The sequence below is a fragment of the Pantoea sp. Fr+CA_20 genome, from assembly GCF_024520835.1.
In the GTDB taxonomy this organism is placed as follows: domain Bacteria; phylum Pseudomonadota; class Gammaproteobacteria; order Enterobacterales; family Enterobacteriaceae; genus Pantoea; species Pantoea allii.
Genome location: NZ_JALNPN010000020.1, coordinates 1 through 57,671, shown reverse-complemented (window position 1 = coordinate 57,671; position 57,671 = coordinate 1). Strand labels below are relative to the sequence as shown.

At 55.3% G+C, this 57,671-nt stretch carries 53 protein-coding genes and 1 other annotated feature (1 of these 54 running past the window's edge); of the genes, 21 read left to right on the top strand and 32 right to left on the bottom strand.

All coding sequences use genetic code 11. The features are described 5' to 3' along the window. The 7 genes from pheS to NR177_RS19450 form a co-directional block, all read right to left on the bottom strand. Window positions 1–228: the beginning of a phenylalanine--tRNA ligase subunit alpha gene (gene pheS / locus NR177_RS19480; protein WP_063879373.1), read on the bottom strand. The gene continues 756 nt to the left of window position 1, outside the view; only the first 228 of its 984 coding nucleotides appear in the window; it begins with the start codon at window positions 226–228; its stop codon lies beyond the left edge, outside the window. 72 nt (window positions 229–300) lie between these two features. Beyond that, window positions 301–426, bottom strand: a sequence feature (Phe leader region). Continuing rightward, window positions 377–421 carry a pheST operon leader peptide PheM gene (gene pheM / locus NR177_RS19475; protein WP_106120997.1) on the bottom strand — a complete coding sequence of 15 codons (45 nt, stop codon included), beginning with the start codon at window positions 419–421 and terminating at the stop codon, window positions 377–379. It overlaps the preceding feature by 45 nt. Window positions 427–542: 116 nt before the next feature. Further along, window positions 543–899, bottom strand: coding sequence for a 50S ribosomal protein L20 (gene rplT / locus NR177_RS19470; protein ID WP_006118956.1), 357 nt, complete (start codon window positions 897–899; stop codon window positions 543–545). A gap of 43 nt (window positions 900–942) precedes the next feature. Further along, complete coding sequence (gene rpmI, locus NR177_RS19465) at window positions 943–1,140, bottom strand: 50S ribosomal protein L35 (protein ID WP_004157374.1); 198 nt, start codon at window positions 1,138–1,140, stop codon at window positions 943–945. Window positions 1,141–1,240: 100 nt separating this feature from the next. Further along, window positions 1,241–1,792, bottom strand: a complete 552-nt coding sequence (gene infC, locus NR177_RS19460) for a translation initiation factor IF-3 (RefSeq protein ID WP_033732471.1) — start codon at window positions 1,790–1,792, stop codon at window positions 1,241–1,243. 3 nt (window positions 1,793–1,795) lie between these two features. Then, a complete protein-coding gene (gene thrS, locus NR177_RS19455) occupies window positions 1,796–3,724 on the bottom strand; it encodes a threonine--tRNA ligase (protein WP_063879372.1) in 1,929 nt (642 codons plus the stop codon). Between the two features lie 247 nt (window positions 3,725–3,971). Continuing rightward, complete coding sequence (locus tag NR177_RS19450; RefSeq protein ID WP_063879371.1) at window positions 3,972–4,733, bottom strand: YdiY family protein; 762 nt, start codon at window positions 4,731–4,733, stop codon at window positions 3,972–3,974. Window positions 4,734–5,084: 351 nt separating this feature from the next. Between NR177_RS19450 and ghoS the strand changes: the two genes are divergently transcribed. Together ghoS and NR177_RS19440 are read left to right on the top strand one after the other, a co-directional pair. After that, complete coding sequence (gene ghoS / locus NR177_RS19445) at window positions 5,085–5,387, top strand: type V toxin-antitoxin system endoribonuclease antitoxin GhoS (protein ID WP_063879370.1); 303 nt, start codon at window positions 5,085–5,087, stop codon at window positions 5,385–5,387. Between the two features lie 78 nt (window positions 5,388–5,465). Further along, window positions 5,466–6,359, top strand: a complete 894-nt coding sequence (locus NR177_RS19440) for a fructosamine kinase family protein (RefSeq protein ID WP_096012508.1) — start codon at window positions 5,466–5,468, stop codon at window positions 6,357–6,359. A 4-nt stretch (window positions 6,360–6,363) separates the two neighbouring features. Here the strand turns inward: NR177_RS19440 and NR177_RS19435 are convergent, their stop codons facing one another. Continuing rightward, entirely contained in the window at window positions 6,364–6,900 is a 537-nt protein-coding gene (locus NR177_RS19435; RefSeq protein ID WP_096012507.1) for a YniB family protein, read from the bottom strand. Window positions 6,901–7,055: 155 nt separating this feature from the next. On the opposite strand from NR177_RS19435, the gene hxpB reads away from it, so the two are divergent. From hxpB to NR177_RS19415, 4 genes are all read left to right on the top strand, one after another. Then, complete coding sequence (gene hxpB, locus NR177_RS19430) at window positions 7,056–7,724, top strand: hexitol phosphatase HxpB (protein WP_109716236.1); 669 nt, start codon at window positions 7,056–7,058, stop codon at window positions 7,722–7,724. Window positions 7,725–7,856: 132 nt separating this feature from the next. After that, entirely contained in the window at window positions 7,857–8,447 is a 591-nt protein-coding gene (locus NR177_RS19425; RefSeq protein WP_063881164.1) for a metal-dependent hydrolase, read from the top strand. Between the two features lie 151 nt (window positions 8,448–8,598). After that, window positions 8,599–9,990: an L-cystine transporter gene (locus tag NR177_RS19420; protein ID WP_256853443.1), complete on the top strand. Its 1,392-nt coding sequence runs from the start codon at window positions 8,599–8,601 to the stop codon at window positions 9,988–9,990. A gap of 195 nt (window positions 9,991–10,185) precedes the next feature. Beyond that, window positions 10,186–10,584, top strand: coding sequence for a DUF6515 family protein (locus NR177_RS19415; protein WP_096012505.1), 399 nt, complete (start codon window positions 10,186–10,188; stop codon window positions 10,582–10,584). 54 nt (window positions 10,585–10,638) lie between these two features. On the opposite strand, the gene osmE is transcribed toward NR177_RS19415, so the two are convergent. Continuing rightward, window positions 10,639–10,974: an osmotically-inducible lipoprotein OsmE gene (osmE, locus tag NR177_RS19410; protein WP_096012504.1), complete on the bottom strand. Its 336-nt coding sequence runs from the start codon at window positions 10,972–10,974 to the stop codon at window positions 10,639–10,641. A 259-nt stretch (window positions 10,975–11,233) separates the two neighbouring features. Here osmE and NR177_RS19405 point away from each other — a divergent pair, with 259 nt between their 5' ends. From NR177_RS19405 to cho, 4 genes are all read left to right on the top strand, one after another. After that, window positions 11,234–12,436, top strand: coding sequence for a multidrug effflux MFS transporter (locus tag NR177_RS19405; RefSeq protein WP_096012503.1), 1,203 nt, complete (start codon window positions 11,234–11,236; stop codon window positions 12,434–12,436). A gap of 117 nt (window positions 12,437–12,553) precedes the next feature. Beyond that, the gene (gene nadE / locus NR177_RS19400) at window positions 12,554–13,378 is read left to right on the top strand and encodes an ammonia-dependent NAD(+) synthetase (RefSeq protein WP_109716234.1); all 825 of its coding nucleotides are present in this window, start codon (window positions 12,554–12,556) and stop codon (window positions 13,376–13,378) included. A 51-nt stretch (window positions 13,379–13,429) separates the two neighbouring features. After that, window positions 13,430–14,317, top strand: a complete 888-nt coding sequence (yddG, locus tag NR177_RS19395; RefSeq protein ID WP_256853442.1) for an aromatic amino acid DMT transporter YddG — start codon at window positions 13,430–13,432, stop codon at window positions 14,315–14,317. 69 nt (window positions 14,318–14,386) lie between these two features. Then, window positions 14,387–15,250 carry an excinuclease Cho gene (cho, locus tag NR177_RS19390; protein WP_063879359.1) on the top strand — a complete coding sequence of 288 codons (864 nt, stop codon included), beginning with the start codon at window positions 14,387–14,389 and terminating at the stop codon, window positions 15,248–15,250. An 82-nt stretch (window positions 15,251–15,332) separates the two neighbouring features. Here cho and spy read toward each other — a convergent pair whose 3' ends face one another. From spy to NR177_RS19360, 6 genes are all read right to left on the bottom strand, one after another. Continuing rightward, window positions 15,333–15,818: an ATP-independent periplasmic protein-refolding chaperone Spy gene (spy, locus tag NR177_RS19385; RefSeq protein ID WP_256853441.1), complete on the bottom strand. Its 486-nt coding sequence runs from the start codon at window positions 15,816–15,818 to the stop codon at window positions 15,333–15,335. A gap of 282 nt (window positions 15,819–16,100) precedes the next feature. Then, window positions 16,101–17,096 (bottom strand): succinylglutamate desuccinylase, encoded by a 996-nt coding sequence (gene astE / locus NR177_RS19380; RefSeq protein WP_109716231.1) that lies wholly within the window; start codon window positions 17,094–17,096, stop codon window positions 16,101–16,103. Window positions 17,097–17,144: 48 nt separating this feature from the next. Further along, entirely contained in the window at window positions 17,145–18,470 is a 1,326-nt protein-coding gene (gene astB / locus NR177_RS19375; protein WP_256853440.1) for an N-succinylarginine dihydrolase, read from the bottom strand. Next, window positions 18,467–19,936: a succinylglutamate-semialdehyde dehydrogenase gene (gene astD / locus NR177_RS19370; protein WP_256853439.1), complete on the bottom strand. Its 1,470-nt coding sequence runs from the start codon at window positions 19,934–19,936 to the stop codon at window positions 18,467–18,469. Before astD ends, astB begins: the two co-directional genes overlap by 4 nt. After that, on the bottom strand, window positions 19,933–20,964 hold the full coding sequence (gene astA, locus NR177_RS19365; RefSeq protein ID WP_109716228.1) for an arginine N-succinyltransferase: 1,032 nt from the start codon (window positions 20,962–20,964) through the stop codon (window positions 19,933–19,935). Before astA ends, astD begins: the two co-directional genes overlap by 4 nt. Continuing rightward, a complete protein-coding gene (locus NR177_RS19360) occupies window positions 20,961–22,181 on the bottom strand; it encodes an aspartate aminotransferase family protein (protein ID WP_256853438.1) in 1,221 nt (406 codons plus the stop codon). Before NR177_RS19360 ends, astA begins: the two co-directional genes overlap by 4 nt. Window positions 22,182–23,068: 887 nt before the next feature. Here NR177_RS19360 and NR177_RS19355 point away from each other — a divergent pair. Beyond that, window positions 23,069–24,154: a porin gene (locus NR177_RS19355; RefSeq protein WP_283356074.1), complete on the top strand. Its 1,086-nt coding sequence runs from the start codon at window positions 23,069–23,071 to the stop codon at window positions 24,152–24,154. A 17-nt stretch (window positions 24,155–24,171) separates the two neighbouring features. On the opposite strand, the gene NR177_RS19350 is transcribed toward NR177_RS19355, so the two are convergent. From NR177_RS19350 to NR177_RS19315, 8 genes are all read right to left on the bottom strand, one after another. Next, window positions 24,172–24,351 (bottom strand): hypothetical protein, encoded by a 180-nt coding sequence (locus NR177_RS19350; RefSeq protein WP_256853437.1) that lies wholly within the window; start codon window positions 24,349–24,351, stop codon window positions 24,172–24,174. Window positions 24,352–24,635: 284 nt separating this feature from the next. After that, window positions 24,636–26,099 (bottom strand): YchO/YchP family invasin, encoded by a 1,464-nt coding sequence (locus NR177_RS19345; RefSeq protein WP_256853436.1) that lies wholly within the window; start codon window positions 26,097–26,099, stop codon window positions 24,636–24,638. Window positions 26,100–26,237: 138 nt separating this feature from the next. Further along, entirely contained in the window at window positions 26,238–27,032 is a 795-nt protein-coding gene (locus tag NR177_RS19340; protein WP_109716224.1) for a glucose 1-dehydrogenase, read from the bottom strand. Window positions 27,033–27,044: 12 nt separating this feature from the next. Then, window positions 27,045–28,112 (bottom strand): ABC transporter permease, encoded by a 1,068-nt coding sequence (locus NR177_RS19335; protein WP_096012491.1) that lies wholly within the window; start codon window positions 28,110–28,112, stop codon window positions 27,045–27,047. A 17-nt stretch (window positions 28,113–28,129) separates the two neighbouring features. After that, on the bottom strand, window positions 28,130–29,656 hold the full coding sequence (locus tag NR177_RS19330) for a sugar ABC transporter ATP-binding protein (RefSeq protein WP_172898177.1): 1,527 nt from the start codon (window positions 29,654–29,656) through the stop codon (window positions 28,130–28,132). 10 nt (window positions 29,657–29,666) lie between these two features. Next, the gene (locus tag NR177_RS19325; RefSeq protein ID WP_256853435.1) at window positions 29,667–30,278 is read right to left on the bottom strand and encodes a DUF2291 family protein; all 612 of its coding nucleotides are present in this window, start codon (window positions 30,276–30,278) and stop codon (window positions 29,667–29,669) included. 45 nt (window positions 30,279–30,323) lie between these two features. Next, the gene (locus NR177_RS19320; protein WP_063879346.1) at window positions 30,324–31,259 is read right to left on the bottom strand and encodes a D-ribose ABC transporter substrate-binding protein; all 936 of its coding nucleotides are present in this window, start codon (window positions 31,257–31,259) and stop codon (window positions 30,324–30,326) included. Between the two features lie 55 nt (window positions 31,260–31,314). Then, window positions 31,315–32,109 carry a GolD/DthD family dehydrogenase gene (locus NR177_RS19315; RefSeq protein WP_256853434.1) on the bottom strand — a complete coding sequence of 265 codons (795 nt, stop codon included), beginning with the start codon at window positions 32,107–32,109 and terminating at the stop codon, window positions 31,315–31,317. 342 nt (window positions 32,110–32,451) lie between these two features. Here NR177_RS19315 and NR177_RS19310 point away from each other — a divergent pair, with 342 nt between their 5' ends. Continuing rightward, a complete protein-coding gene (locus NR177_RS19310) occupies window positions 32,452–33,264 on the top strand; it encodes a DeoR/GlpR family DNA-binding transcription regulator (RefSeq protein WP_063879344.1) in 813 nt (270 codons plus the stop codon). A 31-nt stretch (window positions 33,265–33,295) separates the two neighbouring features. On the opposite strand, the gene cobA is transcribed toward NR177_RS19310, so the two are convergent. The 7 genes from cobA to NR177_RS19275 all read right to left on the bottom strand — a co-directional run bounded on the left by cobA (window position 33,296) and on the right by NR177_RS19275 (window position 45,232). Next, entirely contained in the window at window positions 33,296–34,117 is an 822-nt protein-coding gene (gene cobA, locus NR177_RS19305; protein WP_241536632.1) for a uroporphyrinogen-III C-methyltransferase, read from the bottom strand. Next, window positions 34,114–36,735 (bottom strand): nitrate reductase, encoded by a 2,622-nt coding sequence (locus NR177_RS19300; protein WP_256853433.1) that lies wholly within the window; start codon window positions 36,733–36,735, stop codon window positions 34,114–34,116. Before NR177_RS19300 ends, cobA begins: the two co-directional genes overlap by 4 nt. Beyond that, window positions 36,732–40,805, bottom strand: coding sequence for a nitrite reductase large subunit NirB (gene nirB, locus NR177_RS19295; protein ID WP_256853432.1), 4,074 nt, complete (start codon window positions 40,803–40,805; stop codon window positions 36,732–36,734). The genes NR177_RS19300 and nirB overlap by 4 nt, the downstream gene beginning before the upstream one ends. Before the next feature lie 10 nt (window positions 40,806–40,815). After that, window positions 40,816–41,604 carry an ABC transporter ATP-binding protein gene (locus NR177_RS19290; RefSeq protein ID WP_063879341.1) on the bottom strand — a complete coding sequence of 263 codons (789 nt, stop codon included), beginning with the start codon at window positions 41,602–41,604 and terminating at the stop codon, window positions 40,816–40,818. Window positions 41,605–41,614: 10 nt separating this feature from the next. Beyond that, window positions 41,615–42,487: a nitrate ABC transporter permease gene (gene ntrB, locus NR177_RS19285; RefSeq protein ID WP_256853431.1), complete on the bottom strand. Its 873-nt coding sequence runs from the start codon at window positions 42,485–42,487 to the stop codon at window positions 41,615–41,617. A gap of 11 nt (window positions 42,488–42,498) precedes the next feature. Beyond that, the gene (locus NR177_RS19280) at window positions 42,499–43,749 is read right to left on the bottom strand and encodes a CmpA/NrtA family ABC transporter substrate-binding protein (RefSeq protein ID WP_063879339.1); all 1,251 of its coding nucleotides are present in this window, start codon (window positions 43,747–43,749) and stop codon (window positions 42,499–42,501) included. A gap of 259 nt (window positions 43,750–44,008) precedes the next feature. Further along, on the bottom strand, window positions 44,009–45,232 hold the full coding sequence (locus tag NR177_RS19275; RefSeq protein WP_096012485.1) for a nitrate regulatory protein: 1,224 nt from the start codon (window positions 45,230–45,232) through the stop codon (window positions 44,009–44,011). A gap of 480 nt (window positions 45,233–45,712) precedes the next feature. Between NR177_RS19275 and NR177_RS19270 the strand changes: the two genes are divergently transcribed. The 8 genes from NR177_RS19270 to NR177_RS19235 all read left to right on the top strand — a co-directional run bounded on the left by NR177_RS19270 (window position 45,713) and on the right by NR177_RS19235 (window position 54,665). Further along, window positions 45,713–46,204 carry an SH3 domain-containing protein gene (locus NR177_RS19270; protein ID WP_256853430.1) on the top strand — a complete coding sequence of 164 codons (492 nt, stop codon included), beginning with the start codon at window positions 45,713–45,715 and terminating at the stop codon, window positions 46,202–46,204. A 70-nt stretch (window positions 46,205–46,274) separates the two neighbouring features. Then, on the top strand, window positions 46,275–47,492 hold the full coding sequence (icmH, locus tag NR177_RS19265) for a type IVB secretion system protein IcmH/DotU (RefSeq protein WP_063879336.1): 1,218 nt from the start codon (window positions 46,275–46,277) through the stop codon (window positions 47,490–47,492). Next, entirely contained in the window at window positions 47,492–49,600 is a 2,109-nt protein-coding gene (gene tssM / locus NR177_RS19260; protein WP_256853429.1) for a type VI secretion system membrane subunit TssM, read from the top strand. Before icmH ends, tssM begins: the two co-directional genes overlap by 1 nt. Before the next feature lie 13 nt (window positions 49,601–49,613). Then, the gene (gene tagF, locus NR177_RS19255; protein WP_109716214.1) at window positions 49,614–50,312 is read left to right on the top strand and encodes a type VI secretion system-associated protein TagF; all 699 of its coding nucleotides are present in this window, start codon (window positions 49,614–49,616) and stop codon (window positions 50,310–50,312) included. Window positions 50,313–50,346: 34 nt separating this feature from the next. Further along, window positions 50,347–51,474 carry a type VI secretion system-associated FHA domain protein TagH gene (tagH, locus tag NR177_RS19250; RefSeq protein ID WP_109716213.1) on the top strand — a complete coding sequence of 376 codons (1,128 nt, stop codon included), beginning with the start codon at window positions 50,347–50,349 and terminating at the stop codon, window positions 51,472–51,474. Further along, window positions 51,471–52,247, top strand: coding sequence for a PP2C family serine/threonine-protein phosphatase (locus tag NR177_RS19245; RefSeq protein ID WP_145393355.1), 777 nt, complete (start codon window positions 51,471–51,473; stop codon window positions 52,245–52,247). Before tagH ends, NR177_RS19245 begins: the two co-directional genes overlap by 4 nt. 13 nt (window positions 52,248–52,260) lie before the next feature. Further along, entirely contained in the window at window positions 52,261–53,214 is a 954-nt protein-coding gene (locus NR177_RS19240) for a hypothetical protein (RefSeq protein ID WP_256853428.1), read from the top strand. Window positions 53,215–53,258: 44 nt separating this feature from the next. Continuing rightward, a complete protein-coding gene (locus NR177_RS19235; protein ID WP_256853427.1) occupies window positions 53,259–54,665 on the top strand; it encodes a serine/threonine-protein kinase in 1,407 nt (468 codons plus the stop codon). Between the two features lie 29 nt (window positions 54,666–54,694). Here NR177_RS19235 and NR177_RS19230 read toward each other — a convergent pair whose 3' ends face one another. Continuing rightward, window positions 54,695–55,369 carry a gamma-glutamylcyclotransferase gene (locus tag NR177_RS19230; protein ID WP_164484284.1) on the bottom strand — a complete coding sequence of 225 codons (675 nt, stop codon included), beginning with the start codon at window positions 55,367–55,369 and terminating at the stop codon, window positions 54,695–54,697. Between the two features lie 482 nt (window positions 55,370–55,851). Beyond that, window positions 55,852–56,082: a putative cation transport regulator ChaB gene (gene chaB / locus NR177_RS19225; protein ID WP_063879328.1), complete on the bottom strand. Its 231-nt coding sequence runs from the start codon at window positions 56,080–56,082 to the stop codon at window positions 55,852–55,854. Window positions 56,083–56,447: 365 nt separating this feature from the next. Here chaB and chaA point away from each other — a divergent pair, with 365 nt between their 5' ends. Then, entirely contained in the window at window positions 56,448–57,539 is a 1,092-nt protein-coding gene (gene chaA, locus NR177_RS19220; protein WP_063879327.1) for a sodium-potassium/proton antiporter ChaA, read from the top strand. Window positions 57,540–57,671: the final 132 nt, after the last annotated feature.

Genomic DNA, 57,671 nt, shown 5'->3' with positions numbered 1-57,671 from the left:
TTCTTTACGCGCGTTCAGGCGTTCCGTTACCTGCTGTTTGGCTTCGTTAATCACGGCACCTGCGGCAGGACGCTCTTCCGCTGGCAGCTCGCGCAGTGTGGTCATCTGCAGTGTCAGATGCCCTTTCTTCCCCAGATATTCGACGCGCACCGCGTCAAGGGCGGCGATATCGGTCGCCCCATCGATGGCCGCCGTGGCGTTCGCCACCAGTTCTGCTAGTTGGGACATGTTTTCCTCTTTTTCCAGTCAGGCTGGTTAGTACGTGTTGGGACCTGGCGGTCCAATATGCCAGCGCCAAAAACAAAAAAAGCCTCCACGTGGGAGGCTTTCAGCGCGATTTTTCGTTTCTTTTCTTATGCGCAAAAGCCCCTGATTGTCAGGCGCTAAAGTAAAAAAAGAAACGGAAAATAGCAGCATTCATGCTTGCGTTACCTTGTCGTGATTCTCAACGGCACTATTGAAATGCGCAGCGGTGAAAAAGTCAAACTTTTGCTCAGGTTACAGATAATAAAAAAGGGAGCAAGCTCCCTTTTTCAACTGACTTACGCCAGCGCTGATTTCGCTTTTTCTACCAGTGCAGTAAATGCCACTTTGTCGAATACGGCGATGTCGGCCAGGATTTTACGGTCAATTTCAATGGCTGCTTTTTTCAGACCATTGATGAAACGGCTGTAAGACATACCGTTCTGACGCGCCGCTGCGTTGATACGCGCGATCCACAGCTGACGGAACTGACGCTTACGTTGACGACGGTCGCGGTAAGCATACTGACCAGCTTTAATAACAGCCTGGAAGGCAACGCGGTAAACACGTGAACGTGCACCGTAGTAACCTTTAGCTTGTTTTAAGATTTTTTTGTGACGTGCGCGAGCAACTACACCACGTTTTACACGAGCCATTTAGCTCTCCTGTTTAATATTCTGAATTAATTAAAAAATTTACTTATGCGTACGGCAGGCAGGCGATAACCAGACCCAGATCGCCTTTAGACACCATGCCTTTCGGACGCAGGTGACGTTTACGCTTAGTAGATTTTTTAGTCAGAATATGACGCAGGTTTGCGTGTTTACGCTTGAAGCCGCCAGAAGCGGTCTTCTTGAAGCGCTTAGCCGCGCCACGTACAGTTTTAATCTTTGGCATTTTTAAAAATATCCACTTCGCATTGTTGATAACATGACCCAGACAGGCGAACAACAAACCGCGCAACGCAAGCGCTGCGCGGCCATTGCTACTTGAATGCCTACTGTTTCTTCTTAGGAGCGAGCACCATGATCATCTGGCGGCCTTCGATCTTCGAAGGGAAGGATTCGACAATGGCCAAATCCAGATCTTCACACAGGTCTTTACGGACGCGGTTAAGCACTTCCATACCGATCTGCTGGTGCGCCATCTCACGACCGCGGAAACGGAGCGTGATTTTAGCTTTATCGCCATCTTCCAGAAAGCGAATCAGGTTGCGTAGTTTGACCTGATAGTCGCCATCATCGGTTCCAGGACGGAATTTGATTTCCTTAACCTGAATAACTTTTTGCTTCTTCTTCTGTTCCTTAGAAGATTTGCTTTTTTCATAGAGGAACTTGCCGTAATCCATAATTCGGCAGACCGGCGGTTCGGCGTTCGGGCTAATTTCGACTAAGTCGCCACCCGCTTCCTCGGCTTTTTCCAAAGCTTCGCGTAATGTGACAATGCCAATCGGCTCACCATCCATGCCTGTTAAGCGCACTTCGGTCGCGCGGATTTCACTGTTAATTTTGTTCGGACGCGTAGGTAGTACTCGTTTTCCGCCTTTAATACTTTATTCCTCCAATTGTTGAAGATTTCGGCTGCGAACCTCTTGTTGCAACTTCTCAACAAACACATCGACATCCATCGACCCAAGGTCTTTTCCACGGCGGGTGCGAACGGCAACTTTGCCAGCTTCCACCTCTTTATCACCGCAGACCAACATATAAGGGACGCGACGTAATGTGTGCTCGCGGATTTTAAAGCCTATCTTCTCATTTCTCAAGTCTGCTTTCACACGAATGCCAGCATTCTGCAATTTACGTGTCAAAGTCTCAACATATTCTGCCTGACCGTCGGTAATATTCATTACCACAGCCTGCATCGGTGCCAGCCAGCTTGGGAAGAAACCCGCGAACTCTTCGGTCAAAATACCGATGAAGCGCTCCATCGATCCCAGAATCGCACGGTGAATCATCACCGGGGTCTGACGATCGTTGTTTTCTCCCACGTAGGTAGCATCCAGGCGTTTAGGCAGGGAAAAGTCTAGCTGAACTGTTCCACACTGCCAGGCGCGGTCAAGGCAATCGTATAGTGTAAATTCAATTTTAGGGCCATAAAACGCACCCTCACCCGGCTGATATTCAAACTCAATGTTGTTTTCATTGAGCGCCGCAGCCAGGTCTTCTTCTGCACGATCCCAGGTTTCATCAGAACCGATGCGCTTTTCAGGACGCGTGGACAGTTTCACCACGATCTTTTCAAAGCCAAAGGTGCTGTACATGTCGTAAACCATGCGGATACAGCTGTTAACTTCAGTACGCAGCTGGTCTTCAGTACAGAAAATATGGGCATCATCCTGGGTAAAGCCACGAACACGCATCAGACCGTGCAAAGCACCTGATGGTTCATTACGGTGGCAGCTACCGAACTCAGCCATACGCAGCGGCAAATCGCGATAGGATTTTAACCCCTGGTTAAAAATTTGCACGTGCCCCGGGCAGTTCATTGGTTTGATGCAGTACTCACGGTTCTCAGATGAGGTCGTGAACATCGCATCTTTGTAGTTTTCCCAGTGACCCGTTTTTTCCCACAGGACGCGATCCATCATAAACGGACCTTTAACTTCCTGATACTGGTACTCTTTTAGCTTACTACGGACGAACACTTCCAGCTCGCGGAAAATAGTCCAGCCGTCATTATGCCAGAAAACCATGCCCGGCGCTTCTTCCTGCATATGGTAAAGGTCGAGTTGCTTACCAATCTTACGATGGTCGCGCTTCGCCGCCTCTTCCAGACGCTGCAGGTAAGCTGCCAACTGTTTCTTGTCTGCCCATGCTGTACCGTAGATACGCTGCAGCATTTTGTTATCGCTGTCACCGCGCCAGTAAGCACCCGAAATTTTCTGCAGTTTGAAATGATGGCAGAAACGCATATTCGGCACGTGCGGGCCACGGCACATATCGACGTATTCTTCATGATGATAGAGCCCTGGGCGATCATCATGACTGATGTTCTCATCCAGGATGGTGGTCTTATAGACTTCACCGCGCGCAGCAAAGACATCACGCGCTTCCTGCCAGCTGACTTTTTTCTTCACCACATCGTAGTTGGTCTCGGCCAACTGATGCATGCGTTTTTCCAGCAGCTCGATATCTTCCTGCGTCAGGGTACGATCGATATCGACGTCATAATAGAAGCCATTGTCGATAACTGGACCAATCGCCATTTTCGTATCGGGCCACAGTTGCTTAATGGCATGGCCTAACAGATGCGCGCAAGAGTGGCGAATAATCTCAAGACCCGCTTCGTCTTTTGCTGTGATAATGGCAACAGACGCGTCTTCGGTGATGGGATCAACCGCATCAACCAGTTCACCGTTAACCCGTCCAGCGATACAGGCTTTTGCCAGACCGGGACCAATATCAAGCGCGATGTCCATAACGCTGACAGGGCGATCGTACGAACGCTGACTGCCATCAGGAAGCGTAATTACAGGCATAGAATGTCCTTAGTTGCAGTGGTAAGCCACACGAAAGCTTACATACAAAATTGAGTAGTTTTATTGACCTGGCGGTATATCAGACCCACATTGTCGGAATGTCGCCAGGAGTGTAATGCGGGACGGATAATAGCAGTTTTCAGGCGCGAGCAAAACCCATGCGTTTTACGCTAACCCTCAGAGAGATCAAAAAAAAGCGGCCAGGCACTCTGCCAGACCGCGATTGATCAGCCATTGTGAACGCGCATTACATTGCGTAGGACAGCATGACTGAGGTTCGGGTATCGGTATGGTCTGGCGCAGAAGCCGGTGGGTTGTTGTTCCAGGTCACGTTATAAGCCAGTTTCAGGGCAAAGTGATCGTTGATGGCAACCTGCAAACCGGTTTCTGAGTTGACCGTGGTATCTTCGCCCAGTGAACTCAGCACAGATACGCCCTGAATAAACTTGGTCGTATCGGTCAGTTGCCACTGGTAGCTCACCGCACCGTAGGCCAGGCCTTGGGTTTTGTGATCGCCGCCGCGGTAATCATCGTAACGTACGCCCGGACCGAATTCAGCACGCAGCGAATGCACCGGACCATTCAGAATCTGACGACCGTAACCGGCGGTCAGCACATCACGGGAATCATAGCCGTTGTAACGGTCGCTTAACCAACTCGCCTGACCGAACAGATAGTCATAGGCGCTCATGTTGTAACGGGAACGTGCGCCAACGTTATAGGTTTCAGAAGAGCGCTCATCGTTAGCAGAGGTGTTTGCGGCATTGCCCCACAAGCTGTAGGCCATTGATTCTGTGTACCAGGTCATATTGCTTTGTGCGGTCAATGATGAACTGGTGGTGTTACCACTTTGTGCCAGGTAACCCGCAGAGGCAGAACCTTCAAAAGGCTTTTTAGCCGTGGATGGGTCATCCATTGCGGTAAAGACCGCATTATCGGCCAGCGCCTGGTGACAAAACGCTCCGGCAGAGAGCAAAAGAACAGCAGACAGCTTGTTAAAGGCTTTCATTAAATGTGATCCGTGCGGCAGTTTTAAAAACGAAGATTCTGAAGGGTTTCCCAATGCGATCAATGCAATTTACGGTAACTTTTGTAAAAAAACATGAATTCGCTCAGAACGGCATACATTAGCGTAACGCCGTGCATTCACTGGGCGTTAACCTGATTTCGGCGCGCATTATAGAGCCATTTTTACCAAATGGCATCTGTTCATTTACAAGATTTACATTGGGTTTCTTTCGCACTCCCGCCGTGACTTGCGCACAGATTGATCTGATTTTTAGGCTCATCTCCTTCATTATTCGCCTGTTTTTTCGCCATGTACTACGCTGTGTGTTATTTAACCATGTCGAGGTGCAAAATGAGTAACGGGGATTTACACCGCTATGTCGTCACGTTTCATTATCAGGAAAGCGGACTCGCTGACGTTCTGACACTAACCGGCGCGCTGACATCAGGCGGCTTCTCTACCACGTTGATGGATGATAAGGGGAACCCCCACGAGCTTGGCACCAACAGTTTTGGCATCGTCACCACGCTTACACACGAAGATTTAAAACAGCAAGCCATTGCTGCTGGCGAAAGCGCGCTGGGACAGAAACCCGACGTTACGTTGACCACGCTTGAAGATTTTCTGCGCGACGCTGCCCGTTCGCCAGAATAGTCTGTGCGCAAGCGCAGATTTTCGAGAGAGGTTACAGGTTACAATCGAACTCAGGCAGCGAATAAAGAGGATAACCCGATGTGGTCAGCCATTAGTCGTCTGTTAAACGAGCCATTTGGTCATGCCGATATTACCCAACGTCTTGAACTTCCCGGTGGGGACGTACATCCTGCCTGGCTGATTCGCTATGGCGACCAGGATGTATTTGTAAAATGTAACAGCCGCGACAAGGTGACGCTTTTCAGTTGGGAAGCCGATCAACTCGCCCTGCTGCGCCGAACGCAGACTGTCCGTGTGCCGGAAGTATACGGCGTCGGCAGCGATCGGGATTACAGTTTCATTCTGCTGGAGTACATCAAGCCTGAGCCTCTCGACGCGCACAGCGCGCATCAGTTAGGACAGCAGCTGGCGCGCCTGCATCAGTGGAGCGAGCAGCCCCAGTTCGGTCTTGATTTTGACAATAACCTGACGACCACGCCACAACCTAACAGCTGGCTACGGCGCTGGTCTGCTTTTTTTGCAGAACAGCGCATCGGCTGGCAGCTGCAAATCGCCGCAGAGAAAGGCATCCTGTATGGCGATACCGATCTGATTGTCGACTGCGTGCAGCGAACGCTGGCATCACATCATCCCCAACCTTCTCTGCTCCATGGCGATCTGTGGCCCACCAATTGCGCAGCCAGCCAGAGTGGGCCATGGATTTTTGATCCGGCCTGTTACTGGGGAGATCGGGAATGTGACCTGGCCATGCTGAGCTGGTTTAACGATCTGCCCAGAGAAATCTTTGACGGTTATAACCAGACCTGGCCGTTACCGGATGGCTTCTCACAGCGCCAGCCGGTCTATCAGCTTTATTATCTGCTAAATCGGGCGAACGTCTTTGGCGGCAACTGGCTGGGAGCCGCGCAGCTTGCCGTAGGTCAGTTACTGGATGATGATGCACTGGCGGCCGGTCAGGCTAAACCGGCCTGACCGGTTACAGAAAACCCAGCAGAGAAAGCAGGAAATATCCCGCGATGGCAATCACCACCGGCAGAATATAGAGCGGGAAAATCTGCAGGAAAATGGTGTGGCGAGGTACGCGCACCTTCTCTTCTAACTGCTGACGTGTGCGCCCTTCACTGCCCTTAGCCTGTTCAAGAATCATCTGGTCTTCAATGCCTTCCCGCACGTGGCGCGCCTGGCGTCCCATGCGGGAACCTGAAGCTTCCAGCGCCAGACCGACGAAGATCAAAATATAGACAAGCCAGAATCCCAGATTCATCTGCCCGTTAAAGTCCGGCACAGGTGAGTTATGCCAGAAAACGTTCAGGAACGGCGTATTAAAACGAATCATGTCGACCATAACATGAATAAAATCAAGCATAACGGCATCAATGCCAGGCTTCTTTTCACTGTGCTTAAATAAAAAACTCAGCAGTGAGATTATTGTGGATACTAACGCCAGTAAAAAAACTATCCAGCCGACGACACGCTTAAGGATGGCAATGCGGCCAGCCTGTTGATAGGTCATGATATCTCCTGAACCCAAAATCCTGTTAGCCTCTAGTCTACCTGCCCTTAGGGCGTTTTCCCAAAAAAAAGCGCGGGCTGCGCCCGTAATGCCTCTCCTGAGCGAGCCTCCCCCGTTCGTGATAAAGTAGGCCGTCATGTTTACGGGAGAGCCTCATGCCTTACCACCGCCCTGTTTATGCTGCTTTATTTGATATGGATGGATTGCTGATCGATTCGGAACCGCTTTGGGACAGAGCCGAAATGGATATCTTTTCAACCCTGAATCTCGATCTGACGCGCCGCCATGAGCTCCCCGATACACTGGGGCTGCGCATCGACCAGACCGTGCGCATGTGGTACGAAACCCTGCCCTGGTCAGGGCCGAGCCAGCAAGAAGTGACTCAGCGCATTATCGCCCGCGCGATGGAACTGATCGCCACGCAGCGCCCGCTGCTACCCGGCGTTGAATCCGCACTCACACTCTGTAAACAGCACGGCCTGAAAATCGGCCTTGTCTCGGCTTCGCCACTGTTTATGCTGGAAGGCGTGCTGGAAATGTTCAACCTGCGCCATTATTTTGACGTGCTGTCATCGGCGGAGAATCTGCCCTACAGTAAGCCGCATCCGCAGGTGTATTTACATGCTGCCGACGCGTTGCGTATCGATCCGCTTCACTGTGTCGCCCTGGAAGACTCTGTCAACGGAATGGTCGCGAGCAAAGCGGCGCGCATGCGCGCGGTTGTCGTCCCGGCTGCCGCGCATCAGGACGATGCCCGCTGGTCGCTGGCCGATGTTAAGCTGAGCAGCCTGACACAACTGACGCGCACGCATTTACTGGGTTAATTGTGGCTACGCTGTAACCTGTTGCACAACCTTAAAAAATTAACGCTTCGTTACAGCGTCACGGGTTCTCATTTACTGGATAAATCCCTATACTGGATGCATCGACAGTTTTTCTTGCAGCCAGGTTTTATCATGACGGCCGAGGGCCATATCTTTTTTGCTGTTGCCAGCGCTATTTTCGCTAAACGGGCCGAACTTACCCCAGTGATGGCGCATGCCGACTGGTGGCATTTGATTCCGGCCACGCTACTGACCTGCCTGCTTCCCGATATCGACCATCCTAAATCCCTGTTAGGACAGCGGCTGCGCTGGCTGTCGCACCCTATTGCGCGGGTGTTTGGCCATCGCGGATTTACCCACAGCCTGCTTGCCGTGGCAGCCAGCCTGTGGCTGTTCCAGATCAACGTGCCGAAAAGCTGGCCTGTCCCGGCGGATGTGTTGCAGGGCATGACGCTCGGTTATCTGAGCCATATTGTGGCTGATATGCTCACCCCCGCCGGCGTTCCCCTGCTCTGGCCCTGCCGCTGGCGTTTTCGCCTGCCAGTGCTTAACAGTCAGAAAGGCAATCAGCTGGAGCGTACGCTTTGTCTTTGCCTGATTGGTTATGCCTTATGGTTCCCGCTGGGGATGCCGTCGTTTGGCGAAAATGGCTGGCCGGCCCAGGTATTTGATACGCTGCAAAACGGCGTCAGTCGTCTCATCTCTGCGCAATCAGAACGCTAAGCCGGGAGCAAAACAGTCCCGGTTATAAGCTATTCCATTTGGATATAAGATTGCGCCATTTCTAACTGTTACCATTTCCGAATACGTATCTTTACGATCACTATCTTTGCCGCTCTCCTACCAGGGAATGCTGCATAACTTCGGAGTTGCTATGGATATTCCTCTTACGCTTAACGTCGTAGCATTTGTCGTGCTGCTGCTTTTATTGTCACGCATGAGCCGCGCAAACTGGAGCCTGTCAAAAAAAGTGCTGACCGGTTTAGTGCTGGGTGTGCTTTTTGGTCTGGCACTACAGCTGATTTACGGCGGCAACAGCGATATCGTTAAAACCTCAATTAGCTGGTTCAACATCGTGGGTAACGGCTATGTACAACTGCTGCAGATGATTGTGATGCCGCTGGTGTTTGTATCCATACTCAGCGCCGTGGCCCGTCTGCACAATGCCTCTTCGCTGGGGAAAATCAGTTTTCTGACTATTGGCGTACTGCTGTTTACGACGGCCATTTCCGCCCTGGTCGGCGTTTTCGTAACCGGTTTGTTTCATCTTAACGCCACCGGCCTGGTACAGGGCGCGCAGGAAACCGCTCGCCTGAGCGCGATTCAGAGTAACTACGTCGGTAAAGTCGCCGATCTGACCGTGCCGCAATTAATCCTGTCGTTTATTCCTAAGAATCCTTTTGCTGATTTAACCGGGGCCAGCCCGACCTCGATCATCAGCGTGGTAATTTTCGCCGCCTTCCTTGGCGTCGCTGCCCTGCAGCTCCATAAAGACGATGAGGTTAAAGGCCAGCGCGTCCTGACCGCTATCGATACGCTGCAGTCGTGGGTGATGAAGCTGGTGCGCCTGATTATGAAACTGACACCTTATGGTGTGCTGGCGCTGATGACTAAAGTGGTGGCCGGTTCTAACCTACAGGACATCATTAAGCTGGGCAGCTTTGTGGTGGCGTCCTACTTAGGACTGACCATCATGTTTGTGGTTCATGCCCTGCTCTTATCGGTCAACGGCATCAATCCTATGCGGTTTTTCCGCAAGGTCTGGCCGGTACTGACCTTCGCCTTTACCAGTCGCTCCAGCGCCGCCAGCATTCCGCTGAATGTTGAAGCCCAGACTCGCCGTCTTGGCGTGCCCGAATCGATTGCCAGCTTCTCGGCCTCGTTTGGTGCCACTATTGGACAGAACGGCTGTGCCGGTCTTTATCCGACCATGCTGGCAGTGATGGTGGCCCCAACGGTCGGCATTAACCCTTTTGATCCGCTGTGGATTGCCACACTGGTCGGCATTGTGACGTTGAGTTCCGCAGGCGTGGCCGGTGTCGGCGGCGGTGCGACCTTTGCCGCCCTGATTGTGCTGCCCGCAATGGGGCTGCCGGTTACTCTGGTGGCACTGTTGATCTCCATTGAGCCCCTGATTGATATGGGCAGAACAGCGCTGAACGTCAATGGTTCCATGACCGCAGGTTCCCTGACCAGCCGCTGGTTGGGCCTGACCAATAAACGCGTTTTAGAACGCTGCGAACACGGTGAATTAGAACACAGTTAATCACTGCAGACCTGGCGCCAGCCGCCAGGTCTTTCCCCCTTTTTCTGTCTTATCTTCTCCATATTTCTTCTTGATTATCGTGGTGCCGTTAAGAAAACGTTAAGCGTGGTAAACGGGCAATAATACAGGGTATTTCTGCTTGTCTTTATGCGGCAAAAAGAGAATTCTGCAGGTAATAACTGCAGGAGAACACTCATGAAAACGGTTATCGCCTCATTACTGGCGTTAGCGATAGTTGCGCCAGCTCACGCTTTTGGTCGTCCCGGTGACTGGGGACCTGGCCCGCACTGGCGACCCGGCCCAGGCTGGCATGGCCCGGCACCGCGCTGGCACGGTCCCGACCACTTCCACGTTTTGCCACTGGCCGCGACGGCGGTGTTGATCGGTGGATTAACTTACTACCTGCTTAACGGCAGTTATTATCAGCGTCACGGGGAAGAATACGTGGTGGTGGAACCGCCCGTGCAAACCTATGAAAGCGGCATGCGGGTTCTGGATTTTAACGGCAGGCGTTTCTACGTGCAGGACGGTCATTATTATCAGCGGGAAATTAACGGCAGCTATATTGAAGTCCCTCGTCCGGCGGGATTATAGGCATAAAAAAAACGGCTCGCCTGATGGCGAGCCGTTTCTTGTTAAAGCGGGTAGTTACTGCTTAACCTGCGGGTCAGTATCGTACTCAGCACAGCTCTGGAAGCCATAGTTCATCACGCGACCGGTATCGTTATAGCTAACGAAGTAAGTCTGTGGCTTGCCTTCACGCTCGCCAATGACGTAGCTCTGGCAGGTACCACGTGCATGCACCATCGTGATTTCAGTGGCTGCAGGGCCAGCAATCTGACGAACCTGTTCGCGAGTCATGCCTTTTTTGACATCCTTAACCACAGGCTTAGTCACGAAGCTTTCCGCACGATCGTAAGTCGTACAACCAGAGAGCGCAGCCAGCGTCAGCGCTGCAGCGATACATCCCATCACTTTATTCATCTTGTTGTTCCTCGTTTTTTTGTCCATGTGCTGAGAAGCCTGGAACATAAAACGTTTTTTTTCAAGTTAATGACGTACTTAAACTCAATCTGCCCTGAAAGATTTGATAAAATGCGCCGCAATGGCCTTAACGCAGCGGTTATTCAGGCGAATAGTGGCGCTGACCGGCCTGCCTTAATGGCTAATGGCCCGCGTTTCAAGGCGGGCGAACAACACAAGTGACGTTGTCACCAATAAGCATTCTGGTTCCAGAGGATCAATGACGCTTTCATCACCAAACCGACGGGTTTACGCCATCACCCTGGGATTACTGGCTGCCCTGGGGCCGCTCTGTATTGACCTGTACCTGCCCGCACTGCCGCAACTGGCGCAGGATCTTCAGACCTCGACCTCAACGGCTCAGCTCAGCCTGACTGCCGGGCTACTCGGATTGGGTGCCGGACAGCTGTTTTTCGGGCCAATGAGCGACAAATTCGGCCGACTGCGCCCGCTAACCTTATCCCTGGTGCTGCTGTTTATCGCCTCGATAGGCTGCGCCCTGGCACAGGACATTCACCAACTGTTACTGGCCCGCCTGTTTCAGGGCTTAGCGGGCGCAGGTGGCGCCGTCCTGTCGCGGGCCGTGGCGCGTGACATGTACAGCGGCCATGAACTTACCCGTTTTTTTGCCCTGCTGATGCTGGTCAACGGCCTGGCCCCTATCGGCGCACCGGTATTAGGTGGCGCACTTATGGCCGTGCTGAACTGGCGCGGTATTTTTGTGGTATTGAGCTGTATCGCCGTTTTACTTATCCTGCTGGCGCGCTGGAAGCTGCATGAAAGCCTTCCTGCCGAACGTCGTAGTCAGGGCTCTGTATTTTCAGCCTATGCTGCGCTGGGTCAGGTTATTACCCATCGCCCTTTTATGGGATTTTGCCTCACACAGGGGCTGATGATGTCTGGCATGTTTGCCTACATCGGTGCCTCACCCTTTGTGTTGCAACAACTTTACGGCTTGTCTCCGCAGGCGTTCAGCTTCTGCTTTGCCGCAAACGGTATTGGATTAATCATCGCCTCACAGACCAGCGCCCGGCTCTGCCCACTGTGGGGAGAGTATCGCGTATTGAAAGGCGGTCTGACGCTGGCCTGTGTCGCATCGAGTGCGTTGCTGATTGCCGGGCTCAGCCATGCGCCTCTGCCGTTGGTGCTACTCGCCCTGTTCTTTACCATTGCCAGTAACGGGGTGATTGCCACGACGGCGTCGTCGCTGGCGATGCAAAGTCAGGGACAGCGCGCTGGCAGCGCCTCGGCGGTGATTGGCGTCACCGGCTTTACCCTGGGCGCTATTGCCGTGCCGGTAACGGGCATTGGCGGGACATCAGTAATCAGTATGACGCTGACGATTTTTGGCTGCTACATGCTGGCTATACTGACGTTTACCGTTCTGGCGAAAAAACCCGCAGCCGAAGTAAAAAGCGTCTGATTCTGCCCGTCTCAATAAAAACAGCGGTCGCTTTGGCTTGTTGTTTCCCGGGATGCGCGTTAGCTTTAAAACATGCTTTGTATTGTGCCAACGGGCTACAGACTTAAGGAGATGTTGATGTCACTGCAGCAGGAAATCATTACCGCACTTGGCGTTAAGCCAACTATCGATCCACACCAGGAGATCCGTACCAGCGTTGATTTCCTTAAAGCCTACTTAACGCGCCACAGCGGCCTTAAGGCGTTGGTACTCGGTATCAGCGGCGGACAAGATTCCACCCTGACCGGCAAGCTGGCTCAGATGGCGATAACGGAGCTTCGGCAGGAAACAGGCGATAACGACTACACCTTTATCGCGGTGCGTTTACCTTACGGCGTACAGGCAGATGAGCAGGATTGTCAGGACGCTCTGGCCTTTATCCAGCCGGATCGTTCGCTGGTGGTCAATATCAAAGAAGCGGTGCTGGCCAGCGAGCGGGCGCTGAAAGAAGCGGGGATCGTGCTGTCCGATTTCGTGCGCGGTAATGAAAAAGCCCGCGAACGGATGAAAGCCCAGTACAGCATTGCCGGTATGTCCAAAGGTGTGGTGGTCGGTACCGACCACGGCGCAGAAGCGGTAACCGGCTTCTTCACCAAATATGGTGATGGCGGCAGTGACATTAACCCTATCTTCCGCCTGAATAAACGTCAGGGAAAACAGTTACTGAAAACGCTGGGCTGCCCTGAACATCTTTATCTGAAGAAACCCACGGCCGACCTGGAAGATGATCGCCCTGGCCTGCAGGATGAAGTCGCGCTGGGTGTCACCTACGATATGATCGATGACTATCTGGAAGGCAAAACCATCGCGCCGGACAGCGCGAAGATTATTGAAGGCTGGTATCTGAAAACCGAGCATAAGCGTCGTCCGCCTATCACTGTTTTTGACGATTTCTGGAAATAACTTTTGCCGCCCTTGTCTTCTGACAAGGGCGTCTTTGCCGACTGAACCCCCATGCCTGCAACCTTACCACGCGCGACATTAATCGGTTTGAGCGCGATTTTGCTCTGGAGCACCACTATCGGCCTGCTGCGCAGCGTCAGCGAGGCGTTTGGCCCGACTGGTGGTGCCGCGCTTATTTACTCCACTACCGCTGTTTTGCTGTGCCTCACACGCGGCGTTCCCAACCCACGTAACATGCCGGGCCGCTATCTGCTTACAGGCGGCGTGCTGTTTGTCGGTTATGAAATTTGCCTGGCACTGGCGGTCGGCCTTGCCCGCGATCGTCACCAGTCGCTGGAGATGGGGATGATCAACTATCTTTGGCCCTGCCTGACAATCGTGCTGGCGATTCCGTTTAACCAGCAGCGTTTTCGCCTGTGGCTGTGGCCCGGACTGCTGCTTTCCCTCTGCGGTATTATCTGGGTGATGAAAGGCGCTAACGGGAATGTGACAGGTAAGATGGCGCAGAATATTGCCAGCAATCCAACAGCCTACCTGCTGGCGTTTATCGCAGCGATTGCGTGGGCGCTCTACAACAACATCACGCGCCGCTATGCTCGCGGCAGCAACGGCGTCACCCTGTTTTTTATGGTGACGGCCCTGGCGCTATGGCTCAAATTCGCGTTGTTCACGGAGTATGAAACGCTGCAATTTAGCGTGACCGCTGCAGCAGAAGTGCTGTTTATGGGCGCGTCAACGGCGGTTGCCTACTCTGCCTGGAATTACGGCATCCAGCATGGCAACCTGACGCTGTTGGCGACGGCATCTTATTTCACGCCGGTACTCTCGGCGTTGCTGGCCTCGCTATGGCTGGGGCTGACGCCACCGATAAGCTTCTGGCAAGGCGTTGCTATGATCACCGCTGGCTCTCTGATTTGCTGGCTGGCGACAAGGCGTTGATGAATCTCTGACTGGCGAACCTTTAACCTGCCTGTTACACTGTATGGACAACCAGTACAGGAGTCCGTTTTGGTCAGACGTGCAGCCACTCATCGCCTCGAATTTGACGCGGCAACCATTTATGAATATCCGGAACATTTGCGTGAATGGCTCGAAGGCCTGCCAAATCAGCCCGGCGTTTATACTTTTCATGGCGACAGCGATACCTTGCCGCTTTACATCGGCAAAAGCGTTAATCTGCGTTCGCGCGTGATGTCCCACTTTCGTACACCCGATGAAGCAAAAATGTTACGCCAGTCGCGGCGCGTTAGCTGGATCCCCACAGCAGGCGATCTCGGTGCGCTGCTGCTGGAAGCGCAAATGATCAAAACGCAGCAGCCCCTGTTTAATAAACGCCTGCGCAAAAATCGTCAGCTTTGTTCTCTGCAAATTACCGCAGAGGGTAAACCGGAAGTGGTGTATGCCCGTGACGTCGATTTTAGCCAGTCGCCGAACCTGTTTGGTCTTTACCGCAGCCGTTTTGCCGCGCTGGAACGTCTTAAGCAGCTTGCCGATGAATATCAGCTGTGCCACGGCTTGTTAGGGCTGGAAGCGTTGAGTGCCAACCGGGGCTGCTTTCGTTCTGCCCTGCGCCGCTGTGCCGGTGCCTGCTGTGGCAAGGAACCGGTCAGCGATCATCAGGACCGACTGCTCGCCGCGCTGGAAAACGTCCGGGTATTCTGCTGGCCATGGCAAGGTGCGGTGGCACTGGTGGAAGAAGGTAAACACCTGACGCAAATCCACGTTATCGATCACTGGTTCTATCTGGGTTCCGTGCAAACGATGGACGAGGCAAAGTCCCTTAAACGCGGCAAAGGCGGGTTCGATCACGACGGCTACAAAATTCTCTGCAGTCCGGTATTGTCTGGTCATTACCCCATTATTCCCCTTTAGAATAAAAAAAACCGCCGACACTGCCCACGCCAGGTGGGCAAGGTCGGCGGTCTTCAACCGTCTTTACTGATTAACGTGCGGCTTATTGAGCGGGTGCAGGTGCCATCTTGCCGTGCATCGGACGTTTTTCAGTCAGGTGCTTTTCAAAATTCGCGTTGTACTGTTTTTTCTGCTCCGGCGTCAGCACGTTATACAGTTTATTTTGGGTTTCCATCATGGTCACCGCGTTGGCTTTGGCATTCGCGGTCATTTTATCTGCCTGCGCTTCAGCCTGGGCTTTGTCGAAGCTGTCAGAAGCGATGATGGCGTGCGTTGCACGACGTTCATCCTGTGACGGGCGCTGCATTTCATCGCGGCGCTCTTTCATAATTTCGTGCATTTTGGTTTTCTGGTCTGGTGTCAGATTCAGCCCGCCAAACATCATATCCATACCGTGACGCATCGGTTTATGCATCGGCTTTTCCGTGCCTGCCGGTGGTGGCGTCAGATTGTCGGCTTCAGCATGAACAACCGTTGCCGCGCCGAATGCCAGAGTTGAAGCCAGTAACAGAGAAGTTAATTTACGCATAACAGTGTCCTTTTTATTCACTTGTTCAGTTTCGTAACGACAGCACTCTGTCGCGTCTTCGGAAACAAGCATACGACGTTGAACGTCAATTACTGCGAGCGAGAGTAAAAGCGTGAAAGCGCAAAAGCCACAATTCAGGCAATCATGGAGGGATTAAGAAGAAAGGCGTCAGAAATTGAAAAAGAGTATGAATAATCAGGAGATTTCGGATAAATCGTGGAGAATTGTAATGCCTTTAGCAGTAAAGCGGAAGGTGTCTTCCGCTATTTTGTATCGATAACGTCAAAGGGGCAAAGCCTGGGTTTGCTCACTCTCTTCGATCAGCATGAGTCCAGCCCGCAACCCCAGAGCCACACGGGGATTGGGGAACAACACATATTCCCGCGCCTGCTGCACGAAATAGCGCCTTTCCCCGTCTTCCGCTAGCAAAGCGCCCTGCGGAAAGGCGGTAAAGTTCTTGGTGTCGTCGCTCATATGAAGCTGAAACTTTTCACTGTGGCGGGTGATCTGCTGGCTTACCCGATAGCGACGCGGAACAGATTGCGCTTCCGGCAAGGACTCGCCATACAGCAATGCTGCCAGTGCCTGAGAGACAGCGCTGAACTGCGTCAAATCGTTTTCGCCAAAAGGTCGCGCCTGACCCAGCTCCAGGGTACAGCTGGCTGCACCAAAGTGTTCACAGCTAAAATGGGTAAAGGTGCCCGCGGGCGAACGGTGAAAGACCAGCGCCTCAAGCCCGGCAACCGCCAGCCAGTGCAAAAAGGGCTCTGGCCATGGCCGATCATTCAGCGGCATTACGCCAAAACGCGTGTGGTAAGAACCGCGCAGCGCCGTGTGCATATCCAGGTGCCAACGGGTTTCATCGCACTCACCCAGTTGCCAGAAGTTCTCCAGCATCTGTTCCAGACGGAGAACCCGGCGCGCTTCATCACCGTCGTCAATCTGCTGCCAGCGACCACCAAACAGCCGGTTGATGTCATATCCCACATAGCGTTTTCCCGCACGCAGCGCTGAAGGATTACCTAATACCACCAGCATTCGCTGCTGAAGTGGTTTTTCGCCCTGAAGTAAAGGCGTAATAAGCTGGTTAAGGATTTCTACCGGGGCGGTTTCATTACCGTGAATCCCTGCCGAAAGTACCAACGCCTGTTTCACAGGCGTCTTTGGCTCCATGAGCAGAATACCGTGATACAACCACTGCCAGCGAAGATGCGCTGTCTCACCTCTACGCATACGCGGTGCGTCACCAGACAGCGTCTGCTGTAAAAAGTCCTGCATCGTTCCTCCTAAGACCGGAAGCAGGCAGCCCTCATGGCAACGCCTGCTTCACTGCTGAAATGCATACACATTTCCTAAGTCTAGCAGCCTGGTCAATTCATCAAGGGCAACCCGCCCTTCTTGCAGCAATTGCGGATCGCCTAAATCGTCTTGCGTTAATCTGTCACGGTAGTGGCGATCGACCCACTGATTTAGCGAAGTAAACAGGCGATCGTTCATCAGTACCGCAGGGTTAACGGCCCGTTGCTCATCTGGCGTTAATACCACGCGCAGACGCAGGCAGGCAGGGCCACCGCCATTATGCATACTTTCACGCAGATCAAACACCTGTAATGACTGTAAGGGTCCCTCGCTTTCCACCTGCTCAAGCAGATAATCCCAAACGCCCTGATGCTGGCGTGACTCTTCAGGCAGCACCAGCATCATACTGCCGTCGGCACGGGTAAGAAGCTGGCTGTTAAACAGGTAAGTATTGACCGCATCCTGAACGGAAACACGTGCGCTGGGCACTTCAAGGGCGACAAAGCCCGGAACACGTTCACGAAGACGGTTCAGCAACCCAGGCTGATCGACAAAGGCCTGCTGATGGCAGAACAGCATCTGCTGATTGCTGACTGCAATCACATCATTGTGAAAAACACCCTGATCGATGACCTGGGGATGTTGCTGAGCGAAAATCACCTGGTCAGGCGCAAGCTGGTGTAAACGTGCGACGGCTTCGCTGGCCTCACGGGTTTGCCGCGCAGGATAGCGCTGCGGGGCCGCGCCAGACGAGTTATCGCGACCGTAGATAAACAGCTGTACTCCAACATCGCCATAGTCCCCGCCAAGGCGGTTATGATTAGCGGCACCCTCGTCGCCGAACATGGCCACCTGGGGCAGCGCCTCATGGACGGTGAAGTGATGGGGATCGCGAAATATCGCGCGCAACAATGCCGCCGTTTCAGGCGCTTCAATTGCACGGTGAAATTTATTATTGAGATTCGCCACGGTGAGATGAACGCGGTGGTCGGCGCTGTCGGCAGAAGGCGAAACCGTGGCGGCGTTAGCCACCCACATCGCCGAGGCCGAGCTGGCCGCTGACAACAGTGCGGGTGCGGTTCTCCCGGCTTTTTCCAGTACCTGCGCATCACTGCCGCTAAACCCCAACTGGCGCAGTACCGCGATATTGGGCCGCTCATGAGGCGGGATCACACCCTGAACAAAACCCATATCCGCCAGGGCTTTCATTTTCAGCAAGCCCTGCTTTGCCGCCAGGCGTGGATTTGAGGGTTGCCGCTGGTTGCGCGTCGAGGCTTCATTACCAAACGACAGCCCCGCATAATGGTGCGTCAGCCCGACCAGCCCGTCGAAATTCGCTTCAATGGCTTTCATGAACGCGCTCCTTGCGGCGAAAAGTCCAGGCCCGGTGACAAAACATCAGGCAAGGTAAGCTGAGACGATTCCAGCGAAGCCATCGGCCAGGCGCAGTAATCGGCCGCATACCAGGCACTGGCACGATGGTTACCCGATGCACCGATACCGCCGAAGGGTGCCGTGCTGGCAGCGCCCGTCAGGGGCTTATTCCAGTTCACGATCCCGGCACGCGCTTCCAGCAGCAGCTGTTCAAACTGCGCGCGAGACGGCGAAATCAACCCGCATGACAGCCCATAGCGTGTCTGGTTGGCCAGACGAATGGCCTGCGGATAATCGTCATAACGAATCACGCCCAGCAACGGCCCGAACACCTCTTCATCGGGCACATTGTCTACCGCGGTCAGGTCGATAATCCCCGGCGTTAACAACGCCTGTTGACGATCGGGCCAACGCATCTCCAGCAGCACCTTGCCGCCCATCGCCACGCGCTGCTGCCATTCGGCATAAATCTTTTCGGCAGCGGCGCAGGAAATCACACTGCCCATAAAGGGTTGCGGATCGGCATTCCAGGCGCCGGGCTGCAGCCGGGCGGTCACCTCGACCAGACGTTGCAGAAAAGTATCGCCCGCCGCACCGCGCCGTACCAGCAGACGGCGGGCGCAGGTACAGCGCTGACCTGCCGTAATAAATGCCGACTGAATGGCAATATGTACTGCACCATCCATGTCCGCAGGGTCCTCAACGATCAAGGCATTGTTGCCGCCCATCTCCAGCGCCAGCATTTTTTCCGGTTGCCCGGCAAACTGACGATGTAACTGATAACCGGTATGTGCGCTGCCGGTAAACAGCAGTCCGTCAATGTCCGGTTCCGCCGCCAGTGCCTGACCGGTTTCACGACCGCCCTGAAGCAGCCCAATGACACCGGCCGGCACGCCCGCCGCCAGCCACAGCTGCAGGGTTTTCTCTGCGGTAGCCGGCGTCAGTTCACTCGGTTTAAACACCACGCAATTCCCGGCCAGTAAGGCAGGTACGATGTGCCCGTTGGGCAAATGCCCCGGAAAGTTATAGGGGCCAAAGACCGCCAGCACGCCATGAGGACGGTGGCGCAGGGCGCTCTCACCCTGCTGCTGTTCACCGGTGCGCTGATGGTAAGCTTTCACTGAAATGGCGATTTTATTGATCATCGCCGTGACTTCCGTCAGGGCTTCCCAGCGTGGTTTTCCCGTTTCCTGGGCGATGATCTCGGCCAGCGCCGTTTTGTGCGCCTCAAGTTGTGCCGCAAAGCGTTCCACAATGGCCTGACGCGCGGTAAAAGGCTGTCGTGCCCATGCCGGAAACGCCGCCCGCGCCGCCTGACAGGCCGCACTTACCTGCTCTGACGAGGCGGCTAACCCTTGCCACAGCAGGTCGCCACTCACCGGGTCCTGTTTTGTAAAGCGCCCTGACTCGCCGTTGATCCAGAGTCCGTTGATAAGGTGCGTCATGCTTTTTTCTCCTCACTGCACAGCGTGACCACGCGCAGGCTGTCGCCCGGCTGGCACTGTAATGCCTGCAGTTGTTCATCATTGAGCTGAATACGTTGCGCGGTCGGATCGACCGGTAAAAGTGCCACGCGAAACTGGTGATAATCGGTATTTGCCACTAAACAGAGCGGCGCATCCTGCTGTACATCGCCTTTTTGTACGGTAAGCAACCGGCTCTCGCGTACTGCACGAATGTCATCGATATCGCACTCCAGCGTCGGGCCGCCATCGAAGATGTCGATATACTGGCGATAGCGAAAGCCTTCAGCTTCCAGCACCGTACGCGCGGGTGCAGTTTTAGGATGTACCTGACCGATCACGGCCTGCGCTTCCGGCGTGAGGTAGTGCAGATAAAGCGGATGTTTTGGCATCAGTTCGGCAATAAAGGCTTTTTGCCCGGTGCCACTGAGAAAATCGGCTTTGCGGAATTCCATAGAGAAGAAGTGGATGCCTACGCTGTCCCAAAACGGTGAGTGTCCCTGCTCATCACTCACGCCGCGCATTTCGGCGACCACCCGCGCCATAAAGTGTTCGCGGAAATTCGCCATAAACAGAAAGCGTGATTTCGACAACAGGTAACCGTTTTTGCCATCGCGGTAGTCGGCATCCAGGAACAACGTGCAGAGTTCGCTGCTGCCAGTATGATCGTTGCTTAAGGATAAGGTCGGTAAGGCGGCGTAAACGTTCAGCTCTTTCGAGGCGTGCACCTGTGTTCCTACACGAAAGTTATACCAGGGTTCCTGAAGCCCAACCGCCACCTCAATGGCGCAGATCCCTACCGCGCGGTTATCGTGACTGTCGGCCAGCACGAACACATAGCCCTGCTCGGCACGCGGCAACGTGCCCTGCCAGGTTTGTAGCGAGCGTTCAATTCGTGCCTGTAAGGTGGCGCTGTCAACCGGCAACGAGGTCAATCCTCCGCCCGTTTTCGCCGCCAGTTCCATCAGTTGGCTGAGATCGTCCCGCTCAACCGGACGGATCACCATCATGATGCGTTTCCCTGTAGCAGGTGTTCACAGGCCTGGGCAAAGCGTGCCATACCGGTCTTCACTTCCTGTTCGCTGATGTTCAGTGCAGGCGCGAAGCGCACCACGTTAGCACCAGCAATCAGCACCATAACGCCCTGCTCGGCAGCCGCGAGATTGATCTGTTTCGCTTTACCGGCAAAGTCGTCGCTGAGCACGGCACCAATCAGTAAGCCCAACCCGCGAACCTCTTTAAACAGGTGCAGGCGTTGATTGAGGTCGTCCAGTGCCGCCACAATCCAGGCATGACGCTGCGCGACGCCGTCCATCACTTCAGGCCGGTTAATCAGTTCCATGACTTTTCCGGCCACCGCACCCGCCAGCGGATTGCCGCCATAGGTGGTGCCATGAGTGCCTACGCCCATAACCTGAGCCAGATCTTCTCGCGTCAGCATGGCACCAATAGGGAAGCCACCGCCCAGTGCCTTGGCGCTGGTCAGCACGTCTGGCGTTACGCCATAGTGCATATAGGCGTACAGCGCGCCGGTGCGTCCCACGCCGCTCTGCACTTCGTCAAAAATGAGCAACGCCTGATGTTTGTCACACAACTCACGCAACCCACGCAGGAACGCGGGTTCAGCAGGCACAACGCCCCCTTCCCCCTGGATCGGTTCAACAATCACGGCGCAGGTACTGTCGTTAATCAGGGCAGCCGCAGAGTCAAGGTCATTAAATGTGGCATGCTGAATGTCAGCAGGCAGCGGCGCAAAATCGTTGGAATAGGCTGGCTGACCGCCTGCAGAAACCGTAAACAGGGTGCGCCCATGAAAGGCATTCTTAAACGCCACGATGCCGCTTTTATGCATTCCAACCCTGTCGTGTGCCACCTTGCGGGCCAGCTTAAGCGCCGCTTCGTTGGCCTCGGCACCGGAGTTACAAAAGAAAACCCGGTCGGCAAAGGTGGCGTCAATCAGCTGTTTGGCCAGGCGTAAAACGGGTTCATTCGTATAACCGTTGCCGGTGTGCCACAGCCGTGAGGCCTGATCCTGAAGCACCTGCTGGAGCGCCGGATGCGCATGCCCGAGAGCGTTGACCGCAATGCCGCCTGCGAAGTCGATATAGTCTTTCCCCTGCTGATCCCAGACGGTAGATCCCTCAGCACGTACCGGTACGAAACTCGCGGGTGCATAAACGGGCATCATCCATTGATCAAAATCATGACGCGAAACCTGCAGTGACATAACCCTTCTCCTGTTCCCCAGCGGGTAACGTAATTGTTTGTTAATTGTTAAAAATGTAATGAATCTGGCCCTACTCTAGTTTGCAGATAGCGTGCCAGCCAAGGACTAAAATGCATAAAACGGATTGCCTGACGAAATATCAATAGGTTACAAAAGGCCACCATTCACTTTATTTGCATAAATAGTGAATAATCATCTTAGCGGGGGCCGATAGCAGAGCTTTTTAAAGCAGAATTATGCAATGGCGGGATGAAATATCGCTTTTGTGATCGCTGATAAATTATCTGCTCAAAAACGTGCAAAAACCGCCTCAAAATGGGGCAGTTGCCTGGGCGTGGTGCAGGCTGTGATCAATATCCGTAGAAAAGTAAACGCAATAAGCCGAGCAATAACCCAGGTTATTACTGGCGGGTGATTAAAATATGCTCTCTTTATTTGTTTAAATATACTTATGCGAAGCCGTTAATATTGTTTCCCGGGTTATCATCAGAACGTTAATAAATTATTTAGGACGGGATAAATTATTAATAAGCGCGCTAATGATTAGATGAAAAGTCTTTATTGTTTATTTATAGTACAAAATGTGTTTATTATTCAAGCAAGATAGCTGGTGTTATCATTTTTTTGCCATATTGCTTTATCCCTCACCGATGAAATCAACAATCCCCTGTTTTATATGCATTTTTATCCTTTACATTGCTAACGGGGTCATAAGAAAAAACACTGACAGGCGCACGATGGCCGCCGAATTGGCTTTATTGAGATTTAGTTCCCCTGGGTACACATTTAGTTACACTTATTGCGCTAGGCTGAATTAACAATTTGTGTCATTTTCTTTTCACCCCAAAAGAGGGGAAATAATAATATAACCACAGGGTAAATAATAAATGATGAAGCGCACATTAGTGGCGGCATTAATGCCGTTACTGATCGGTCTGTCTACTGCTCAGGCCGCACAGATTTATAATAAAGACGGGAATAAGCTGGATATTCAAGGCAAGGTTAACGTACTGCGTTATTTTTCTGACGATAAGTCAAATAATAGCGACGCCAGTTATACACGCTTAGGTTTCAAAGGTGAAACGTCCATCGCCGATCAGCTAACCGGTTACGGTTTCTGGCAATATCAGTACAGCCTGAAAAACTCTGAAGGCAGTGACGCGAACAGCGGCAACAAAACTCGTCTGGGCTATGCTGGCCTGAAATATGGCGCGCTGGGATCGCTGGACTACGGTCGTAACTACGGTCTGGTCTATGACGCGCTGGGCTATACCGATATGCTGCCCGTGTTTGGCGGCGATTCTGCTAACGCAGATGCATTCCTGAGCCTGCGCTCGGGCGGCCTGCTGACCTGGCGCAACAAAGACTTCTTTGGTCTGGTAAAAGGCTGGAACGTTGCCGCGCAGTATGAAGGCAAAAATGACCGCACCAGCACTCAGGATAATGGCCTTGAAGTACGTCGTTCTAACGGCGATGGTTTTGCCCTGTCAACGTCCTACGACTTTGACTTTGGTCTGAGCTTTGTCGGTTCCTATGCCAGCCTGAACCGCATAGCAGCACAAAATACCGCCACATTTGGCCGGGGTAATAAAGCTCAGCTGTGGGCAACAGCGGTAAAATACGATGCTAACCAGATCTATCTGGCAGCCATGTATGGTGAAACCCTCAATGCTACACCCATGCCAGTTTCCAACGGTTTTGCCAACAAAACACAAAACACGGAAGTGGTCGCGCAGTATCAGTTCCTGAATGGCTTACGTCCGTCTGTAGGCTATGTCGCGTCAAAAGCGAAAGATCTTGAAGGGATTGGCGAGGCTGATCTGTACAAATATACGGCGTTAGGTGCGACCTACTACTTTAACAAAAACATGTCAGTCTATGCTGAGTACAAAATCAACCTGCTGAAGAAAAACAACCCGTTAGGTCTGGCAACAGACGACGTGACGGGCGTAGGTATGACCTACCAGTTCTGATAAATCACCCTCATTGTTCAACGGCCCGGCCTGTGTCTGACGGGCCGTTTTTCTTTAGAACACGGCATATCAGCGGCAATCGATAAAAGCGATTCGGCTGCATCGGCCCGCTCCCCCACGCCTTTCACGCCTTTCACGCCTTTCACGCCTTTCACGCCTTTCACGCCTTTCACGCCTTTCACGCAGGTAGATTTCAATATCGATGCAGATTGTTCCATCGGCAGAGGGTGATTTTATTCCCAAACGGCATCCCCGGTCGTCTGCCTGCGTAGCCAGCGACAAAACAAGCAGGAAATAAACCTCGCTTCCTGTGGCGTCATCAGGTGCAGGTCAGGTGCCAGAGCAACAGGCGTCTCACCCAGAGATCGGGTAGATGACGAATCTTGTTATGCAGACAGGTCGTGTTTTTGCCGCTTCTGTGAAGGCTAGTGCGTAGTGTCCAGCAAAAAAAGCATGACGCAAATCACACTTTATTCTGCCGTTATTCCGTGAAGCTCAGCCCGCTGGCGGAGGACGACATGGTTCCGCCAGGCGGTTCATCCATCGACAAAGGCGGTTTAACTTGCAGGGTGATCCAGTTTGACGTTACGCGTTGCTGTTTACTGTCTTCCACCGTGACTGACAAACGGTACTCATTGCTGGCACCCGGCGTGCTGTCCCAGGGCGGAACAATCACGCTCCAGCCGTCGGTCGCATTATTATTTGGCGGCGATGTCAGGCTCAGCGCCTGAGTGTCCCCTTGCCAGCTAAGCGACTTAATCGCGTTACTGGCGCGCAGCTGAAGCTTAAGCGGTACGCTTTCGCCAGGATTGAGCTGCCAGGGTGGCGTCGCCAGGAAAACCGATAACGTCTTACGCTGCCGGTAAGCCATCACCGGGTTTTGGCTACGCGTAACGGTGTCGTAGCGACTGCCGCGCAACGAACGCACTTCGGCCACATTGTTGGCATCCAACTGCTTGCTCAGCGCCACACCAAAGCGATAGTTAAGCTTCAGGCCAAGCTGGTCCTGGCTCTCACCGGCACTGCTGGTTTTATGGCTGGCCGAGAAGGTCACCAGCGGCACCGGCGTATAAGACAGCCCAAGCGAAAGCGCGGCCGGATTATGGTAGCGATTGCCGCTGTTAAACAGGTCAACCTTTTCGCCAAGGTATTGCTGATAACTGAATGACACACCCAGTTGACGGTAAAAAGGCAAATAGCTTTGGCTGGTGATGTCGTAGCCTTCGGCCATGCGATATTGCTGGCTGTCACCGCGATTACGCCATCCCGACAGCGGATGATAGTAGTTAGCAGACAACCGCAGATTGCTGCTCCAGGCCTCGGTGCCGACTGACGCACGCTGAAGTCCACTGCGAAAACTGCGATCGATAAAACCGTTATATCCCACCAACCAGTTGCCCGCGTCCCAGCGCTGACCCAGCCCCGCATTGCCTACCACACCTTCAACGGAGTCATGAAGCCCGAGCTGACTGAACGTCAGAGAGTGATTTCTGTCGGCGAGCGGGCTAAACAGATTGCCGCCGGTGCCCTCAAAGTTACCGTCCATATCGACGTTTAAGTTGAACTCGGCGTTGCCATAAGGTGACAGTAGAGACTGGCCTTCATTCTCAACCCGCGTAGCCAGTTCATCGCGCAGTCGTTCAAAAGCCCACTGCCCGGCCTGCTCGCCCAGGGTTAAATCACTGCTGCTTTCGCTGGCTTCCGCGATGCTTTTGGCCGCCTTCGCCAGCCTTTCGCTCCATTCGTTGTTATCTTCGACGTTGCCCAAAGAAGGAAGGTCGTCCAGTGAATGTTGAAAGCGCGCAGGATCGCCAAAGGGGGTTTCTGGCACCTGATTGTCCGTTTGCAGCGCACCGGCAGGCAGCGCTACAAGCGTGGTCAGTGAAGCCAGAAAGAAAGTCACAGGTTTAAGCATCAAATCATTACGTCCGGGCAGAAAAATCATCAGGTGGTTTTCTGAAAGAAAAACAAAACCAGCGCTGATTATTTTAGCATAATGTGACCCAGATTCATGACTTGACTCGATATTTGTGCTGAAGGCAGCCACCGACCCTGTGCACAGCGGGCCGGTAGCAACCCGGTTTTAGGAAAATATCAGCCCGCCATCCACATTCACGGTTTGCCCGGTAATGTAACGCGCATCATCCGATGCGAGAAAAGCCACCAGCCCTGCGACGTCCTGAGGTTGCCCGGCCCGCTTAAGAGGAATGTTCTCCACCCACTCCGCCATCAGCTCGCCTTTAGCGTAGGTCTTATGCTCCGTGCTGAGAATTTCGCCCCAGACGCGATCGTTGTAATCCCACATTTCACTTTCAATGATGCCAGGGCAAAACGCATTGACCGTAATATTCCAGCGCGCCAGCTCCAGCGCCAGGCTTTGCGTAATGCCAATCACCCCCATCTTGCTGGCAGCGTAGTGCGGCGTATAGATAAAGCCTTTGCGCCCCTGGCCTGAAGAGGTATTAATCAGGCTGCCGCCGTTTTGCTGCACCATGTATTTGGCAGCTTCACGACAGCACAGCCAGACACCCGTGGTATTCACAGCCAGCACGCGTTCGAAATCGCTTTTGGGCATGTTGTCAAAAGTATCAATGGTAATCACACCTGCATTTTGAATGGAGACGTCGATCCGGCCAAAGCGCTCAAATGCCTGCTGATACACCTGCTGCACTTCGTCTTCATCGGTTACATCCACCTGCAGGGCCAGAATCGAGGCGGCAAGGGGCCGCAAACTGTCGGCCGTGGCAAATACGCGTTCGGAATTGGACAACATCACCAGGTTTGCACCCTCGCGGGCAAAGCGGGCAGCAATGCCTGCGCCGATACCGCGGCAGGCACCGGTGATCACCACCGTTTTTCCATTGAAATCTCGTGTCATTGTTCTCTCCTGTTATCCATGACGGATGTCAGCTTGCGGCGTCACTGGCTGCTTTTTTTCATGACGGCGCAGTAATATCACTTTGCTTTGTAAACGCTGCTGGAACTGGTCAATCACCACGGCGGTCACAATCACCACGCCTTTGATCACCATCTGCCAGAAATCACTGACGCCCATCATCACCATGCCATCGGCCAGAAAAACGATAACGAAGGCACCGATAATGGAACCTGATACGCGACCGCGTCCACCGGCCAGCGCCGTTCCGCCGAGCACCGTGGCGCCGATGGCGTCCATCTCAAACATATTGCCCGTCATGGGATGCGCGGTCTGTAACTGAGAAGCCACCACCAACCCCACTAATCCCGCGCACAGCCCGGAAAAGGCATAAACAAACACTTTCACTTTGATAATGGGCACGCCCGCCAGCCGCGCTGCCGACTCATTACCGCCGGTGGCATAGATATAGCGCCCAAGCGGCGTTTTACGCGTCAGGTACAGGCCAAGAAGTAAAAAGCCAATCATCAGCCAGATGGGAATAAACACCCCGAGCACGGTGCCAGAACCCAGTAACGAGAAGCCGGTATTGCCCAGCGCCGGAATGCCCACCAGATTGGCGTAGGTCGCACCATCGTTAAACAGCAGCGCCGCGCCGCGGGCGACATACATCATGCCCAGTGTGCAGATAAAGGGTGCTACGCCAAGCCGGGTAATCATCGCGCCGTTAACCATGCCGACCAGCATCCCGAACAGCGCCACGACGAGAATCACTTCCGGCACGTTAAGAAACAGCCGATCCCCGCCCCACAGCGGCACGCCCACAGTGAGTAAGGCACCCGCCACCATGCCACAGATCCCGGCAACGGCCCCGACCGACAGGTCGATGCCACCGGTCAGGATCACCAGCGTCATACCAATTGCCAGCAGCCCGGTAATCGCCACATGCTGGGTCATAATCAGCAGGTTCGACGGCGTAAGAAAATTAGGTACCATTACGCTAAAAAAGCCGACCACGATCAGCAGCGCAATAAAGGTGCGCGCCTTGAGTAAGTACATGTACAGCAGATATTTTTGGTTCATCTTATTCTCCAGCAACCTCAGGCTTGCGGGGTGGACGCGCTAATCAGTTTTTCGCGCGTTGCATCGGCACGGGGCAGATCGGCAGTAATGCGACCATCGGCCATCACCAGAATCCGGTCAGCAAGCGCCATGACCTCATCCAGTTCCGACGAAGAAAACATCACCGCCAGCCCCTGCTGCGCCAGTTTGCCAATCAGGTGATAAACATCGGTCTTGGCACCCACATCAATGCCGCGGGTAGGCTCATCCAACAGCACCACCTTTGGCCCGGTCATCAAGGCTTTTCCCAGTACCACTTTCTGCTGGTTTCCGCCGCTTAACGCACTGATGGGTAACTCGCTGTCGCTGACTTTAATCGCCAGGTGCTGAATCATTTCATTCACACGCTGCCGCTCTTTGTCAGGATGCACGATGCCCAGCGCGCGTCGAAAGCCGCGCAGGCTGAGACTGGAGAGCGTCATGTTAGCGGTGATCGACATCAGTTCGATAACGCCTTCACCTTTACGATCCTCGGGCACCAAGGTGATACCGCGCTTAAGGCGCTGCTGAAAACTGCAGTTGTCCAACCGCTGACCGCTTAACTGAATATCCCCGCTCTGACAAGGTAGTAATCCTGTAAGTCCTTTGAACAGCTCGGTTCGCCCGGCCCCCAGCAGGCCATAAATCCCTATCACTTCCCCCTTGTGCAGGCTGAAGCTCACCGCGTTGAGCCGGTAGCCGCCGTTTTGATGCAGTGCAGTCAGGCCATCAACCTGCAGCACCCTGTCGCCCTGAGGAGCGGGTTGATAGTCAAAATGTTTTTTCTTGTCCCCGACCATTTGCGCAATGATCCAGGGCACGCTGACGTCGCGCACTTCACGCGCGGCGATAAAACGGCCATCCCGGAAAATCGTAATGTGGTCGCCAATCTCCATCAGCTCCTCCAGCCGATGCGAGATATAGATGATGGTGACGCCGCGTCGCTTGAGCTGTTCAATGACGTTGAACAGCACTTTGACCTCCGACTGACTCAGGGCGCTGGTCGGCTCATCCATAATCAGCACCCGTGTATCTTTCGACAGCGCGCGGGCAATCTCGACCAACTGTTGATGACCAATGCCCAACGCATCCAGCGCAGCATAGGGATCGACGTCCAGCTCCAGCCGTTCCAGCAAGGCTTTTGCCAGCTGATACTGATACTTTTCGTTGATAACGCCGCGCTGGAAGAACTCGTTGGCGATAAAGATGTTGTCCATCACATTCATATTCGGGAACAGGTTCAGCTCCTGAAAGATGATGCTGATGCCCAGTTTTTCGGCCTGTTGGGTGGAATGCAGCCTGACAGGTTTGCCATCCAGCAAAATGTCGCCAGACGACGGACTTTCCACCCCTGCCAGCATCTTCATCATGGTGGATTTACCGGCGCCGTTTTCCCCGATGAGCACATTGACCTTGTTGCGATAAACCCGATAGTTAACCTGATCAAGGGCGGTCACGCCCGGATAGACCCGCGACAGGCCCCGCGTCTCAATAATGACGTCGTCTTGCTGCTCAGTAACCTGCATGATCAACTCCTTACTGACGCGTGATGTGGGCTGGCGTGATATCGGGTAGCGTATGCGGGATATCCCAGCTGCTAAAAACGCCCACCACGTTAACCCGGTCACCGGGTTTTACCCCGGCGTTGTGCATCATGGTGACCGCCTGCTGATTGATGGCTTTGCCAAAGTCGCTGAACAGCACCTGATCGTTAAAGTCCTGATAGCTGGCCCCTTTGTAGGCATCCCGCAATGCCGTTCCGCGAATGATCGGCCCAACCTGAACCGTGACAGTGTCACCTGATGCGTCTTTAATTTTCATTTTGCCGTTGCGCGAGGTGATATCCAGCGCGGTGACTTCCCCGCTCACGCTGACGCTAAATATGCAGGGATTCTCGCTCTGCGCCCGATAGCCCAGCGCGCGACAGGCGCTGTCCAGATCCTTCTCTGACTGCAGGCGCTGTGTGAACTCACTCAGCGGTTTCGCCTGCGCGACGATTTGTGGCACTAACGTCTGCTGCCAGAGTTGATTGATATGGGCCATATGGGGATTGGGTGGGTTCTTAAGATCCGCCAGTTCCTGCTGCGACACAATGCGACAGCCACCGAGCGCCATCACGATCGGTATCAGCCAGAGTCGGTTGTACATGACATTCTCCCTGGCGCCCGTCAGTACGGGCGCGACAACGATGGATTACGACTTGTAGTTAAAGTCCTGTACGTTTTTTGCATTTTCCGGTGTGATCAGAATGCCGCGAAACATCACGCGCTGTTTCTCCGGTTTCGTGCCTTTCTGGATATAGTTATCCAGGTCTGTCACGCCCTGAGCCGCTATCGCCTGCGCCTGTAACATCACAGTGGCTTTTAACGTTCCGGCCTGTACCGCATCGCGTTCATCGTTGCTGCCATCAATTCCCACTACTACCACGTCGTTGCGTCCGGCCGCTTTCAGGGCGGCAATCGCGCCTAGCGCCACCGGGCCGTTACCGCAGATAACCCCTTTCACATCAGGGTGAGCCTGCAGAATACTGTCCATAATGCGCTTGCCATCGATGAGTGTGCCTTTGGCATCCTGGCGCGCAACGCTCTGCATATCGGGATACTGTTCCAGCACCTGGTGAAAGGATTTTGAACGGGTGACGCAGTTGTTGTCCGCGAGGTTGCAGGTCAGCTCGGCGTATTTCCCTTTTTCCCCCATCTTCTCGACAAACACGTTGGCCACATCAGAACCGGCCTGGAAGTTATTGTGGGTAATTTGCTCCAGCGCCACATCGTCCACCGGAATTTCACGGTTGATCAGCACCACTGGAATACCGGCCTGTTTGGCTTTTTGGATGGCTGCCACGCTGGCCGTGGAGTCCGCGTTGTCCAGGATAATGCCCTGCACTTTTTTGCCAATAGCCGCATCAATCAGTTCATTTTGCTTCTTCACGTCTTCCCCGTGAGAGAGCACCGAGGTCTTGTAGCCCAGTTCCTGAGCTTTCATATTTGCGCCCTTCGCCTCGGAGGCGTAATAGGGGTTGTCCAGTGAGTTAACCAAAATCATGATGGTGCCTTTTTCAACCGCCAGCGCGGTGTGAGAAAACAAACAGGCGGCAAGCGTGGTGCAGAGCAACGTCGTTTTTTTCATGGTGTGTCTCGCTATTGTCGTTATGGCAGGGGGAAACGGGCGCCTGGCGGTGGCCTTACCAGATGGTAAAGCCACCGTCGATCATCAGATCGGCACCGGTAATCATGTCGCTGCCGTTGCTGGCAAAAAACAGCACGGCAGCGGCAATCTCGTCGGTATAGGCAAAGCGACCTAAAGGGATCAGTTTTTTCATTTCGGTGCCCTTCTCGCCGCGCCAGGCTTTTTCGCCCATGGGGGTGAGCACCACGGTGGGCGACAGGGTATTAACGTTAATCCGGTGCGGGGCGAACTCTTTCGCCATCACTTTGGTCATGCCCAGCAAACCGGCTTTGGCAGAGGTGTAAGCAACGTGGTTGTCGATGGCGATGGACGCCGCCTGTGAGGCGATATTAATGATTTTGCCGCCGTTTCCGGCGTTGACCATACGTTTGCCCGCGGCCTGTGAGCAAAGAAACGGCCCGGTCAGGTTCACGGCGATCTGTTTTTGCCATTCGGCAAAATCGGTTTCCAGCACCGGCTGAAGCATCACGTAGCCGGCACAGTTCACCAGAATGTCGAGATGACCGTAGTGTTCAACAATGGCATCGAAAGCCTGCTCAACGTCGGCAGGATCGGTTACATCGCAGCAAATAAACTGCACCTGTCCGGCCAGGGCTGCGCGCGCGCTGTCGACCTTATCCGCTTCAAAGGGCGGATAAAGCAGCGCCAGGCTCGCCCCTTTCTCCAGCAGCATCTGATTACTGGCCATGGCGATACCGCCCAGCCCGCCCGTTACCACGGCCACTTTGCCGCTCAGATTCATTGTGTTATCTACGCCATAGCGCAGGTTAACGTCATATTCACCGCTCATCCGCCAGTCCTCTTTGGTATTTTATTTGCCGCATTCATTTTCGAACAAAAATATAAGCTATCGAATTGATGGTTAATGTGGCTAAGATCAAATTTCGCAACACTGCCTGTCTGACGGCGTCATTCGGTTAAAAGCGCGTGATCGCGGTTGCAAACGGGCAGAAAGAGAGGGATTGCACTGCTGTAGCGGATGCAAAAGTCATGAAAAGTGACGCATATACACTTTCGAACGAAAATTAACATCTTTATTTGCCGACTCGCAAAGGCGAAACCTGCGGGTTAAACTCTGCGACAACGCGTTATCGCCATAAGCCCGATGCGATTAAAAGAGGGAGCGTTTCGATTGAAAAGCAAAACTGAGCAGTTAGCTGAAATGCAACAGCGCCGTGAAAAGATCCTGGAGATGATTAGGGAAGACGGAACGGTGACGGTGAAAGCGCTGACAAAGACGTTCGGACTGACCGAAGCCACGCTGCGCACCGACCTGCGAATGCTGCAAAAGCAGGGCTTTGTGCAGCGTTATCACGGCGGCGCGACCCTGATGACGGGTAAGCAGAATACCGGCCTGCTGCAGCTGGAACGTCAGACCCACATGGAAGAAAAAGACGCGATTGGACGCCTGGCAGCCCAGCATATCGAAAACGGTGATACGGTGATTTTCGATTCCGGCACCACCACCACGGCTATCGCCGATGCCATCAGCCATATCCGGCGTTTATCGGTGGTGACGACCGCGGTGAATATCGCCCTGAAGCTGGGCGGCGAGCCAGGGATCAATGTGCTGCTGACGGGCGGTACGTTTAAATTTCCGACGCTTTCGACCTCCGGTGACAAGGCCGCCAGCTTCTTTGAGAATGTGCTGTCGGAGAAGCTGTTTCTCGCCACCGCCTGTATCTCGCCACGTCTCGGCCTGAGCTTTCCCAGCGAAACCGATATCAAAGTGAAAATGGCGATGATCAAATCCGCCAGCACCGTCTACGTGGTGGCCGACTCCAGTAAGATTGATAAAGTGTCGATGTTTGCGCTGCCCTGCGACTGGAGCCATATTCACTACCTGATTACCGACAGCGGGATCAGTCAGGCCCACATCAGCGCGTTTGAAGCGCTGGGCGTGAAGGTTCTGGTCGCCCCGCTACCCGCTCGCCGCGCCCCCTGATGTCACCGCGCATCCGGTCACAACCTGGCTATTACGCCTGGCGGATAGCCGCCTCTGTACAGTGTTGGGCAAGCAGATCGGCACGGTAGTAGCGGACGACATCGCCAACGATCAGCAATGAAGGGGAAACCGGTTGTTGCTGCGCAATGGTCTCCGGCAGCACTGCCAGCGTGGTGATCAGCACCCGCTGATCCTGGCGCGTGCCGTTTTCAATAATCGCTACCGGCGTATCCTCCCTGCGACCGTACTCACACAACCGGGCGCTAATCACGCTGCTCCAGCTCAGCCCCATGTAAAACACCAGCGTCTGGTTAGTGGCTGAGAGCGCGGCGGCATCCAGTTGAGGCTCTCCGCTGCGCCCGTGTCCGGTGATAAAGCGCAGTGACTGGGCACAATCCCGATGCGTAAGCGGAATCCCGCTTGCGGCGGCGCACCCCACGGCGGCGGTGATACCAGGCACCACTTCGCAGACAATGTTGGCCTGCTGCAGGCTCACCATCTCTTCACCACCGCGACCAAAAATAAAGGGATCGCCGCCCTTCAGTCGAACGATGTTGCGCCCGCTGGTGGCCAGATCGACCAGCAGTTGATTGATCTGTGCCTGTTTCAGGCCGTGATGACCGGGCCGTTTGCCGACGTCAATGCAAAGCGCGCTGTCTGGCACTTCTGCCATGACCGCCTCACTGACCAGGCGATCATAGACCACCACTTCAGCACGGTGCAGCAAACGTAGCGCCTTCACCGTGAGCAGTTCGACATCCCCCGGTCCGGCACCTACTAACCAGACCCGTCCTGCGCTGGACGCCTTCTCAGGTGCCAGCAGTTTATCTAAAGCGTGTATTGCCAGCGTCATAATTCCTCCGGGACAGAGACGGAAAGCAGAAGGTGTTTTAGCTCCGGCAAGCAGGAGCCGCAGTTGGTGCCGCACTGGAGCGTTTTGCCCAGAGCCTGGGTGCTGTGGCAACCCTGGCTAATGGCATGCAATATCGTTTGTTCGCCTACGCCAAAACAGCTACAGATAAGGCGGCCAGTCGCAGGGCTCTGCGCCGCCTGCCCCGCCAGCAAGGCATGACGTTCAGCCGCGTCCGCGGGGGCCTGACGAAAGGCCAGGGCAACCAGATCGTGATCTACCTCGGGTAAACGCCGATCGGCATAAAATGCCAGTTGCAGCTCGCCCTCGCGCCATGCCAGCAGCCGGTAGCTGTGATCGCCCCCGCTGGCAGTTTGCAGCTGATAGCCTTCGAGGTTGAACTGAGACGCCAGCCAACGCTGCGGCGTGGCCTCTCCGGCCACCACAAAACGTTGCGAACCGGCGTACGGCGTACGCGCCCAGTAGCGCAGTGCGGCGGGCGCGGTACTGTCGCGCTGCCAGAGCCAGCCCTGCCAGCAGGTTACTAACGGCTGGATGCGCACTGCCGTTTGTTTAAAGGCAGGCTGGGCCGAAACCGGACAGCGGGTCGATGCGACGACGCCACCGACATTGCCTTGCAGGCTGAACTGGCGGTTCCAGTGCATCGGCACAAAGAGTTCACCGCGCCGCAGGCCGCTGTCCAGCGTCACGCGCACCACCATCCATCCCCATTCTGACTGCACGCGCGCCAGCGCCCCGGCAGACAAGCCATAACGGCGCGCCTCTTCGGGATGCAAGGCGGCAAAAGGCTCGTCACAGTGCTGCATCAGGCGAGGCACCAGCCCGGTGCGCGTCATGGTGTGCCACTGATCGCGTATGCGCCCCGTGTTCATCAGTAAGGGATAACGGGCATTGCGCACCAACGGCGACGGCGTGGCTGGTGGCAGCAGCCGTGCCTTGCCATCGGCATGATAAAAACGCCGGTCGCTGAACAGCCGGGCGCAGCCTTGCGGATGTTGAGCATTGATCGGCCACTGTATTGGCGTCAGCGCATCCCACTCGGCATCGCTGAGCTGCGCCAGGCCGCTGATATCGAAGGCGCGTTCGCCGTGGTTCTCAAAGCCGGACAGCGCCGCGTGCTCGCGGAAGATCGCCGCCGGATGGGTCCAGTTAAATGCCTGGGCGAAGCCGAGCCGCTGCGCCACCTGCGCCAGTAGCCACCAGTCGGGTTTGGCCTCCCCGGCGGGTGCAACAAATGCGCGCTGGCGGGAAATACGTCGTTCAGAATTGGTCACGGTGCCGTTTTTTTCGCCCCAGCCCTGGGCGGGTAACAGAATATGGGCAAAGGCTGTGGTATCCGTTTGCGCCAGCACGTCGGAGACGATCACCAGCGGACAGTTGGCCAGCGCCCGCGCCACGCGGTTGCCTTCCGGCATTGACACCGCCGGATTGGTTCCCATGATCCAGACGGCTTTCACCTCACCTCGCTCAATCGCGTCAAACAGCGCCACCGCGGTCAGTCCGGGCTGGCGCGCCATGGTCGGGCTGTGCCAGAAACGCTGTAAACGATCGCAGTCCGCTTCGTTAAAGCTCATGTGCGCCGCCAGCTGGTTGGCTAAGCCGCCCACTTCACGTCCGCCCATCGCATTGGGCTGGCCGGTGAGTGAAAATGGCCCACAGCCGGGACGGCCTATTTTTCCGCTGAGAAGATGCGCATTAATTATCGCATTGTTATTGTCACTGCCGCTCTGTGACTGGTTGATGCCCATGCACCACAACGTCAGGACACGGTCACGCCGGGCAAACAGCTGATAAAAGGCCACCACCTGCTCCTCGGTCAGATCACAGTGTTCAGCGACCTCGGCAATGCCCCACTGGCTGGCGGCCTGCAGGGTGGTTTCAACGCCGTCCAGATGTGGCAACATCGTCGCATCTATTCCCTGATGCTGCGCCAGCCAGTGCAGTAAGCCCGAAAACAGCGCCGGATCGCTGCCCGGGCGCAGCGGCAGGTGGACATCAGCGATGTCACAGCTGGCGGTGCGACGGGGATCGATCACCACCACCTGCATCTCAGGCCGTTGCTGTTTTGCCTGTTTCAGGCGCTGAAAAATCACCGGATGTGCCCAGGCTGCGTTAGAGCCGACCATGACGATCGCATCAGCCTGATCCAGATCCTCATAACAGCACGGCACCGCATCCGCCCCGAACGCGCGCTTGTAGCCCACTACCGCAGAAGCCATACACAGGCGCGAGTTGGTGTCGATATTTGCGACGCCAAGAAAGCCTTTCATCAGCTTGTTCGCCACGTAGTAATCTTCCGTGAGCAGCTGGCCTGAGCCGTAAAAAGCCACCGCCTCTGGGCCATGCTCCGCGATAATCTGCCGGAGTCCATCGGCGGCGGCATCCAGCGCTGCCGCCATGCTCACCGGCTGTTGGTTAATTTGGGGATGCAGTAAGCGTCCTGTCCGGGTCAGGGTTTCTCCCAGCGCCGCCCCTTTAACGCACAGCCGCCCGAGATTGGCCGGATGCAACGGATCGCCACTCACCTGTGCAGATTCGCTGTGATTCAGTGTCACCTCGACGCCACAGCCCACGCCGCAATAGGCACAGGTGGTTTTCATGATGCCTGCGCCATGAGGTTCAGTGGGCGGTTGGCGACCCAGACCTGACCGGCTTCCAGTTTCACCGGCCAGCAACGCAGCTGGTGCTGCGGGTTATCCAGGCTTTGCCCGTCACGCAGGCGCACGCGCTGTTTGTAGATCGGTGAAATGACCACAGGTTCACCCGCCACATCGCCAAGGATGCCACGGGACAGGACGCTGGCATCGCTGCCTGGCTCGCGATCTTCCAGTGCGTAACAGTCGTTGCCAAAACGGAACAGCGCAATACGGACGCTGCCAAGCCGTGCACCGATTCCCGCACCGGCGGGGATCGCCTCCAGGGAACACACCGCGCTCCAGGGGTCAGCGGGCAGATGCATCAGCGGAATGCCGGTCGCCGTGTGCGGCTGACGCTGGCCGCGTACGCGGGCATAGTGCAGCGTTTCATCCGGGTGATCGCTGTTCACCGTCGCGGTAAACAGCGCCCGCCGCGAGGGTTCAGCCAGCGTGGTCTGCCATTCACACTGGTAGGTGTCCAAGACCTGCTGCATCTCCTGCTCCAGCTGCGCCGCGATACCGAGGCTGTCGTTGATCACCACGTCGCGCAAATACGCCAGTCCGCCTTCCATGTTATCCATCCAGACGCTGGTGCGCTGCAAGCGATCTGCCGTCCGCACGTAGAACATCAGAATGCGATCGACATACCGGATCAGGGTTTCATCATCCAGATCGCTGGCAAACAGCTCCGCATGGCGCGGCTTCATGCCGCCATTGCCGCAAACATACAGATTCCAGCCCTTTTCCGTGGCGATCACCCCAATGTCTTTGCTCTGCGCTTCGGCACATTCGCGGGTACAACCCGAGACGGCCATCTTGATTTTATGCGGTGCGCGCAGGCCCTTATAACGGTTCTCCAGCGCGATGGCGAAGGCCGTCGAATCCTGCACGCCATAGCGACACCAGGTGGAGCCCACGCAGGATTTTACCGTACGCAGCGATTTCCCGTAGGCATGGCCGGTTTCAAAGCCTGCCGCCAGCAAGGTTTCCCAGATGTCGGGCAGCTGATCCAGTCGCGCGCCAAACAGGTCGATACGCTGACCGCCGGTGATTTTGGTGTAGAGGTCGTAACGCGCCGCCACTTCGCCAATGGCGATCAGCCCCTGTGGGGTGATCTCCCCCCCTGGTACGCGCGGCACGACCGAATAGGTGCCATCTTTCTGGATATTGGCGAAGTAACGATCGTTGGTATCCTGAAGCGGCAGATGGGCCGGTTTCAGTAAATAATCATTCCAGCACGAGGCCAGCAGCGACCCAACCAGCGGTTTACAGATCTCGCAACCACAGCCACGTCCGTGGCTCGCCAGCAGATCATCAAAGGTTTTGATTTCATTGATGCGGATCAGGTGGTAAAGCGCCTGACGTGAATAGGCGAAGTGTTCGCAGATATCTTTTTTCACCTCAACGCCCAGGTTTTCCAACTGGAACTCCATCACCTGCTTCACTAATGCCGAACAGCCCCCACAGCCCGTTGCGGCTTTCGTGCAGCTTTTAATGCTGGCCATATCGCCACAGCCGCTCTGCACCGCGCTACAGATATCGCCTTTGCTTACATTGTGGCAGGAGCAGACCTGGGCGCTGTCGGGCAGCGTGGCCACGCCCAGCCCTTTGACCGGAGCGCCGTTCAGCGCAGGCAGAATCAACCCTTCCGGGGAATCCGGCAGCGGCATGGCGTTTAACATCATTTGCAGCAGCGTGGCGTAGTCGCTGCTGTCGCCGACCAGCACCCCGCCCAGCAGCAGTTTGCTGTCGGCGCTGACCACGATTTTCTTGTAAATGCCCTTCGGACCATCAGCCCAGTGGTAGCTCAGGCTGCCTGCCGTTTTGCCGTGCGCATCACCAAAGGAGGCGACATCCACGCCCAGCAGCTTCAGTTTGGTGCTCATATCGGCACCGCTGAACCGGGCCGGCTCGTCCGCCAGATGCCCGGCCAGCACGCGCGCCATCTGATATCCCGGCGCCACCAGACCAAAAATCTGTCCGTTCCACAGGGCACATTCGCCGATGGCATAAATGTCATCGTCGCTGGTCTGGCAGACGTCATTGATCTCAATGCCGCCGCGCGGGCCAACACCGATCCCGGCACTACGGGCCAGCTCATCACGCGGTCGGATGCCCGCCGAGAACAGCACCAGATCGGTCGCCAGTTCGCCGCCATCGGCAAAGCGTAGCACCAGGCTCCCGTCGGGCTGGGTCTCAATCTGTTCGGTCTGCTTCGAGGTGTGAACCGTCACGCCCAGTGCGTCAATTTTCTGCCGCAGCATCAGCGCACCGCCCTCGTCCAGCTGCACCGCCATCAGGCGTGGCGCAAACTCAACCACATGGGTTTCCAGCCCCAGCTGTTTCAGCGCGTTGGCCGCTTCCAGCCCCAGCAGGCCGCCGCCGATGACCACACCGCGCTGACTTTTGTCGGCACAGGCCGCGATCGCATCCAGATCGTCCAGCGTGCGGTAAACAAAGCAGCGCTCGCCCTCATGCCCCGGCACCGGTGGCACAAACGCCCGTGAACCGGTCGCCAGCACCAGTTTGTCCCAGCACAGTGCTTTGCCGTCGCTGTCGCGCAGGCTGCGCTGTTGCCGATCGATCGCCTCTACCCGGCAACCGCTGCGCAGTTCAATGTCGTGTTGGGCAAAAAAGTCCTCAGCGACCAGCGAGAGCTGCGCGGCATTTTTGCCGGTGAAGTATTCAGAAAGGTGCACCCGATCGTAGGCCGAATGGCGCTCTTCACCGTACACCACGATGTGATAATGCTGATGCAGGCCACGCGCCACCAGCTGTTCCAGAAAATGGTGACTGACCATGCCGTGGCCCACGACGGCTAATACAGGTTTAGAGTGATTCATCACGGAGTTTCCTGCAGCCTGCGGCTGCGTTTCAGGTTCATCAAGGCCAAACAGGGTATTCATTGAGACCTGCCTGGCGTTATGCAGTGTGTTAAGCAACGCGGCACCCTGCTGGCTGTCGCCATACAGCAGCACCCCTTTCAGCCGTCCGTGCTGCAGAAAAAGACGTCGATAGTGTCCGGAAAGCGGATCGAAACTGGTGATTGACGGGGCTTCACGAATATCGCCCGCGCTGAACAGCGAAATGCCGCTGACCTTGAGACGCGTGCCGGTGGCTTCGCTGTAGAAATCGGCCTGCGGACAACCGGCCAACTGCGCTGCCAGTACCTCTGCCTGCGCCAGACAAGGCGCAACCAGACCAAAGGTTTCTCCGCTGATTTCACAGCATTCACCTACCGCATAAATACCAGCGTGCGCGCTGCGTAACTGCCGGTCCACCAGGATGCCGCGCTGGCAGGGAATGCCCGATGCCTGGGCCAGCGCGGTTTCTGGCTGCACGCCAATCGCGATAACGACCTGTTGCGCTGCCAGTTGACGCCCATCGTTAAGCAGCACGGACTGCGGGCCAATTGCGGCGATACTGCTATTCAGCTCACAGCGGATACCGCGCGCGCTGAGCTGAGCCAGCAGTAATTCTCCCGCCCTGGCGTCCAGTTGCCTGTCCAGTAAACGCGACTGACGATGCACCAGCGTCACCTGGCGTCCCTGCGCCCGAAGCGCTGCCGCGGCCTCAATGCCCAGAAATCCACCACCGGCTACCACGACCGGACCGCTGCCGGCCAGCAGTGCATCCACATCCTCCAGCGTGCGGAAAGCCGTGACGTGAGGCAGATCGATACCTGCCACCTGCGGCATGCGCGGCTGCGATCCGGTCGCCAGAATCAAACGATCCCAGTGCAGCAGGCGCTGCCGGGTCCGCAAGGTGCGCCCAGCCACATCGACCTGCTCCGCCGTTTCTCCGGTCAGTAAGCGAATGCCATGGCGTGCGTACCAGTCAGGGCCGTGAATCAGGATTTGCTCAATGGTTTTTTCGCCGGCCAGCAGCGGCGACAACAGCACCCGGTTATAGTTACCCTGCGGTTCACGGCCAATGACCGTAATGTCATAACGCGTCGGCGCCAGCTGCAACAGCGTTTCCACCGTGTGCATGCCCGCCATCCCATTACCGACCACCAGCAGCCGTTGTCTCATGGTGTAATCCTTACGCCGCCGACGTCTGTTTTTCGTAGAGAAAATGCAGCACTTTCTGGCGCAGCTGGTGATAACGCGCATCCTCTGCCAGCGCCACCCGCGAACGCGGTCGCGCCAGATCGACCTTAAGGATGTCGCCAACCTGGGCGGCCGGGCCATTGGTCATCATCAGAACCCGATCAGAGAGCAGCACCGCTTCATCCACGTCGTGGGTAATCAGTACGATGGTGGTATTCAACTCCTGCTGAATACGCATCACGCTGTCCTGCAGGTGCGCGCGCGTTAAGGCATCCAGTGCACCGAAAGGCTCGTCGAGTAATAAAACACGCGGCTTCATGGCCAGGGCGCGGGCGATGCCGACGCGCTGCTTCATCCCGCCGGAGATCTCACCGGGGCGCTTGTGCATGGCATGGCTCATTTGCACCCGGTTCAGGTTATGCTCGATCCAGTCGTGCATCTCCGCCTTGTGCATCTTGCCTTTGAAGACCTGCTGCACCGCCAGCTCCACGTTCTGAAACGCCGTCAGCCACGGCAGCAGAGAGTGGTTCTGAAACACCACCGCCCGCTCAGGGCCAGGGCCGGTCACTTCACGGTTATCACACAGCAGCACGCCGCTGGTGGGTCGGGTTAAGCCCGCAATCAGGTTCAGCAGGGTTGATTTACCGCAGCCGGAATGACCGATCAGGCTCAGGGTTTCCCCCTGATGGATATCGAAACTGACGTTATCGAGCGCCAGGAAATCCCCGCCGGAGGTGGTAAAGCGCTGGCTGACCTGCTGTACGCGAATGATAGGTTGCATGGTGTTCTCCTTATTTATCCCAGCTAAAACGACGCGCCAGCAGCATCAGTCCCTGCTCAAGCAGCAGGCCAACCACGCCAATCAGCAGAATGGCAATCAGGATGTTTTCCACGTTCAGATTGTTCCATTCGTTCCAGATCCAGAAGCCAATCCCCAGACCGCCGGTCAGCATCTCGGCCGCAACAATCACCAGCCAGGCAATGCCAATGGAGAGGCGCACGCCGGTAAGCACGGCGGGCAACACGGCAGGAAACAGGATGCGGCGCATAACGGTCCATTCGGAGAGCTGCAGCACGCGCGCCACGTTGAGGTAATCCTGCGGGATGCGCTGCACGCCTTCAGCGGTGTTGATGATCATCGGCCAGATCGAACAGATAAAAATGGTCCAGCTTGAGGCCGGTTCCGCGCGCTGGAACAGCAGCAGGCCGATAGGCAACCAGGCCAGCGGGCTGACCGGACGCAGCAAGGCGATGATGGGATTGAACATCCGCGCGACAAAGGTGAAGCGACCCAGCAGAAAGCCAGCGGGAATGCCCACCAACGCCGCCAGACCAAATCCAACAGCCACACGTTGCAGCGAGGCCAGGACGTTCCAGCCGATGCCCTGATCGTTGGGGCCGTTGTTATAAAAGGGATCGGCGAACAGAATTTTAGCCGCCTCCCAGGTGGCGTAAGGCCCGGGAAAGCCCTGGCTGTACAGCGCGGCGATCTGCCACACCAGAAGCAGGAGCAGAACGCCGCACAGCACCGGAATCGCGCGCTGTAACAGCGGACGTAAGCGCGCAGGCGGTCGTACTTTTTTAGGCGTAACCTGAAGGGGAACTACCGTTGCCTGGCTGGCCGCGGTTACCGGCTGCGCCAGTGGACGAGTCTGGGTTTTCATCACGGCCTCTCTTAACGTTTAATAGCGAAGCTGGCAGCGTAGGCGGCTGGATCGCTGCCATCCCATACTTTGCCGTCGATTAAGGTGCTGCTGCGCATGTCGCTGCCGGGCAGCGTGACGTTGCCGACCGCGCTGGCAGCCTGTTTGTAGATATCAATACGGTTGATCTGCTTTGCGACCGCCAGGTAATCCGGATCGCTGTTCACCATCCCCCAGCGCTTCAGTTGAGTCAGGAACCACATGCCATCAGAGAGATAGGGAAAGCTGACGCTGCCGTCGTGGAAAAAGCGCATGGCGTGGGGGTCCTGCCATTTTTGACCCAGCCCGTTTTCGTACTGACCCAGCATGCGTCCTTCCAGCGTTTCGGGTTTGGTGTTGATCCAGGCCCGCCCGGCCAGCACCTGGGCCGTTTCACGGCGGTTATCGTCCGAGGCATCGATCCAGCGGGCGGCCTCCAGCACCGCGGCAGTGAGTGCACGGGCCGTATTCGGGTTGGCGTTGACCCACTCAGCGCGGGTGCCCAGGATTTTTTCAGGGTGATCCGGCCAAATCTGCTGGCTGGTAGCGGCGGTAAAGCCGATATTGTCGCTGATGGCGCGTTGGTTCCACGGCTCGCCGACACAGAAGCCGCTCATGTTGCCAATCTTCATATTCATCACCATTTGCGGCGGCGGCACCACGACGGTGCGCACATCGTCAAAGGGGTTGATTCCGGCATTGGCCAGCCAGTAATAGAGCCACATGGCGTGAGTGCTGGTGGGAAAGGTATGGGCGAAGGTGAAGCTGCCTTTCGCCTGGCCGTCGATGGCCTTTTTCAGGCTTGCACCGTCGGTTACCTGCTGGGCTTTAAGCTGGTTCGACAGAGAGATGGCCTGACCGTTGTTGTTCAACGTCATCAGGTTCGCCATATCATGCTGGGGACCGGCGACGCCCAGTTGCAGGCCATAGATCAGACTGTAGAGCACATGTGCGGCATCCAGCTCACCCGAGGTGAGTTTGTCGCGCACTGCCGCCCAACTGGCTTCTTTGCTGGCCTGCAGCGTCAGACCATATTTCTTGTCAAACCCTTTAACCGAGGCCATCACCACCGGCGCACAGTCGGTGAGGGGAATAAAGCCGACGCGCACGGTCGGTTTTTCTGGGGCATCGGAACCCGCCGCCCACACTGCGTTGCGCAATCCCGGCAATAGCCAGAGTCCACCGACGGCTGCGCCGGATAACAGCAGTTGACGACGAGAAAGTGAAACTGGCGATTTGCTCATCTTTGCCACCCTGAAGAGATAAAAAAAGGCGTCCTCCCCACTGCTCTCACAGGGGGATGGACGCCTTTATCCAAAGCACTCGCTCTACCGCCGTTGGCAAAGCAAATACACATACTCATTAAGGTAAAGCAAACCGCGTGCCAGAGTGATAAGTGCGGTTAAAACAGCCTTGCGCGGGCCTGCGCGATGGTTTTTTAACCGTTTTTGCACGGTAGTGACGCAGATCACGCACAAGCGTTGTGCAGCTAACACTTTCGGGTTAGCGCTTCACCGTGGCGGCAACCGTTACGATCGCCTGGGCGATTTCCGGTAAGCGTTTGTTCTGGTCCATCGCGCTTTTGCGCAGCATTTGCCACGCGTTTTCTTCGCTCAGGCCATGCTGCTGCATTAACCAGTTTTTAGCCTGATCGAGTAGCTTGCGCTCTTCCAGCGTGGCGCGCATCGCGGCCAGCTCGTTAGCCTGGCGCTGCAGGCGTTGGGACTGTTCACCAATCAACGACAGTAACGATCGCCCGAGCTGGGGAGCAAGCCCCTCGCTGTTGAGGGCAGCAGGCTGGTTCTCCAGCCAGTCTGCGCCTGAGACATAGAGGGTAAAATTGCAGCCTGACTGCGCCACACTTAAGGGTTCACCGGCCTGATGCTGTGCCAGGGCGATAGCGTCACGGCAGCGCGACATCAGCACGGCAGAGAGTTGATCCTCCAGCGACTTCATCTGATCGAGGCGCTCCGAAAGCAGTGAGAACCAGTGCAGTGCACCGCTGTCGTCGCGTCTGCCATCGGTGCAGGCGATGCGCCGTAGCCGTTCGATTTCCCGACCTGGTTGGGCCAGAGGCTGCCAGCTGAGAAGCACCGCCTCATCCGCAAACTGCTGAAAGGTTTTGAAGTTTTGTTCCTGCGCTTCGATTAACGCCACCATCGTACTGCGCTGTTCGGCACTAAACTGTCCGGCCGCAAATCCGGCGGCACCCTGTGCCCGCTCCTGTCCGGTCAACTCCTTGCCCTGCATAAAGCTAAACAGGGCAATGAGTGCCCGGGTAATTTCCGGATGGCTGGATGTGTCGGCGGCTTCAAAGACCAGATTGAGCAAACTTCGGATAACAGGGCTAAACGCCATCATGGCCTGCGCGTGGGTAATCTTCAGGCCAGCGATCTGCTGGCGCAGCGCGGGCAATTCTGCCAGTGCCTGCAAGGCGGCGGCTATCAGGTTGCAGAACCGGCTGTATCCCGGCTGTGCCTCCGCCCTGGGTAATGCCTGACAAAAGGCAAGCTGACTGCGGCTGACATCCTGTTCACTCGCCTCACGCTCCTCGCCATACAGCCGACCCTGTGAGCAAATCCACAGGTTGCTGGCACCGCGTTCGCGCTGTAGCTGATGGACTAATTCACTCACCGTGGTAATTAATTTACCGGTCTGGCGAAGTCGCTCCAGACTGGCGATATCGCTTTGCCGTGAGGCCTGCAACCAGCTCAGTGCGTCATCCATTGCTCATCTCTCTCAATGCAAAAAAAGAATAAAGCAAAAGCCATGCCGCTTCCGGTTCACCGTCCCTAAAGATTGTGACGCGTAAACAATGACCGTTTTCATTACCGGCCAGGCATTGCGTGCCATTAAGTCGTTAAGAACGCTTACTCTTTTTTTGCCTGTCATCTGAATGTGACATTATGCAACCGGCTTGTCAGGCGGCCCTGACAACGTCCGCTTTCTCTGCGATTCAGGGGCGGCGGAACCGGCGCATCAGAGCGGTGGGATAAGAAGATGATGAACGCGCATTACCATGCTATATCATTGGGTGCAATGGTTTGAATTCTCAAAAGTCTTAGGTAGACTGAGCGCGGTACAGGATGAATGTCATTTGCCCGTTTATCTTACCGGCTTGCCTACCCGTCTGCGCTTCCCCCGTGAAGGTGAACGGTCGTGTTCTGATGAACAACATGCAGGTATATTGATAATATCGTGAGGAAAATGGTGAAAAATAATTTAGCGTTTATCCTGTCAGTTGGACTGTTATTGTCCGGCTGCAAAACGCCACCGCCCTCGGTGAATGATGACACGCTGGTCACCAGTGATATTCAAGGCGTGAAGCTGGTACACCGCCATGCGGTAGCTGCCCCGACAACCTTTACGCCCGTTAATCAAACCTGGCGCGCCCTGTATAAGGCGTCGGTGATGACCCAACCCGACTACGGCGGCAAGGTCGTCCTTTATCTTGAGGCTGGAAAACCTTTTGAGGTCCTCGGCAGCGTCGAGAACCACTGGCTGGCTATTGCCGATAAACCGGACGGGATGTTAACCGGTTACGTGCCGTTAAAGGCGGGCGTGGAAACGCATCGTTACGATGACACCTTACGCAATGACCGTCCGCGTCCGCGGAAAACGAAACAAGTGTGCGTTGACGTCGGGGGCGACAGCAAAGCCTGCCGTAATACCGCGACGGCGACCTGGATTCTGAACTAATGAAATTTAACACCTGCCGTGCTGGGCACTCTGCCAGAAACGCTACCTGTCGCGGGAAAAACACACAGTAATGAGCGTGGAATCATCACCGCGAGAGGTTACGACCTCGGGTACCGAAAATCTTTTACTTAACGCTGCCGCGCCACTGCTGAATGCGGTGGTGCAAATTCGTCAGGCCGCGACTCATGATGACCCGGCGGGTTTACGTCAGTCGCTGATGGATGAGGTGCGCGTATTTGAGCAACGCTGTAAGCAGGCGGGCCTGCCGTTTGAAATGATCATTGGTGCGCGTTACTGCATCTGCAGCGCTCTGGATGAGGCCGCCGCGCAAACGCCCTGGGGCACGCGCGGCGTCTGGTCTGGAAACGGCATGCTGGTTACGTTTCACAATGAAAGCTGGGGCGGTGAAAAATTCTTTCAGCTGTTGTCCCGTATCTCGCAAAGCCCGCAGCAGCATCTCTGGCTGCTGGAAATCATTCATTACTGCCTGTTATTAGGTTACGAAGGTCGCTACCGGGGCAGTGAAAAAGGCCGGGCACAGTGCGACAGCCTGCGGGCACGGTTAAAAGTCCTGATCGATGAAACCCGCGCCCAGCAGAGCACCGATTCCCCTCCGCTGGTGCAGGTGCATCCGCTGGTCAGCACGCTTGCACGTCCGATGGTGCCGCTCTGGGCCTGTGCAATGCTCGTCGCCCTGATTGGCTGCCTGATTTACAGCGGGCTAAACTGGCGGCTGGGCAATGCGGCCGAGCCGCTGCTGCGAAGCCTGTATAACATGCCGTTGCCGCAAATCACGGTAAATCGCCGCCCTTCTTCGCCTCAGGCCCTGCTCGATTTGCGCCAGCGGCTCAATGATGTGATCGCCGCCGGTCAACTGGAAGTCAGTGACGGTGCCTTTGGCAGCAAGGTCATTATTCCTGCGGACAAGCTGTTTGCCGAGCAAGGCACGGTGATCAACCCGGTGGGCCGGGCCATTCTGGCGCGGGTCTCCAGCGCGATGAAAGATGTTAAGGGCACGATTCTGGTGTCGGTGTTTACCGATGATAAACCCGTGGACGGCAGCCGTTTTGCCTCCAGCTATGAATTTTCTTTTGCCCGGGCGCGTGCCGTCAGCCAGCTGCTTCAGGTTCAGCTTGCCGATGCGCATGTGATCCGCTCGGAAGGACGCGGTGACAGTGATCCCCTGCTGCCCAACGACAGCAGCGAAAACCGGACCCGTAACCGACGGGTTGAAATCACGCTGTTTGCCGCACCTGAAACACTGAGCACTCACCAAGGAACACACTGATGCGCGCTTCATTTCGTTTATTTTTAACGCATCGGCTGCTGTGGAGCTTTATCGGCGTCACGGCACTGAGTTGCCTGTTGTGGATGCTGGGGCCGCTTATTGCGTGGGATGAAACCCGCCCGCTTGAGCCTGCCCTGCACCGCGAGATCGCGGTGAGCATCCTTTATCTGCTTTGGATCGTGCTTCAGCTGATCCCTGCGGTTTACCGTGCCTGGTATAACAGCCGTCTTCTGGATCGGCTGCAGGTCGTAGAAAGCGACGATCCCGCCGAGCGTCAGGCGACTGAAGCGCTGCTGAGCCAGCGTTTCAGCGACGCGGCCATGCGCCTGAAACGCACCCATTTTGGTCGCCGTCAGGGCAGCCTGTGGGCACGCATCAACGCCAACTATCTCTACCAGTTGCCTTGGTATCTGATGATTGGCGCGCCCGGTGCCGGTAAAACCACCGCGCTGCTGAATGCCGGACTGAAGTTCCCTCTTACCGATACCTTTGGTCACGAGGCGGTGCGCGGCGTCGGCGGCACACGTCATTGCGACTGGTGGTTTACCGACAGTGCTGTACTGATCGATACCGCCGGGCGCTATGCGCTTCAGGAAAGCCAGCGCGCCCGCGACGCCAGCGAGTGGCAGAGCTTTATTAATTTGCTGAAGCGCTATCGTGCCCGGCAGCCGATTAATGGCGTCATCATGACCATCAGCGTGGCAGATTTGCTGAGCGATTCCGCCGAGGCGCGTTTTGAGCAGGCCAACGCCCTGCGCGAACGCCTGACCGAACTGCATCAGCACACCGGCATTCACTTCCCCGTGTATATCATGCTGACCAAAACCGACCTGCTGAAAGGCTTCATGAGCTACTACGGCACACTGGATAAAGCCCGACGCGATGCTATCTGGGGATTCACCTTCCCCTGGGACGCCGGCAAGCCGAATAAGCAGGACTGGCATCCGCATTTTGACCTGCAGTTTACGCAGTTAGCCCAGAAGCTGCAGTTGCAGCTTGCCGATCAGATGACCCACGAGCGCGATCTGAATGAGCGGGCAGAGTGTTTCCTGTTTCCGCAGGAGTTCTCGTCTCTGCGCCCGCTGCTCAGCGAATATCTGGATATCGTGTTTTCTCAGCGTGCTGACACCGTTGCCTGGAACCCACGCGGCCTGTTTTTTACCAGCGGCACTCAGGAAGGATTACCTTTTGACCGTGTCATGGGCGAGTTGAGCCGCAAACTGCAGCTGCGCCAGGCCGGTTCCCATTCTATTGCCGCCTGGGATCGCGTTAATCGCAACAGCCCCATTCCCGGTAATAAAGGCCAGAGCTTTTTTATTCGCGATCTGCTGAGTAACCTGGTGTTTAAAGAGAGCGGCCTGGCGGGCAGCAACCGCCGCTGGGAATACCGTAATCAGCTTTTACACTGGATTGGCTACGGCATGCTGGCCGGTGCGCTGGTGATCATGAGTGGGTTATGGTTGGTGAGCTACTATCAAAACCAACATTATCTGCAGCAGGTTTTGGCGCGAATGCCGGTTATCTCACAACAAAGTCAGCAGGTGATACATCAGCCTGCTGATAATATTTTTGATCTGCTACCCTTTCTGAATAACCTGGTGAAGTTGCCTGTGTCCGACCAGTTTTCTCTCGATAATCCGCCGTTTACTATGCGAGCGGGGTTATACCGGGGAAATCAGGTCAGCGATGCGGCCTGGGCGCTTTATCAAAATGCGCTTAAGTCTTTATTACTGCCGCGCGTTGCCCAGCAGATCACCAACCTGCTGCGTAACGACCCAGGTGATGATAACGAATACAGCCGTAACGCGCTGCGGGCCTATCAGATGCTGTACCAGCCACGAAATTATGATGGGGAATTTCTCCGCGCCTGGCTGCTGCAGAATCTGCAGCGTTCGTTACCGGATAAGGTCAGCGCCCGTGATTTGCAGCAGCTGGACTGGCATTTGAGTCAGTTGCTGGATCAGCAAATTCAGTCTTCGCCTTATGCGCGCGATAACGCGCTGATGTTGGGCAAGCTGGCTGATAATTTAAACCATGCAGGTGACAGCAATACCCTGCTGGCCGTCGCGCCCCGTAAAGCACAGCGCCTGACGACGCATAACCCATAATGGCGAGGTGAACATGCCTGCATCTCTGGCCCCTGGCTGGTACGGCAAATTGCCCTCGACGGGGGACTTTTTGCATCATCGGTTAACCGAGCAGCTTATTGCCCCCTGGAACCACTGGTTTCAGCAAGGCCTGGTGCACTGGCATCACCAGGACGGTGCGGTGAATGCCGACTTTTTACGCGCGCCGGTATGGAATTTCGTATTACCGATCACCCCAACCCGCAATCAGGTGCAGATGGGTTGTCTGCTGCCCTCCTGCGATCGGGTAGGACGCGCCTGGCCGCTGCTGGCGCTGCTGAGCTTTCCCCTGGCCCAGTGGCATCCGGCGCAGCTGACCATCTCTGGCGACTGGTTTCAGGAACTGGGTGCCACGCTGCTGAGCGCCGTAGCGCAGCGCCTCACACCGGCCCAGCTGGAGCAGCAGATTCAGGCGCTGACGCCGCTGATGATCCCGGTACAGCAGCACTCCGATATTATGGATGTAATCGGTTTCCACGATTTGCCTTGCACCCTGAGCTGGCAGGAAGTCGCCGAACGTTTCGACCCTCAGCAACACATTAGTTACTGGTGGAGCAATCGCAGTGACGGTTTCGTTCATGCCACACACAAGCATAGCGGCAACCTCACAGCGGAACTGTTCTCATTACTGTTTAATCCGGCGGCAGGTGCACAGCCGGGACGCAATGGCCTCTATCCACCGATGTTTGAGTGAGGCGTTGCTACTGTCCTCCATGACGGGATAACTCATGCAATTTACCATCGTACAATGCACGTCTGATATTCCGGTGAAAACCGTCACCTTTCATCCGCCGGGCGGCACCATTGGCCGCAGCCAGGATAACGACCTGGTGTTACCGGATGAAGCCCGTTCTATTTCGCGTCTGCAGGCGCTGGTGCACCTGTCAGGCGAAGGCGAATGCCGTTTGACCAATCAGGGCAGCGTTACGCCTGTCGAACACAACGGTGTGCCGCTTAAGCGCGGCATGCAGGTGCACCTCAAGCACGGTGACGCACTGCGCATTGGTGACTACGCCATCGACGTGCGCGATCCGGCGTACCACGGCGTGAACAGCGATCCTCTGGCGTTTTTTTCCCATGCCGCCACGCGTAGCAATCCGCTGGATATTCCCGAGCATGCGGAGGTGGAGGAAGTCACGGAAGAGCCTGTACCGAAGCGTCCTGAGCGTCGCGGCGACGCCAGGCTGGCGATCGATCCCCAGGTTAGCGAAACTTTTCATGCGCCTTTTGCCGCCGGGCTGGATCAGGACAAGCTGGTGGCGGCGCTGCTGGACGGAATGGGGCTGAAAAACGGCCACAATACGGTGATCAGCGAAGAGCAAATGCGCACCACAGGCCGGATGCTAAGCCTGTTCTCTCAAGGTACGGTTGCCCTGCTGTCGTCGCGCTCCATTCTGAAACGTGGCGTCAAAGCTGAAATGACGATGATCCTGAACGAGGCCAACAATCCCTTCAAAATTCTCCCCTCAGGCAAAACCGTCTTGATGCAGATGTATCAAAGCCAGATGCCGGGCTTTATGCAGCCCGAACAGGCCGTGCGCGATGCGTTGGTCGATCTACAGGCGCATCAGTTGGGCATGATTGCCGGAATCCGCGCGATTATCGCCGCGATGCTGCAGTCGTTTAATCCTCAGGGGCTGGAAGAACAGGCACGCGCGGACGGCGCGGTGTCGAAAACCCCCTTTTCCCCCTTTAAAAAAGCTGCCCTGTGGGACTATTTTACCCGCCGCTACCAGCGTACCGCCGGGGAAATCGAAGACGATTTTCACACGCTGTTTGGGGAAGCCTTTCTTCATGCCTATGACATGGAAGTGAATCAGTACAAAGACTCACAGACGCGCACGGATGACGCATGAACATTGCCTTTGCCAGTCAGTATCAGCAGGGGCTGCGCGCCGAGAATCAGGATCGAACCGGCGTCATTTTGGATGAACGCAAAGCCTGCTTTGTGGTATGCGACGGCGTGGCTGGCTTGCCCGGCGGCGACCAGGCGGCGCAGCTGGTGTGCGATGTGCTGATTGAACAATTACTCACCTGCGACCAGGTGACGCCAGCCCTTACCCGGCAGGCGGTTGAAAAGTGCCGATCATTACTTGAAATAGCCCAGGGTAATAATCCGAATTTTTCCACCATGTGCACCACGCTGGCAGGCCTGTTTATCGACCGTACGCGACAGCGCGCATGGTGGGCGCACGCGGGTGACAGCAGGGTTTATCACTTCCGTCACGGGGTGCTGAATGAGGTCACGCGCGACCACAGTCTGGCGCAAAAGTTAAGCGATGCGGGCTATGAAAATACCGGAATTAACAGTAATTTACTCTATAATGCGCTCGGCATAGAACCTGCCCATCCGGTGAGCTTCTCAGACGAAATCATGCTGGAAGATGGCGATGCGTTTTTAGTCTGTAGCGACGGTTTCTGGCTCAACCTGACCACCACGGAAATGGAGCAGGCGCTGCGCATGGTGAATGCCTGTGACGAGTGGCTGATGTTAATGGAACAGGCGGTGAGCCGCGACGTAAAGAAAGACAACCTTAGCGCACTGGCCGTATGGATTGGTGAGCCGCAAGATGCCACCCTGCTCTATACGCTGGCCGATTCCGCGCGTTTTCTGCCATCAGGTTATTGATTAAAGGAATTTTATGAAATTGTGGTTGCCCGCTATAGCCACGTTGTTTATGGCCTTTACTGCGCAGGCGGAAAATTATCGCGTGGTGTATTCACCCAGTCTTGAACTGGAAGTGTATATCGACAACGTTGCGGGCAAAACGCCGGATGAGTGGTGCCAGGAAACGCTGCCGCTGCGTATTGTGTCGGGTAAAGGCCAGGATGCTGAGGTTTTAAAAACGTTTTTGCCGCGCGTGGGCACGCTGTTAGCCAATCAGTGTAACGATCTGGACGTGCTACCCTGGCAAATGACCAATAGCGAGGGCAACGTGCTGGCCAGCGGCAGCGCCAGCAAATTGCAAAACTGGCGACTGATTGTGAATACCGATGCCAAAGCCACTGCCCCGGCACAGGCCGCGGCCTCGCCCAGCCTGTCGCGTCCGGCAGACGGCACGCCGCTGCAGCATTTCGCCTTACCAAACGGCTGTCGTTTTCGCACGGCCTGGGACGCGCGTGGGCTGGCTATGTTTGTGCCTGACATCGGTAAACAGCAGTGCTCCGCCGAGGGCTGGCTGGAAGGTAAAAGTGACATAACCCTGAGCGGTGGCGCGCAACCACAGACGCTTGCGATCAGCTTTTATCAGGGCTATCCCATTGCCAACCTGACGCTATCCGACCAGCATCTGCAAATTGTGGACGTCAATAACCAGCGCATGATTCTGGCCCGTTCCGATGCGCCAGACAGTTGGATGGTCTTGCCCTTTGATGTACAGCAGCATCTGTGGCGTTTTGACGGAACCTTATTGATCAAAGCCGATAAAACGGCGGCACAGCAGAATGCCAGCGCGCTGACCTCGCGCATTACTGCCCTGCGCAGCCGCTGGGCGACCGGTATGACATCGTCGCAAAAAGTGAATGTGTTACTTGTCGACGCCTTACGCGCGGATCGGGTCGATCCTGCTGAAGGTGCATGGCGTAACATCCATTAATTACCGCGTAGCCTGACAAGCAGGCCCCGTTCAGAGAGTCTATTATGTCGGCAAATGACAGTCAGAAAACAATACCGAATGCCTTGCCTGACGGATATCGTTTTAACGAGTTCGAAATTAAAGAGGTGATTGGCGGCGGCGGTTTCGGCATTGTCTACCGCGCATGGGATCACCAACTCGAACGCACGATTGCGATTAAAGAGTACATGCCGGTGTCGCTGGCGGTAAGAACCGAAGACTTATCACTGGCGCTGCGCGGTGAACGGTTTCAAAAGTTGTTTAACGCGGGCCTGAACAGCTTTATTCAGGAAGCCCGACTGTTGGCGCGTTTTAACCATCCCGGTTTACTTCACGTCCTGCGCTTCTGGGAACAGAACGGCACTGCCTATATGGGCACGCTCTACTACAACGGCATGACGTTAAAAGAGTGGCAGGTCACCAGCCATGAGGCGATTTCAGAAGCCTGGATACGTCGCCTGCTGCCGCCGCTGTTAGGCGCTATCAACACCATTCATCAGGCGGGCTACCTGCATCGGGATATCTCGCTGGATAACATCCAGATTCAGGAAAATCAGCTGCCGGTGCTGCTCGACTTTGGCTCCGCCCGTAAAGAGATTGGCAATCTTTCCGACGAAACTGAAATCATGCTCAAACCGGGTTTTGCGCCCATTGAGCAGTACAGTGAAGAAGGCGAAAGTGAACAGGGTCCGTGGACGGACATTTATGCGCTGGGTGCCGTGTTGCATACGTTGATTACAGGCTCTCCGCCGCCGGTCAGCGTGGTGCGCTGCATTGAAGATAATTACCAACCGCTGGTGGCACGTAAACCGCAGGGCTACTCGCTGCCGCTGCTGCACGCGATTGACTGCGCGCTGACGATGAAGCCCCACGCTCGCCCGCAGAACATTGATGAGTTTGCCGCGCTGATTGATTTGCCCGTCAGCGACGTTGAGGCGGTGGTGAACAGCCTGCAACAGCGTAATGATGAGCAGTCTATCAGCGACGCCGCGTCAGCCGAGACCGTGCCGCCGGTCGTGTTAGCCATAAATCACGGTGCCACGATGGCCGAGCCGTTAACCGGACGCAACGTACGTCGCCTGTCGCCGGGATTACTGGCGCTGGCTGGCGTCGCGATGATTGCGGTGGCGGTAGTAGTCTGGATTGAGAATACGCGTACGCCTGCTGCTTCGCTCGTTGATAAGAGCCATGCGTTACCGGCTACCGGCACGGTACCCGCCGGTCTGGCGATGGTCTATCTTAAGCTCACCAGCGACGAACAGGTGGTGCTGAACGGTCAGCCCGTTGCGGTGCATGCCAGCAGCAACGGTTTTGCGGTGTTGAATCTGGCCGCCGGGCAGTACCGTATTGACGTGCGGGCCGGGAACCGGCTTCGCAGTCAGTCACTTCTGATTGATAAACCCGGCACCTGGCTGATCAATCCCACCAATTAATTCGGTGCCAGCCTGGATCGGTGCATGGTTCAGGCCTGCTTCAGCCAGTCTTGTTGCAGCGCACGTACCTGATGCGCCAGGCGGATCAGATCGTCCTCTTCCATTCCGCGTTTGGTCAGCTCTTCTTCCAGCGAGAAGAGATACTGGGCATTTGAACCCAGCGGCCCGGTCGCCGCAGCAATTAACGGCGCAACCGCCTGCGGACAGGTATCATCCTCATACAGCGGATGGCGGGGGTCCATAATAAACACCAGGGCAGAAACGCGACGTCCGTCTTCCAGCGTCAGCTCACACCAGGTAGGCAGATAGCACCCGGTGATCATTTCACGTTTCCACAGCAGTTCCAGTTCGTCGTGCAGACGTTCTTCCGGCAGGCGAAACGCCAGCCCGCGGGTAATACCGCCCTCTTTCAACGCCAGCATACGTCCCGGATGCGAAGCCGTGCCGCGCCCGGCAGTCAGGCGTAAGCAAAAGGCGCGATGCCAGCCGTCCAGCGACGCCGACGCAACCTCATCAGCTTCAAAAACCGGGTTCCACATCAGAGAACCGTAGCCGAAGATCCATACCGGGCTGTGATCGGGCCGACAGGCCAGAGTTGCCGCCAGCGATGCCGCGCGCTGTTCACAACTCCACAGGAGTGTCTCCTCAATATCACCAAATGATGTTTTACAATCCGCTTTTAATAAGAATTCCCGGGTTAGCAATGCGACCTCCTCGACTTTCACCACGTCCTGTGTAAGTGGCTCCTCTGCTCTGTTATGTTCAACATTCACTAATTTACGCTCTGTTCATTAAACTGACATTAATTATTAACACAATCAGTTGCAAGCAAGAGTCGGAGTAGAAAGTAAAAATTTGCCTATATTGCGGTATTAACAGAAAGGTTAATTGCACACCAAAAGGATATTTTAAAAAAACAGGAGATGTAACAGCCCGTTATTACAGGTTGCTTGCGCGCCGTCTGAATGGCTTAGCGGATGAAAAATAACGTAAAAAGGGTTACCCGCTAATGACCGTATATAGCCAGATTAACGAGCAAGGTTGTTGCGTTAAATGACAGTTTTGGCGTGAAATAAAGCCGTAAATACCTGCACGCACCGAGACAGAAAAATGCCTTCCCGTCCATGGGACAGACTACAGGACGACGCGGAGTGACCTGACGTTCGCGTGATAATGGCGCTGGGCACTACTTTTTAGGATGCCATTTATCATCATCGCCTTTCTGGTATTGATGTTTTACCGCCGACCAGGCCACCTTGTGCGCCACCTCTTCACGGGATTCATCACCGCGACGGTCATCGGGATGCTTGTACTCTGTCCAGGCGTGGTTAAAAGCCTGCTGATAGATGTCCTGAGCATGTGCAGGCAAAACGTTTTTCACACTCTCGGGAAGGTCGTTTCGGTTAGCGTAAGGCATCATGTCTCCACAGTTAACAAGCGAATTTATAAGCCTGGCGTAGATGAGTGAAAATGCAAACCCGCACTTATTACCGCCTTTACGGGTTTCGCCTTCAATGGCAGCTTAACGACAACCTTCCCTGAACTTTTATCTTGATAAAATCCAGGATAATGCCGCAGCCGCTTAATGCTTGTTACTGATTTAGTGAATAAAATACCTAATAAGATAAAGTTATCCGCCTTTCAGGCAAAATCCCTTTAAAAGTAAAAAGCGGTAAATTTTTACATTAGGTGCGATTGAAAAGTTAAACTGCGTAACCTATAAGTTTCAATGTAATGGTGGGTAAATGAATTACCCCTTTTATTCAGCAGAGAGGATGGTGAATGCCTTCACATGAAAAAACACGCCACAAAGAGTTTTCACTGATACTTCCCCTTATTGCCCTTGGCATACTCTATTTTTTTAATGCACAAACCTCACTGCCCATCGTGGTTGGTATTAACTTACTCGCGCTGGTGGCGATTCTTAGCAGCGCCTTCAGCGTGGTGCGCCATGCGGATGTTCTGGCGCATCGTCTCGGTGAACCCTATGGCTCGCTGATTCTCAGCCTATCGGTGGTCATTCTTGAAGTCAGCTTAATCTCGGCGCTGATGGCAACCGGTGATGCCGCGCCCGCCCTGATGCGCGATACACTTTATTCCATCATCATGATCGTGACCGGTGGTCTGGTCGGCTTTGCGCTACTGCTGGGCGGGAATAAGTTTGCTACGCAGTACGTGAATCTGGCCGGGGTAAAACAGTACCTGATTGCCATTTTTCCGCTGGCCATCCTGGTGCTGGTGTTCCCGAATGCGTTACCCGGAGGGAACTTCACGACGGCCCAGGCACTGCTGATTGCCGCGATCTCCGCTGCGATGTATGGCGTTTTCTTGTTAATCCAGACTAAAACCCATCAGAGCCTGTTTGTGTATGAGCATGAAGATGAAAGCGATGATGGCGATCCCCATCACGGTAAACCCTCTGCCCACAGCAGCGTCTGGCACGCTATCTGGTTGATTATCCATCTGATTGCGGTCATTGCCGTGACCAAGATGAATGCCAACCCGCTGGAGCATTTACTGAGTGAGATGAACGCGCCTAAGCAGTTTACCGGCTTTCTGGTGGCGTTATTGATTCTGTCGCCAGAAGGACTGGGGGCGATCAGAGCGGTGTTGATGAACCAGGTCCAGCGCGCCATGAACCTGTTCTTTGGCTCGGTGCTGGCGACCATTTCACTCACCGTACCTGCCGTCTCGATCATCGCAACCCTGACCGGACAAGAGTTGGTGTTTGGCCTGGAGCCACCGCAGATGGTGATTATGATTGCGTCACTGATTCTGTGTCAGCTCAGCTTCTCGACTGGCCGAACCAATGTCCTGAACGGCGCGGCCCATCTGGCCCTGTTTATCGGTTACCTGATGACAATCATGCTGTAACCTGCTGACCTGCGACGAAAAAAAAGAGCGAATTCTCGCTCTTTTTTATTTTGTGTGTCCCGTCCTGAATAGCGTTGACACATTTTCCACTGGTTTTGAGGAGAATGTGATGAAACAGTATGTTAAACGCAC

What these genes read in the sequence shown, in the direction of transcription:
- NR177_RS19420 (WP_256853443.1), top strand. Translation starts at nt 8,599, where the DNA reads ATGGATATTCCTCTTACGCTTAACGTCGTAGCATTTGTCGTGCTGCTG.
- chaA (WP_063879327.1), top strand. Translation starts at nt 56,448, where the DNA reads ATGCCTTCACATGAAAAAACACGCCACAAAGAGTTTTCACTGATACTT.
- NR177_RS19280 (WP_063879339.1), bottom strand. Translation starts at nt 43,749, where the DNA reads ATGAGCAAATCGCCAGTTTCACTTTCTCGTCGTCAACTGCTGTTATCC.
- ntrB (WP_256853431.1), bottom strand. Translation starts at nt 42,487, where the DNA reads ATGAAAACCCAGACTCGTCCACTGGCGCAGCCGGTAACCGCGGCCAGC.
- NR177_RS19335 (WP_096012491.1), bottom strand. Translation starts at nt 28,112, where the DNA reads ATGAACCAAAAATATCTGCTGTACATGTACTTACTCAAGGCGCGCACC.
- NR177_RS19435 (WP_096012507.1), bottom strand. Translation starts at nt 6,900, where the DNA reads ATGACCTATCAACAGGCTGGCCGCATTGCCATCCTTAAGCGTGTCGTC.
- NR177_RS19405 (WP_096012503.1), top strand. Translation starts at nt 11,234, where the DNA reads ATGACGCTTTCATCACCAAACCGACGGGTTTACGCCATCACCCTGGGA.
- NR177_RS19320 (WP_063879346.1), bottom strand. Translation starts at nt 31,259, where the DNA reads ATGAAAAAAACGACGTTGCTCTGCACCACGCTTGCCGCCTGTTTGTTT.
- chaB (WP_063879328.1), bottom strand. Translation starts at nt 56,082, where the DNA reads ATGCCTTACGCTAACCGAAACGACCTTCCCGAGAGTGTGAAAAACGTT.
- NR177_RS19275 (WP_096012485.1), bottom strand. Translation starts at nt 45,232, where the DNA reads ATGGATGACGCACTGAGCTGGTTGCAGGCCTCACGGCAAAGCGATATC.
- spy (WP_256853441.1), bottom strand. Translation starts at nt 15,818, where the DNA reads ATGCGTAAATTAACTTCTCTGTTACTGGCTTCAACTCTGGCATTCGGC.
- NR177_RS19440 (WP_096012508.1), top strand. Translation starts at nt 5,466, where the DNA reads ATGTGGTCAGCCATTAGTCGTCTGTTAAACGAGCCATTTGGTCATGCC.
- nadE (WP_109716234.1), top strand. Translation starts at nt 12,554, where the DNA reads ATGTCACTGCAGCAGGAAATCATTACCGCACTTGGCGTTAAGCCAACT.
- NR177_RS19345 (WP_256853436.1), bottom strand. Translation starts at nt 26,099, where the DNA reads ATGATTTTTCTGCCCGGACGTAATGATTTGATGCTTAAACCTGTGACT.
- astE (WP_109716231.1), bottom strand. Translation starts at nt 17,096, where the DNA reads ATGCAGGACTTTTTACAGCAGACGCTGTCTGGTGACGCACCGCGTATG.
- cobA (WP_241536632.1), bottom strand. Translation starts at nt 34,117, where the DNA reads ATGACGCTGGCAATACACGCTTTAGATAAACTGCTGGCACCTGAGAAG.
- hxpB (WP_109716236.1), top strand. Translation starts at nt 7,056, where the DNA reads ATGCCTTACCACCGCCCTGTTTATGCTGCTTTATTTGATATGGATGGA.
- tagF (WP_109716214.1), top strand. Translation starts at nt 49,614, where the DNA reads ATGCCTGCATCTCTGGCCCCTGGCTGGTACGGCAAATTGCCCTCGACG.
- nirB (WP_256853432.1), bottom strand. Translation starts at nt 40,805, where the DNA reads ATGAGACAACGGCTGCTGGTGGTCGGTAATGGGATGGCGGGCATGCAC.
- NR177_RS19240 (WP_256853428.1), top strand. Translation starts at nt 52,261, where the DNA reads ATGAAATTGTGGTTGCCCGCTATAGCCACGTTGTTTATGGCCTTTACT.
- NR177_RS19425 (WP_063881164.1), top strand. Translation starts at nt 7,857, where the DNA reads ATGACGGCCGAGGGCCATATCTTTTTTGCTGTTGCCAGCGCTATTTTC.
- NR177_RS19340 (WP_109716224.1), bottom strand. Translation starts at nt 27,032, where the DNA reads ATGACACGAGATTTCAATGGAAAAACGGTGGTGATCACCGGTGCCTGC.
- tagH (WP_109716213.1), top strand. Translation starts at nt 50,347, where the DNA reads ATGCAATTTACCATCGTACAATGCACGTCTGATATTCCGGTGAAAACC.
- astA (WP_109716228.1), bottom strand. Translation starts at nt 20,964, where the DNA reads ATGATGGTGATCCGTCCGGTTGAGCGGGACGATCTCAGCCAACTGATG.
- NR177_RS19330 (WP_172898177.1), bottom strand. Translation starts at nt 29,656, where the DNA reads ATGCAGGTTACTGAGCAGCAAGACGACGTCATTATTGAGACGCGGGGC.
- NR177_RS19290 (WP_063879341.1), bottom strand. Translation starts at nt 41,604, where the DNA reads ATGCAACCTATCATTCGCGTACAGCAGGTCAGCCAGCGCTTTACCACC.
- NR177_RS19360 (WP_256853438.1), bottom strand. Translation starts at nt 22,181, where the DNA reads ATGTCACTGCAGGTTTCGCGTCATGATTTTGATCAATGGATGATGCCC.
- NR177_RS19270 (WP_256853430.1), top strand. Translation starts at nt 45,713, where the DNA reads ATGGTGAAAAATAATTTAGCGTTTATCCTGTCAGTTGGACTGTTATTG.
- NR177_RS19300 (WP_256853433.1), bottom strand. Translation starts at nt 36,735, where the DNA reads ATGAAAACCACCTGTGCCTATTGCGGCGTGGGCTGTGGCGTCGAGGTG.
- NR177_RS19415 (WP_096012505.1), top strand. Translation starts at nt 10,186, where the DNA reads ATGAAAACGGTTATCGCCTCATTACTGGCGTTAGCGATAGTTGCGCCA.
- NR177_RS19245 (WP_145393355.1), top strand. Translation starts at nt 51,471, where the DNA reads ATGAACATTGCCTTTGCCAGTCAGTATCAGCAGGGGCTGCGCGCCGAG.
- NR177_RS19450 (WP_063879371.1), bottom strand. Translation starts at nt 4,733, where the DNA reads ATGAAAGCCTTTAACAAGCTGTCTGCTGTTCTTTTGCTCTCTGCCGGA.
- osmE (WP_096012504.1), bottom strand. Translation starts at nt 10,974, where the DNA reads ATGAATAAAGTGATGGGATGTATCGCTGCAGCGCTGACGCTGGCTGCG.
- rpmI (WP_004157374.1), bottom strand. Translation starts at nt 1,140, where the DNA reads ATGCCAAAGATTAAAACTGTACGTGGCGCGGCTAAGCGCTTCAAGAAG.
- icmH (WP_063879336.1), top strand. Translation starts at nt 46,275, where the DNA reads ATGAGCGTGGAATCATCACCGCGAGAGGTTACGACCTCGGGTACCGAA.
- NR177_RS19355 (WP_283356074.1), top strand. Translation starts at nt 23,069, where the DNA reads ATGATGAAGCGCACATTAGTGGCGGCATTAATGCCGTTACTGATCGGT.
- NR177_RS19325 (WP_256853435.1), bottom strand. Translation starts at nt 30,278, where the DNA reads ATGTACAACCGACTCTGGCTGATACCGATCGTGATGGCGCTCGGTGGC.
- tssM (WP_256853429.1), top strand. Translation starts at nt 47,492, where the DNA reads ATGCGCGCTTCATTTCGTTTATTTTTAACGCATCGGCTGCTGTGGAGC.
- yddG (WP_256853442.1), top strand. Translation starts at nt 13,430, where the DNA reads ATGCCTGCAACCTTACCACGCGCGACATTAATCGGTTTGAGCGCGATT.
- ghoS (WP_063879370.1), top strand. Translation starts at nt 5,085, where the DNA reads ATGAGTAACGGGGATTTACACCGCTATGTCGTCACGTTTCATTATCAG.
- NR177_RS19315 (WP_256853434.1), bottom strand. Translation starts at nt 32,109, where the DNA reads ATGAGCGGTGAATATGACGTTAACCTGCGCTATGGCGTAGATAACACA.
- NR177_RS19235 (WP_256853427.1), top strand. Translation starts at nt 53,259, where the DNA reads ATGTCGGCAAATGACAGTCAGAAAACAATACCGAATGCCTTGCCTGAC.
- astD (WP_256853439.1), bottom strand. Translation starts at nt 19,936, where the DNA reads ATGACGCACCTTATCAACGGACTCTGGATCAACGGCGAGTCAGGGCGC.
- rplT (WP_006118956.1), bottom strand. Translation starts at nt 899, where the DNA reads ATGGCTCGTGTAAAACGTGGTGTAGTTGCTCGCGCACGTCACAAAAAA.
- thrS (WP_063879372.1), bottom strand. Translation starts at nt 3,724, where the DNA reads ATGCCTGTAATTACGCTTCCTGATGGCAGTCAGCGTTCGTACGATCGC.
- astB (WP_256853440.1), bottom strand. Translation starts at nt 18,470, where the DNA reads ATGAAAGCCATTGAAGCGAATTTCGACGGGCTGGTCGGGCTGACGCAC.